Annotated in this window: 49 protein-coding genes (2 of these 49 cut by a window edge); 15 read left to right on the forward strand and 34 right to left on the reverse strand. The window is 45.2% G+C overall.

The annotated features are described in order from the left end of the window. A protein-coding gene (rapA, locus tag AKJ31_RS18620) for an RNA polymerase-associated protein RapA (RefSeq protein WP_053410575.1) crosses the window boundary here: on the reverse strand, nucleotides 1–2,772 show its 5' portion. It extends 138 nt beyond the left edge of the window; the window shows 2,772 of its 2,910 coding nt (coding positions 1–2,772); it begins with the start codon at nucleotides 2,770–2,772; its stop codon lies off the left edge, out of view. Nucleotides 2,773–3,264: 492 nt separating this feature from the next. On the opposite strand from rapA, the gene AKJ31_RS18625 reads away from it, so the two are divergent. The 5 genes from AKJ31_RS18625 to AKJ31_RS18645 all read left to right on the forward strand — a co-directional run bounded on the left by AKJ31_RS18625 (nucleotide 3,265) and on the right by AKJ31_RS18645 (nucleotide 7,943). Continuing rightward, entirely contained in the window at nucleotides 3,265–4,641 is a 1,377-nt protein-coding gene (locus AKJ31_RS18625; protein ID WP_053410576.1) for a PhoH family protein, read from the forward strand. Nucleotides 4,642–4,760: 119 nt separating this feature from the next. Beyond that, the gene (locus AKJ31_RS18630; RefSeq protein WP_053410577.1) at nucleotides 4,761–5,765 is read left to right on the forward strand and encodes an ornithine carbamoyltransferase; all 1,005 of its coding nucleotides are present in this window, start codon (nucleotides 4,761–4,763) and stop codon (nucleotides 5,763–5,765) included. A gap of 255 nt (nucleotides 5,766–6,020) precedes the next feature. After that, a complete protein-coding gene (gene pyrB / locus AKJ31_RS18635; protein ID WP_053410578.1) occupies nucleotides 6,021–6,950 on the forward strand; it encodes an aspartate carbamoyltransferase in 930 nt (309 codons plus the stop codon). Between the two features lie 17 nt (nucleotides 6,951–6,967). Then, nucleotides 6,968–7,429 (forward strand): aspartate carbamoyltransferase regulatory subunit, encoded by a 462-nt coding sequence (gene pyrI / locus AKJ31_RS18640; RefSeq protein ID WP_053410579.1) that lies wholly within the window; start codon nucleotides 6,968–6,970, stop codon nucleotides 7,427–7,429. A 124-nt stretch (nucleotides 7,430–7,553) separates the two neighbouring features. Then, nucleotides 7,554–7,943, forward strand: coding sequence for a RidA family protein (locus AKJ31_RS18645; protein ID WP_053410580.1), 390 nt, complete (start codon nucleotides 7,554–7,556; stop codon nucleotides 7,941–7,943). Nucleotides 7,944–8,009: 66 nt separating this feature from the next. On the opposite strand, the gene AKJ31_RS18650 is transcribed toward AKJ31_RS18645, so the two are convergent. Both AKJ31_RS18650 and mdh read right to left on the reverse strand, forming a co-directional pair. Continuing rightward, entirely contained in the window at nucleotides 8,010–8,201 is a 192-nt protein-coding gene (locus tag AKJ31_RS18650; RefSeq protein ID WP_053410581.1) for a hypothetical protein, read from the reverse strand. 102 nt (nucleotides 8,202–8,303) lie between these two features. Further along, a complete protein-coding gene (gene mdh / locus AKJ31_RS18655) occupies nucleotides 8,304–9,236 on the reverse strand; it encodes a malate dehydrogenase (protein ID WP_053410582.1) in 933 nt (310 codons plus the stop codon). 412 nt (nucleotides 9,237–9,648) lie between these two features. Here mdh and argR point away from each other — a divergent pair, with 412 nt between their 5' ends. From argR to AKJ31_RS18680, 5 genes are all read left to right on the forward strand, one after another. After that, nucleotides 9,649–10,119, forward strand: coding sequence for a transcriptional regulator ArgR (gene argR / locus AKJ31_RS18660; RefSeq protein WP_053410583.1), 471 nt, complete (start codon nucleotides 9,649–9,651; stop codon nucleotides 10,117–10,119). 333 nt (nucleotides 10,120–10,452) lie between these two features. Then, nucleotides 10,453–11,421 carry a TAXI family TRAP transporter solute-binding subunit gene (locus AKJ31_RS18665; protein WP_053410584.1) on the forward strand — a complete coding sequence of 323 codons (969 nt, stop codon included), beginning with the start codon at nucleotides 10,453–10,455 and terminating at the stop codon, nucleotides 11,419–11,421. A 225-nt stretch (nucleotides 11,422–11,646) separates the two neighbouring features. Continuing rightward, nucleotides 11,647–14,226, forward strand: a complete 2,580-nt coding sequence (locus tag AKJ31_RS18670; RefSeq protein WP_053410585.1) for a TRAP transporter permease — start codon at nucleotides 11,647–11,649, stop codon at nucleotides 14,224–14,226. Between the two features lie 92 nt (nucleotides 14,227–14,318). Continuing rightward, complete coding sequence (locus tag AKJ31_RS18675) at nucleotides 14,319–14,756, forward strand: universal stress protein (protein ID WP_053410586.1); 438 nt, start codon at nucleotides 14,319–14,321, stop codon at nucleotides 14,754–14,756. A 145-nt stretch (nucleotides 14,757–14,901) separates the two neighbouring features. Next, nucleotides 14,902–15,297, forward strand: coding sequence for a DUF2061 domain-containing protein (locus AKJ31_RS18680; protein ID WP_053410587.1), 396 nt, complete (start codon nucleotides 14,902–14,904; stop codon nucleotides 15,295–15,297). Here the strand turns inward: AKJ31_RS18680 and AKJ31_RS18685 are convergent. The 5 genes from AKJ31_RS18685 to AKJ31_RS18705 all read right to left on the reverse strand — a co-directional run bounded on the left by AKJ31_RS18685 (nucleotide 15,294) and on the right by AKJ31_RS18705 (nucleotide 19,374). Continuing rightward, nucleotides 15,294–16,094 carry a glycosyl hydrolase 2 galactose-binding domain-containing protein gene (locus tag AKJ31_RS18685; RefSeq protein ID WP_053410588.1) on the reverse strand — a complete coding sequence of 267 codons (801 nt, stop codon included), beginning with the start codon at nucleotides 16,092–16,094 and terminating at the stop codon, nucleotides 15,294–15,296. The genes AKJ31_RS18680 and AKJ31_RS18685 overlap by 4 nt on opposite strands. Nucleotides 16,095–16,782: 688 nt before the next feature. Further along, nucleotides 16,783–17,139 carry an HVO_A0114 family putative DNA-binding protein gene (locus AKJ31_RS18690; RefSeq protein WP_053410589.1) on the reverse strand — a complete coding sequence of 119 codons (357 nt, stop codon included), beginning with the start codon at nucleotides 17,137–17,139 and terminating at the stop codon, nucleotides 16,783–16,785. A 121-nt stretch (nucleotides 17,140–17,260) separates the two neighbouring features. Next, on the reverse strand, nucleotides 17,261–17,464 hold the full coding sequence (locus AKJ31_RS18695; RefSeq protein WP_000852434.1) for a hypothetical protein: 204 nt from the start codon (nucleotides 17,462–17,464) through the stop codon (nucleotides 17,261–17,263). 61 nt (nucleotides 17,465–17,525) lie between these two features. Beyond that, nucleotides 17,526–18,833, reverse strand: a complete 1,308-nt coding sequence (locus tag AKJ31_RS18700; RefSeq protein ID WP_245639074.1) for a HipA domain-containing protein — start codon at nucleotides 18,831–18,833, stop codon at nucleotides 17,526–17,528. Between the two features lies 1 nt (nucleotide 18,834). Continuing rightward, complete coding sequence (locus AKJ31_RS18705) at nucleotides 18,835–19,374, reverse strand: hypothetical protein (protein ID WP_053410591.1); 540 nt, start codon at nucleotides 19,372–19,374, stop codon at nucleotides 18,835–18,837. Nucleotides 19,375–19,480: 106 nt separating this feature from the next. Between AKJ31_RS18705 and AKJ31_RS18710 the strand changes: the two genes are divergently transcribed. From AKJ31_RS18710 to AKJ31_RS18725, 4 genes are all read left to right on the forward strand, one after another. Beyond that, nucleotides 19,481–19,690: a helix-turn-helix domain-containing protein gene (locus tag AKJ31_RS18710; RefSeq protein ID WP_001035409.1), complete on the forward strand. Its 210-nt coding sequence runs from the start codon at nucleotides 19,481–19,483 to the stop codon at nucleotides 19,688–19,690. 104 nt (nucleotides 19,691–19,794) lie between these two features. Continuing rightward, nucleotides 19,795–21,387, forward strand: coding sequence for a type I restriction-modification system subunit M (locus AKJ31_RS18715; protein ID WP_053410592.1), 1,593 nt, complete (start codon nucleotides 19,795–19,797; stop codon nucleotides 21,385–21,387). Next, entirely contained in the window at nucleotides 21,371–22,582 is a 1,212-nt protein-coding gene (locus tag AKJ31_RS22695) for a restriction endonuclease subunit S (protein WP_072161398.1), read from the forward strand. The genes AKJ31_RS18715 and AKJ31_RS22695 overlap by 17 nt, the downstream gene beginning before the upstream one ends. 5 nt (nucleotides 22,583–22,587) lie before the next feature. Further along, nucleotides 22,588–26,370, forward strand: coding sequence for a type I restriction endonuclease subunit R (locus AKJ31_RS18725; protein WP_053410593.1), 3,783 nt, complete (start codon nucleotides 22,588–22,590; stop codon nucleotides 26,368–26,370). A 194-nt stretch (nucleotides 26,371–26,564) separates the two neighbouring features. On the opposite strand, the gene AKJ31_RS18730 is transcribed toward AKJ31_RS18725, so the two are convergent. The 8 genes from AKJ31_RS18730 to rraB all read right to left on the reverse strand — a co-directional run bounded on the left by AKJ31_RS18730 (nucleotide 26,565) and on the right by rraB (nucleotide 36,197). Next, nucleotides 26,565–27,740, reverse strand: a complete 1,176-nt coding sequence (locus AKJ31_RS18730; protein WP_157052397.1) for a hypothetical protein — start codon at nucleotides 27,738–27,740, stop codon at nucleotides 26,565–26,567. 47 nt (nucleotides 27,741–27,787) lie between these two features. Next, nucleotides 27,788–28,816: a nucleoid-associated protein gene (locus AKJ31_RS18735; RefSeq protein ID WP_053410595.1), complete on the reverse strand. Its 1,029-nt coding sequence runs from the start codon at nucleotides 28,814–28,816 to the stop codon at nucleotides 27,788–27,790. 402 nt (nucleotides 28,817–29,218) lie between these two features. Continuing rightward, nucleotides 29,219–29,467 (reverse strand): hypothetical protein, encoded by a 249-nt coding sequence (locus AKJ31_RS18740; protein WP_001165850.1) that lies wholly within the window; start codon nucleotides 29,465–29,467, stop codon nucleotides 29,219–29,221. 162 nt (nucleotides 29,468–29,629) lie between these two features. After that, nucleotides 29,630–30,124 carry a hypothetical protein gene (locus tag AKJ31_RS18745; protein ID WP_053410596.1) on the reverse strand — a complete coding sequence of 165 codons (495 nt, stop codon included), beginning with the start codon at nucleotides 30,122–30,124 and terminating at the stop codon, nucleotides 29,630–29,632. Between the two features lie 17 nt (nucleotides 30,125–30,141). Further along, nucleotides 30,142–32,169, reverse strand: a complete 2,028-nt coding sequence (locus AKJ31_RS18750) for a hypothetical protein (RefSeq protein WP_053410597.1) — start codon at nucleotides 32,167–32,169, stop codon at nucleotides 30,142–30,144. Continuing rightward, nucleotides 32,166–34,010: a hypothetical protein gene (locus AKJ31_RS18755; protein WP_053410598.1), complete on the reverse strand. Its 1,845-nt coding sequence runs from the start codon at nucleotides 34,008–34,010 to the stop codon at nucleotides 32,166–32,168. The genes AKJ31_RS18750 and AKJ31_RS18755 overlap by 4 nt, the downstream gene beginning before the upstream one ends. Next, nucleotides 34,010–35,635 (reverse strand): site-specific integrase, encoded by a 1,626-nt coding sequence (locus tag AKJ31_RS18760; RefSeq protein ID WP_053410599.1) that lies wholly within the window; start codon nucleotides 35,633–35,635, stop codon nucleotides 34,010–34,012. The genes AKJ31_RS18755 and AKJ31_RS18760 overlap by 1 nt, the downstream gene beginning before the upstream one ends. A 139-nt stretch (nucleotides 35,636–35,774) precedes the next feature. Beyond that, entirely contained in the window at nucleotides 35,775–36,197 is a 423-nt protein-coding gene (gene rraB, locus AKJ31_RS18765; RefSeq protein ID WP_053410600.1) for a ribonuclease E inhibitor RraB, read from the reverse strand. Nucleotides 36,198–36,764: 567 nt separating this feature from the next. Here rraB and arcA point away from each other — a divergent pair. Beyond that, complete coding sequence (gene arcA, locus AKJ31_RS18770) at nucleotides 36,765–37,985, forward strand: arginine deiminase (protein WP_053410601.1); 1,221 nt, start codon at nucleotides 36,765–36,767, stop codon at nucleotides 37,983–37,985. Nucleotides 37,986–38,067: 82 nt separating this feature from the next. On the opposite strand, the gene tldD is transcribed toward arcA, so the two are convergent. The 18 genes from tldD to mshE all read right to left on the reverse strand — a co-directional run. Further along, a complete protein-coding gene (gene tldD / locus AKJ31_RS18775) occupies nucleotides 38,068–39,513 on the reverse strand; it encodes a metalloprotease TldD (protein ID WP_053410602.1) in 1,446 nt (481 codons plus the stop codon). Nucleotides 39,514–39,522: 9 nt separating this feature from the next. Next, on the reverse strand, nucleotides 39,523–40,341 hold the full coding sequence (locus tag AKJ31_RS18780; RefSeq protein ID WP_053410603.1) for a carbon-nitrogen hydrolase family protein: 819 nt from the start codon (nucleotides 40,339–40,341) through the stop codon (nucleotides 39,523–39,525). 11 nt (nucleotides 40,342–40,352) lie between these two features. Then, on the reverse strand, nucleotides 40,353–44,225 hold the full coding sequence (locus AKJ31_RS18785) for a YhdP family protein (RefSeq protein WP_072161399.1): 3,873 nt from the start codon (nucleotides 44,223–44,225) through the stop codon (nucleotides 40,353–40,355). 8 nt (nucleotides 44,226–44,233) lie between these two features. Then, entirely contained in the window at nucleotides 44,234–45,703 is a 1,470-nt protein-coding gene (gene rng, locus AKJ31_RS18790) for a ribonuclease G (RefSeq protein ID WP_053410605.1), read from the reverse strand. Nucleotides 45,704–45,724: 21 nt separating this feature from the next. Next, nucleotides 45,725–46,285 carry a Maf family protein gene (locus AKJ31_RS18795; protein WP_053410606.1) on the reverse strand — a complete coding sequence of 187 codons (561 nt, stop codon included), beginning with the start codon at nucleotides 46,283–46,285 and terminating at the stop codon, nucleotides 45,725–45,727. A gap of 2 nt (nucleotides 46,286–46,287) precedes the next feature. Continuing rightward, nucleotides 46,288–46,776: a rod shape-determining protein MreD gene (mreD, locus tag AKJ31_RS18800; protein WP_053410607.1), complete on the reverse strand. Its 489-nt coding sequence runs from the start codon at nucleotides 46,774–46,776 to the stop codon at nucleotides 46,288–46,290. Next, entirely contained in the window at nucleotides 46,766–47,650 is an 885-nt protein-coding gene (mreC, locus tag AKJ31_RS18805; RefSeq protein ID WP_053410608.1) for a rod shape-determining protein MreC, read from the reverse strand. The genes mreD and mreC overlap by 11 nt, the downstream gene beginning before the upstream one ends. Nucleotides 47,651–47,701: 51 nt before the next feature. Next, the gene (locus AKJ31_RS18810) at nucleotides 47,702–48,745 is read right to left on the reverse strand and encodes a rod shape-determining protein (protein WP_053410609.1); all 1,044 of its coding nucleotides are present in this window, start codon (nucleotides 48,743–48,745) and stop codon (nucleotides 47,702–47,704) included. A gap of 152 nt (nucleotides 48,746–48,897) precedes the next feature. Continuing rightward, entirely contained in the window at nucleotides 48,898–52,302 is a 3,405-nt protein-coding gene (locus AKJ31_RS18815) for a DUF6701 domain-containing protein (protein ID WP_053410610.1), read from the reverse strand. Nucleotides 52,303–52,304: 2 nt separating this feature from the next. Beyond that, complete coding sequence (locus tag AKJ31_RS18820) at nucleotides 52,305–52,736, reverse strand: hypothetical protein (protein ID WP_053410611.1); 432 nt, start codon at nucleotides 52,734–52,736, stop codon at nucleotides 52,305–52,307. Next, entirely contained in the window at nucleotides 52,726–53,451 is a 726-nt protein-coding gene (locus AKJ31_RS18825) for a PilW family protein (protein WP_053410612.1), read from the reverse strand. The genes AKJ31_RS18820 and AKJ31_RS18825 overlap by 11 nt, the downstream gene beginning before the upstream one ends. Then, complete coding sequence (locus AKJ31_RS18830) at nucleotides 53,451–53,972, reverse strand: type IV pilus modification PilV family protein (protein ID WP_053410613.1); 522 nt, start codon at nucleotides 53,970–53,972, stop codon at nucleotides 53,451–53,453. Before AKJ31_RS18830 ends, AKJ31_RS18825 begins: the two co-directional genes overlap by 1 nt. Then, nucleotides 53,969–54,445: a type II secretion system protein gene (locus AKJ31_RS18835; RefSeq protein WP_053410614.1), complete on the reverse strand. Its 477-nt coding sequence runs from the start codon at nucleotides 54,443–54,445 to the stop codon at nucleotides 53,969–53,971. The genes AKJ31_RS18830 and AKJ31_RS18835 overlap by 4 nt, the downstream gene beginning before the upstream one ends. A 159-nt stretch (nucleotides 54,446–54,604) precedes the next feature. After that, nucleotides 54,605–55,066 (reverse strand): type II secretion system protein, encoded by a 462-nt coding sequence (locus AKJ31_RS18840; RefSeq protein ID WP_053410615.1) that lies wholly within the window; start codon nucleotides 55,064–55,066, stop codon nucleotides 54,605–54,607. A 31-nt stretch (nucleotides 55,067–55,097) separates the two neighbouring features. Then, nucleotides 55,098–55,673 (reverse strand): prepilin-type N-terminal cleavage/methylation domain-containing protein, encoded by a 576-nt coding sequence (locus tag AKJ31_RS18845; RefSeq protein ID WP_053410616.1) that lies wholly within the window; start codon nucleotides 55,671–55,673, stop codon nucleotides 55,098–55,100. A gap of 78 nt (nucleotides 55,674–55,751) precedes the next feature. Next, complete coding sequence (locus tag AKJ31_RS18850; RefSeq protein WP_053410617.1) at nucleotides 55,752–56,231, reverse strand: hypothetical protein; 480 nt, start codon at nucleotides 56,229–56,231, stop codon at nucleotides 55,752–55,754. Further along, nucleotides 56,215–57,435 carry a type II secretion system F family protein gene (locus tag AKJ31_RS18855; RefSeq protein WP_053410618.1) on the reverse strand — a complete coding sequence of 407 codons (1,221 nt, stop codon included), beginning with the start codon at nucleotides 57,433–57,435 and terminating at the stop codon, nucleotides 56,215–56,217. The genes AKJ31_RS18850 and AKJ31_RS18855 overlap by 17 nt, the downstream gene beginning before the upstream one ends. 8 nt (nucleotides 57,436–57,443) lie before the next feature. Further along, a protein-coding gene (mshE, locus tag AKJ31_RS18860) for an MSHA fimbrial ATPase MshE (RefSeq protein ID WP_053410619.1) crosses the window boundary here: on the reverse strand, nucleotides 57,444–57,671 show its end. Its footprint extends 1,497 nt past the window's final position; the window shows 228 of its 1,725 coding nt (coding positions 1,498–1,725); the start codon falls outside the window, past its right edge — the gene reads right to left on this strand; it ends in the stop codon at nucleotides 57,444–57,446.

The raw sequence follows: 57,671 nt of genomic DNA on the forward strand, positions 1-57,671 counted from the left end.
CGCCTGTAGACGCTCTAACTCTGCATTCAGGCTAGATTGCATCTCTTTCTGCGCTTGCTCGCGAATCGCCGCGACTTTCTCAACGATCAGTGTGTCGCCCGCGGTAATCATTTGATGAACCTGAGCTTGTACCGACGCCACAAGCTTAGTCGCAATATGGCGACCGACTGGACTCAACTGACGGTTAAAACTGTCGAATTCAACTTGTGATGATAAGTCATTGCCTTTGCCGTCTAACATCAAACGAATTGGTGTGGTTGGCAAGAAGCGACTGATACCACTGCGTTTCGGCGCTTGTGCGTCTACTTTGTAGATCAGCTCAAGTAGCATGGTGCCAACAGGTAACGCTTTGTTTTTCAGTAGAGAAACCGCGGTTGTACCGACACCTTCACTCATCAGAAGGTCGATACCACCTTGGATCATCGGGTGTTCCCAACTGATAAAGTGCATGTCTTCACGTGATAGCGCAGTTTCACGGTCAAAAGTGATCGTCGCACCTTCGTACGGCAGACCTGGGTAACTCGGCACCATCATATGTTCTGACGGAGTAACAACCAGCGCATTTTCACCTTTGTCGTCTTGGTTGAGACCAATCGTGTCAAACAGGCTCAGCGCGAAGGTTACCAAATTGGTATCACCATCGGTTGCGGCAATCTTTTCAACGATCGCTTGCGCTTTTTCACCGCCGTTCGAGTGCATCTCCAGCAGACGGTCTCGACCTTGTTCTAGCTGCGCTTTAAGCTCTTTGTTCATAGCGGCAGACTCGGCAATCACCTCGTCTAACTCGCTGGTATCGCCTGAGCCAAGCATTTCAATCAGACGGTCGGCGTATTTGTCGTATACCGCGCGACCAGTCGGACAGGTTTCGGCAAACGCATTCAGACCTTCGTCAAACCAACGCGCTAGGATCGCTTGTGACGTACCCTGCAGATAAGGAACGTGGATATCGATATCGCGATTTTGACCAATACGGTCCAAACGGCCGATACGCTGCTCAAGCAAGTCAGGGTTGAACGGCAGATCGAACATCACCAACTGGTTAGCAAACTGGAAGTTACGTCCTTCAGAGCCAATTTCGCTACAGATGAGAACCTGTGCACCGCCCTCTTCCTGAGCAAAATAAGCCGCCGCTTTGTCGCGCTCTAGAATCGACATTCCTTCGTGGAATACCGTTGCACGGATACCTTCACGCTCACGCAGCGCTTGTTCTAGTTGCAGCGCCGTACTCGCGCGCGACGCAATCACTAAGATCTTCTCGCTACGCTTATCTTTAATCTTTTCCAGCAACCAGTTCACGCGGCTATCGAACTGCCACCAGCTTGCGTCATCGCCTTCAAACTCTTGGAAGATCTCTTCCGGGTAAAGATTCTTCATCGCACGAGCTTCAGCGCTGATCTTGCCGCCAATCATACCCGAGACACGCATTGATGTGGTGTATTGCTGTGGGATTGGCATCGGGACTAGGTTTACGTTACGCGTTGGGAAACCTTTGATCGCCGCGCGAGTGTTACGGAACAATACGCGTCCAGTACCGTGACGGTCCATTAAGTTATCAATCAACTCTTGGCGTGCCGCCGCTTTTTCTTCTTCGTCGCTGTCGCTCTCAATAATACGGAACAGAGGTTCAACGTCTTGCTCTGACAGCAGCTCAGTGATCTGGTTTTTGGCTTCATTTTCCAGCTTGTTACCTGAGAACAACGCGCTGACCGAATCAGCAACTGGCGCATATTGCTCTTCTTCTTTGACAAACTCTTGGTAATCAAAGAAGCGGTCTGAATCAAGAAGACGTAAACGGGCAAAATGGCTTTCACGGCCAAGCTGTTCTGGAGTTGCGGTGAGCAGCAATACGCCAGGAGTACGTTCCGCCAAGCCTTCAATCACTTGATATTCACGGCTTGGATTTTCAGGACTCCACTCAAGGTGATGCGCTTCATCGACCACCAACAGGTCCCACTCGCCTTCTAACGCTTGTTCAAAACGCTTACGGCTCTTGCGCAGGAAATCGAGTGAACACAGCACGTATTGCTGAGTATCAAATGGGTTTTCAGAATCAGCATACGCTTCGATACAGCGTTCTTCGTCGAAGATAGAGAAATGCAGGTTGAAACGACGCATCATTTCCACCAGCCATTGGTGCTGCAACGTTTCTGGGACCACAATCAGGATACGCTCAGCACGGCCTGCCAGCACTTGCTGGTGGATGATCATGCCCGCTTCGATGGTCTTACCGAGACCAACTTCATCCGCAAGCAGTACGCGTGGCGCATGACGACGGCCAACTTCATGCGCAATGTATAGCTGGTGAGGAATCAAACCGGCACGCATACCACACAGGCCACGCATTGGGCTCTTGTGCTGTTCGTATTGGTTCATCAGTGCGCGGTAACGCAGCACGAAGTTGTCCATGCGGTCGATTTGACCCGCGAACAATTTATCTTGTGGCTTATTAAAACGAATTTGGTTGCTCAGCATGATTTCACGCAGCTCAACCTCTTGTTCACCGGTATCTTCACGCGTACCGATGTAAGTAAACAGGCCTTGCTCTTCGATGACTTGTTCAACTTTTAGTGACCAACCTTGCTGGCAATCAATCACGTCACCAGTATTAAAAGTCACTCGGGTTACAGGCGCATCAGTTCGAGCGTAAACTCGGTTTTCTTCAGAAGCTGCAAACATTAACGTCACAGTACGAGCATCCAATGCTACAACAGTTCCTAAACCTAGATCGCTCTCTGTATCGCTGATCCAGCGCTGGCCCAAAGCAAAAGTCATGAATCGACTACCTCACCTGTTTTAATTCGAAAAATGGGTCTATTTATCTTAGCTGTTCTGACGTGACTTAAAAGGCGTCTAACGGGGAAAATGTGTCAGCGGCCACGCAGAAAAAGGCCGCTAATCTTACTCGAAGCTGTGATATTGGTCACGCACAAAGACCTCAAAAATCAACAAATTTTTGTCGACCTTTTGCATGACATCAAATTGTAAGAAAACAGTGGCACATCTAAAAGGGAGAGTTGAAAATTTGATTTATAATCTTAGTGACAGACAGTCATTGCTCGACGATTGAAACGCTCAGCGATGACTGCTGTTAAGGATGAAGATCAACACGGGTTTGCAGCAATGTCGTCGAACCACTCGATCCCCATTTGGGATATCCGATCGCCAAGATAAGATGTCGTCGGCTACATTCTGCAAGCAAGCGCAGTTAGGCCCTTCATTTTGAGTATGAAGGCGAGCACGCCGCACACGGCAAAGGAGACGCTTATGGGCGACACGGATCGAAAACTATTCGTCCTCGACACCAATATCCTTCTTCACGAACCTTTAGCTATCTACTCCTTCCAAGAGCACGACGTAGTTGTCCCCATGACAGTGCTTGAAGAACTTGACCGAATCAAAGACAGTAAACGCGACGTAGCCCGCGATGCACGAGTTGCCATCCGCGCGCTTGAAGCGCTTTTCAAAGAAGCGACCCCCGATGAAATTTCCGAGGGTATCCCGATTAACCGTGACAAAGAACAAACAGGGCATATCTCTATTCTTGCCGACTTCGAGTTGCAAGAGACCGTTAAAGCCTTTGCCGATAAAGCAGGCGATAACCGTATTCTCAATGCCGTTCTTTACCTACAAAACAAACGCGCGCCGCGCGAAGTGGTACTGATCACCAAAGACATCAACATGCGCTTGCGTGCCAAAGGCGCGGGAGTTCGTTTTGTTGAAGACTACCGAACCGACCAACTGATCGACGACGTTCAATACCTGACTAAAGGTTTCCAGCAAGTGGAAGGTGACTTCTGGAGCAACGTCGAACAAGTTGAAACTAAAAACCTCGCCGGACGCACCTACCATATTCTTGACCGAAAGCCGTTCGAACCCACTTACATCAACCAGTACGTGATTGATGAGCATAGTGATTTTGCCGGCCGAGTTGAAGAAATTACCCCGGAAAAAATCACGCTCAAAGACCTTAGCCGCGAGCGCATGATGCACCGCCGCGCTTGGGACATTACGCCAAAAAACATTTACCAAGGCATGGCGATGGACGCCCTACTGGATCCCGAAATCGACTTAGTGATCTTAACGGGTGCCGCCGGTAGCGGTAAGACGTTGCTCGCGATGGCTGCGGCGTTAGAACAAACCATCGAACGTAAGATGTTCGACAAGATCATCGTTACGCGAAATACGCCTGATATTGGCGAATCGATCGGTTTCTTACCGGGTACGGAAGAAGAGAAAATGATGCCGTGGTTGGCAGCGGTGACGGATACGCTGGAAGCACTGCACAAAAACGATCACTGCACCGAAGGCTCGCTCAAGTACATTTGCGATAAAGCCAATATCCAGTTCAAATCGATCAACTTTATGCGCGGCCGCTCGATCCAAAATGCGTTCGTCTTGCTCGATGAATGTCAGAACCTCACCGCCTCACAGATCAAAACCATCATCACCCGCTGCGGTGAAGGGACGAAGATCGTCTGCTCGGGGAACTTGGCGCAGATTGACTCCCACTACCTCACCCCAGTGACGTCGGGTTTAACCTACATGGTTGAGCGCTTTAAAAACTTTGAAGGCAGCGCCAACATCCACCTCAACGGCGTAGTTCGCAGTCGCTTGGCTGAGTTCGCTGAAGAGAATTTATAGTCACTCCTGGTGAGATATAATTCATGTCTCACCATCATTTCAAAATAAATATTCACAAATACAGTTTAAATATGTTTAACTATCTCCATTAAATGAATGAACATTCAAGGACTGGAGCAATGGCTTTTAACCTACGTAACCGCAACTTTCTTAAGCTACTCGATTTCACCCCAAAAGAGATCCAATTCTTGCTCGATCTGTCTGCTGATCTGAAGAAGGCAAAATACGCCGGTACAGAACAGAAAAAGCTGGTCGGCAAGAACATCGCTCTGATCTTTGAAAAAGCCTCTACCCGTACACGCTGTGCGTTTGAAGTTGCCGCTTTTGACCAAGGCGCGCAGGTGTCTTACATCGGCCCTTCTGGCTCGCAGATCGGCCACAAAGAATCGATGAAAGATACCGCTCGCGTACTGGGCAGAATGTACGATGGGATTGAATACCGTGGCTTTGGCCAAGAGATCGTTGAAGAGCTCGGCGCGCACGCTGGCGTACCAGTATGGAATGGCCTAACCGACGAGTTTCACCCAACCCAGATTCTGGCAGACTTCTTAACCATGTTAGAGCATGGCCGTGGCAAACTGCTGCACCAAATCAAGTTCGCGTACCTTGGCGATGCGCGTAACAATATGGGCAACTCGCTGATGGTTGGCGCTGCGAAAATGGGCATGGATATTCGCCTAGTCGCGCCTAAAGCCTACTGGCCAGAAGATGAATTAGTCGCTGAGTGCCGTGAGATCGCAAAACACACTGGCGCGAAAATCACGCTGACCGAAAGCGTCGAAGAAGGTGTCAAAGAGTGTGATTTCTTATACACCGACGTTTGGGTTTCCATGGGCGAAGCGCCAGAAGCGTGGGATGAGCGCGTTGCGATGATGACACCTTATCAAGTCAACATGGATGTGATCGCGAAAACGGGGAACCCTCAAGTGAAGTTCATGCACTGTCTACCGGCATTCCATAACGATGAAACCACCATTGGTAAAGAAGTGGCGGACAAATACGGTATGAAAGGCCTAGAGGTAACCGAAGAAGTGTTTGAATCTGAGCACTCTATTGTGTTCGACGAAGCCGAAAACCGTATGCATACCATTAAAGCCGTGATGGTTGCCACACTCGGTGCGTAAGCAAGCCAAAATTTGCAGATCAAAGCCGCGATGTAATCGCTTGCGTTGGCAAAAGTTAGGCGTATAATGCTCCGCAATTTGTCTGGAGATAGAGAAAAAAATGCCACGTAATTCGTGTTCTACACAACGTATTACACTGGGTAAGCGAAAATGCTTACCGGCCTTAGTTTTTTCTATTTCTACCGATTTTAAAAGCCTCCCGTAATGGGAGGCTTTTTTATTGCCTAAAATTCGTACTCAGATGGGAAGATGACTATGACAAACTCGCTTTACAACAAGCACATTATCTCGATTCCTGAGCTGTCGCGTGACGAGCTGGAATTGATTGTCAAAACTGCTGGTGAACTGAAAGCCGAACCAAACCCGGATCTGATCAAGAACAAAGTGATCGCGAGCTGTTTCTTTGAACCTTCAACCCGTACCCGCCTCTCTTTCGAAACCGCGATTCAGCGCATCGGTGGTGACGTTATCGGCTTCGACAACGGTGGTAACACTTCATTGGCGAAGAAAGGGGAAACACTGGCGGACTCGGTTCAAGTTATCTCGTCATACGTAGATGCGTTCGTCATGCGTCACCCACAAGAAGGCGCGGCGCGTCTGGCCTCTGAGTTCTCTAACGGTACACCCGTTATCAACGCGGGTGATGGTGCAAACCAACACCCAACGCAAACACTGTTAGACCTGTTCTCTATCGCGGAAACACAAGGCCGCTTAGACAACCTGAACGTTGCGTTTGTCGGCGACCTAAAATACGGTCGCACGGTACACTCACTGACTCAAGCACTGGCAAAATTCAACAATATCCGCTTCTTCTTCGTCGCTCCTGAAGCTTTAGCAATGCCAGACTACATCTGTGAAGAGTTGGATGACGCTGGCATCGAATACAGCTTGCACACCGACATGGAAAGCGTCATTCCTGAGCTTGACGTGCTGTACATGACGCGCGTACAAAAAGAGCGCTTTGACGAATCTGAGTACGCGCACATCAAATCGGCGTATATCCTAACAGCCGCGATGCTGGAAGGCGCGCGTGAAAACCTTAAGGTGCTGCATCCGCTTCCACGTGTTGATGAAATCACCGTTGATGTCGACAAAACACCACACGCTTACTACTTCCAACAGGCTGAAAACGGCGTGTATGCGCGTGAAGCTCTGCTGGCACTAGTTCTGAACCAATCACTGTAATCGAGGGAGAAACGAAGATGACTAAAGAAACTCAATTGCAGGTAGAAGCAATCAAAAACGGCACAGTAATCGACCATATCCCAGCGCAAATCGGGATTAAAGTTCTAAAACTGTTCTCTATGCATAAGTCAGAGCAGCGCGTCACCGTTGGTCTAAACCTGCCTTCATCAGCGCTTGGTCACAAAGACTTATTGAAGATTGAGAATGTTTTCATCAGTGAAGAGCAAGCGAACAAACTGGCACTTTACGCGCCTCACGCGACGGTTAACCAGATTGAAAACTACCAAGTAGTGAAGAAGCTAGCGCTTGAACTGCCAGAGCAAATCAACAACGTGTTTGAGTGTCCGAACACCAACTGTATCTCGCACAACGAGCCAGTAGAAAGCAGCTTTAAGATCTTTGAAAAGAAAGAAGATATCCGCTTGAAATGCAAATATTGCGAGAAAGTTTTCTCCCGCGAAATCGTCACTGAGCGATAGATTCGTCTGCTAATAATTAAAGTCTAGCCCCACGTTTTTATCGTGGGGTTTTCTCTTTACCTAGCAGCGCTTTCAGGGCAAACTGACTACTCTTTATCCCTAATAATATAGATGGAACATTATAATGACTAAAGTACTTCACACAGAATCTGCACCTGCAGCAATCGGCCCATACATCCAAGGCGTAGACCTAGGCAACATGGTACTGACTTCAGGCCAAATCCCAGTAAACCCAGCAACTGGTGAAGTATCAGCGGATATCGCGGAACAAGCTCGTCAATCACTAGACAACGTGAAAGCGGTTGTTGAAGCATCTGGTCTTACGGTTGCTGATATCGTGAAACTAACTGTATTCGTTAAAGACCTAAACGACTTCGGTACAGTGAACGAAGTTTACGGTAAGTTCTTCGACGAGCACAATGTCGCTCACTACCCAGCACGCTCTTGTGTAGAAGTTGCTCGTCTACCTAAAGATGTGGGTATCGAAATCGAAGCGATCGCTGTTCGCAAATAACAGCAAGGTTGTCAGCCTTTAAAAAAGCGAGCTATTGGCTCGCTTTTTTGAGCGCTCTATTCAGGCTCAGTAGTACTTATCACAACCGCTGTGCAGCTGAGGCTCTTCATATAACTCACTCGCTTCCGCCGCAAACTGCTGCTGCGTTGCGCGGTCTTCTAACAACACAGTTTGCATTTGCTGGTCAACCACCAGCACTTTGCCGATGCCCTGCTCGCAACTCAGCCACATACCTTTCTCGATTTGGCTCAATTCCATATTTTCTCTCCTTTAACTAACGCCAATTTCTACGTAATCACGGACTGGAGAGATCAAAAAAGCCGACTCGAAAGCCGGCTTAGTTCAATCAGTTTTTTACGCTTACTTTGCGAAATCAACACCGATTTGGATGTCGCCGTTTAGCGTTTCTAGCATGCCGTCAAGCGCTGACTTCTCGTAGTCACTTAGAGGGCCGTAGCTTAGTACTTCTTCAACACCTTCTTTGCCTAGCTTCACTGGCTGTGCGAAGAATGGTGCGTGCTCGCCGCTACCTTCAACATATGCGTACTCAACGACTTCTTCACCTTGAAGAGCTTTAACTAGAGATAGACCAAAACGGCATGCCGCTTGACCCATTGAAAGCGTCGCACTACCGCCACCCGCTTTCGCTTCAACCACTTCAGTACCCGCGTTCTGGATACGCTTAGTTAGAGCTTCTACTTCTTCCGCTGTGAACTCAACGCCTTCAACTTGAGATAGTAGTGGCAGGATAGTTACGCCAGAGTGACCACCGATAACAGGAACGCGTACGTCACCTGGATCTTTTGATTTAAGGTCTGCAACGAAAGTTTCAGAACGGATAACGTCTAGCGTTGTTACACCGAATAGGCGACGCTTGTCGTAAACGCCTGCTTTCTTCAGTACTTCAGCCGCGATTGGCACAGTTGTGTTCACAGGGTTAGTGATGATACCAACAAGTGCTTTTGGACAAACCACAGCGATTCGTTCTGCTAGTGATTTTACGATGCCTGCGTTCACATTGAACAGGTCAGCACGGTCCATGCCTGGCTTACGCGCAACACCCGCAGAGATAAGAACCACGTCAGCACCTTCTAGTGCAGGCGTTGGGTCTTCACCCGCGTAACCTTTGATTGATACAGGCGTTGGGATGTGGCTTAGATCAGCTGCAACACCTGGAGTTACCGGCGCGATGTCATACAATGCTAGGTCTGAACCAGCAGGAAGACGGTTTTTCAGCAGTAGTGCTAGGGCTTGACCGATGCCACCAGCGGCACCAATAACGGCTACTTTCATTGTAGTTCTCCTTGAGATGACTCTCTTATATATACGTATCTTGTAGGGTTGGATATACCTGAGCAACCTCACCCTATTATGGCTATCTTGCCATTCTCTATTCACCTATGAGGTCACTTAGGTATAGAAAAATTTGAGCGTAACCAAGCTATAGCAATCACAAGCTGATTACAATCAATTAACGCCAGCTTTGCGACCTCGCGCAATCCAGCTAAAACGTGCTACACCCTTGCGCGACATATTACTGCCTTATCCTTTAATGACAACTATTTAACTGTGTTTCATATCACTAATTAAACGTAATTTTTCAGTGATACGTTAGACAGATTTGTCCTATCGTCATAGTAATGAATGCATAGCTATGCGAGAATATGCACTTGCTTTTTACAGAACTATTTGGTGAAAGAGAACCATGCGCCATTCAGAAAAACAAGACAACCTCGTCCGCGCCTTCAAAGCCCTATTGAAGGAAGAACGCTTCGGCTCTCAAGGGGATATCGTAGAAGCTCTGAAAAATGAAGGCTTTGAGAATATCAACCAATCAAAAGTTTCACGTATGCTGACCAAGTTTGGTGCGGTTCGTACACGAAATGCCAAAATGGAAATGGTTTACTGCCTTCCTGCGGAATTGGGTGTCCCGACAGTATCAAGTTCACTTCGCGAGTTGGTACTGGATATCGACCACAACAACGCGGTTGTTGTGATTCATACTGGCCCTGGTGCAGCACAATTGATTGCTCGCCTATTGGACTCTTTAGGTAAGTCAGAAGGTATTCTTGGTGTGGTTGCTGGTGATGATACGATTTTCATTACTCCAACCCTATCAGTTACCACAGAGCAATTATTCCGTTCAGTGTGCGAACTCTTTGAATATACTGGATAGTTTCCAGTTTAAGTCAGTAAATTTGAATCACGCCGCCAATTTTATGGCGTGATTCAGTTCACATCTTATGAAAATCACCTCTACACCAATAAGTTTCATAAACTTCTGATTTTTATCACCTTTAGCTCAAAATCTTCATTTTACCGTCTAGGCGTTCTTCCCTATTTTTCACTACATTGATTAACAATCGTGTAATTATTTAGCGATTTTTTGGTATTATTCAGACACTTTTTCAACAAATGGATTGAAAAAGATGCCGTTTCCAATACTAGGAAACTCCCGAAGCAACTACACTTGCCTTAGGGTTAATAATGAATAAAGGAAGGGAAATTCATGGCATTTAACAAACTTATCAAAGTTGGCGCTATTGCAGCAGCGGTAATGGGCGCTGGCGCAGTTAACGCTCAGGAATTCATCACTATTGGTACGGGCTCTGTAACAGGTGTTTATTACCCAACTGGTGGTGCAATTTGTAAGCTGGTTAACAAAGGCCGTAAAGACCACAACATTCGTTGTTCAGTGGAATCTACTGGTGGTTCAATCTACAACGTCAACACTATCCGTGCGGGCGAGCTAGATTTCGGTATCGTGCAGTCAGATTGGCAATACCACGGTTACAACGGCACAAGTAAGTTTGAAGAACAAGGTCCGTACAAAAAACTACGTGCAATGTTCTCTCTTCACACTGAACCTTTCAACATCATCGCACGTAGCGATGCTGGCATTGAGAACGTAACAGACCTAGCAGGTAAGCGCGTAAACATCGGTAACCCAGGCTCTGGTGACCGTGCGACCATGGGTGTTGTTATGGAAGCGATGGGTTGGACAAACGACAGCTTCAAACTAGCGTCAGAGCTAAAAGGCTCAGAGCGTTCTCAAGCACTGTGTGATAACAAGATCGACGCGTTCGTGTACGTGGTTGGCCATCCAAACGGATCAATCAAAGAAGCGACAACATCATGTGATGCGAAGCTAGTATCAGCATCTGGCCCTAAGATCGACGAGATCGTATCTAACAACCCTTACTACGCGTACAGCACAGTACCTGCAGGTATGTACCGCGGTACAGATAAAGACGTAAACAGCTTTGGTGTTGCTGCAACTATGGTAACCACTAGCGATGTATCTGACGACGTGGCGTACAACGTAGCAAAAGCGGTATTCGAAAACTTCGATACGTTTAAGCGTCTTCACCCTGCATTCGCAAACTTGAAAAAAGAAGACATGGTGAAAGCTGGTCTTTCAATCCCTCTACACCCAGGTGCAGAGAAGTACTACAAAGAAGTTGGCCTACTTAAGTAAGCGTTCTTTGTTCTGGGGAGGTGTTAGCCTCCCCAGTCATTCTCGGTGACTTTTTCTTTACTGACACCATGTTTAGAGTTTCACATTTTTGAAACTCGTCTCCGTTTTATACCTAAGAAAATCAAACGACTGAGCAATATTTCATCTTTTCGCTACACTGAAAGATGTTAAATAACGGTTCACAAAACAAAAACAATCGAACCACATATAACAAGGATAAAGTACATGTCGAAGACAACATCTCCGTCTCAAGATGTGCAAGATATGGTCGCTCAAGCCGATACAGGTGCTCGTGCCCCGCAAGGGATTCCCGGTCGCATCCTTTGGTTTGTGCCACTATGCTGGTCACTATTCCAACTTTGGTACGCATCCCCTCTACCTTTTATTTTTGACTTTGGCGTACTCAATGACACGGAAGCGCGTTCAATACACCTAATGTTTGCTGTATTTCTTGCGTTTACCGCTTACCCAGCACTGAAGCATTCTCCACGAGACCGCATTCCTGCTCTAGATTGGTTACTTGCGTTAGCCGGTAGTTTCTCTGCCGCCTACATCTATCTGTTTTATACCGAACTCGCTGGACGTTCAGGTGCGCCAACAACGCCTGACATCGTAGTGTCAGTTGTCGGTATGCTCTTGCTTCTTGAAGCGACTCGACGTGCCTTAGGCCCACCATTGATGGTGGTTGCTGCCGTCTTCCTGCTTTACACTTTTGGCGGTCCTTACATGCCAGACGTGATCGCGCACAAAGGGGCAAGTCTGAACAAAGCCATGTCTCACCTTTGGCTAACAACCGAAGGCGTATTTGGTGTTGCACTTGGCGTATCAACCTCATTTGTATTCTTGTTTGTACTATTCGGCGCGATGCTCGAACGTGCGGGCGCAGGTGCTTACTTCATCAAGGTGGCTTTCTCTTTACTTGGTCACATGCGTGGTGGTCCGGCAAAAGCGGCAGTTGTTGCGTCTGGCCTTTCTGGCCTAGTGTCTGGTTCATCAATCGCGAACGTGGTTACCACGGGTACCTTTACTATTCCGTTGATGAAACGCGTTGGCTTTCCGGGCACCAAAGCAGGTGCTGTTGAGGTTGCCGCATCGACCAACGGTCAGCTTACACCGCCTATCATGGGTGCCGCCGCTTTCTTGATGGTTGAATACGTAGGTATCTCTTACGTTGAAGTTATCAAAGCCGCACTACTCCCTGCGCTTATTTCCTACATCGCCCTGATTTACATCGTTCACTTAGAAGCATGTAAAGCAGGTATGGAAGGGCTGCCTCGTCGCCACAACCCGACTCTGGTACAGAGCCTATTGTCGTTTACTGGCACCATCTTAGGTCTGTGCGTAATCAGTGCCGTTGTCTACTACGGTGTGGGTTGGACAAAAGATGTATTCGGCGCAGCAGCGACCCCAATCGTGACGGTTGCTTTGCTGATCGCGTATGTTGCACTGGTCAGCGTCTCGGCGCGTCACGCGAAAGATGGCGAAATTGAAATTGATGCAGAACTCAATGAAGTTCCAGATCCAGGTCCAACCATCAAGTCGGGCTTACACTACCTACTACCAATCGTTGTTCTGGTTTGGTGTTTGACGGTTGAACGCTTCTCACCTGGCCTATCTGCATTCTGGGCAACGGTGTTTATGATCTTCATCTTGATCACCCAGCGTCCGCTTATCGCTATCTTGTCGAAGCAAGGTGATCTGGTAGAACAAACTAAAGTTGGATTTATTGATCTTGCCGAGAGTCTTGTTGCGGGTGCGCGTAATATGATCGGTATCGGCGTTGCTACGGCGGCGGCGGGTACGGTCGTAGGTGTGGTGACTCTGACAGGTATCGGTTTGGTTATGACCGACTTTGTCGAGTTCATTTCCGGTGGTAGCGTGATCCTAATGTTGCTGTTTACCGCAGTGATCAGTTTGATCTTGGGCATGGGTCTACCGACGACGGCGAACTACATCGTCGTATCCACCTTGATGGCTCCGGTTATCGTTACCTTGGGTGCTGAGCACGGTCTGATCATCCCATTGATCGCGGTCCACCTATTCGTGTTCTACTTCGGTATTTTGGCCGATGATACCCCACCAGTAGGTTTGGCCGCATTTGCAGCGGCGGCGATTGCCAAGTCGGATCCAATTCGTACTGGTATTCAGGGTTTCACTTACGATATACGAACCGCGATCCTGCCGTTTATGTTTATCTTTAACACCCAGCTACTCTTGATGGGCATAGACAGTTGGTGGCACTTAACGTTGACGGTGGTCTCCTCGGTGATTGCGATGCTGATATTCTCCGCCGCAACCCAAGGCTGGTGGTTTACCAAGAACAAGTGGTGGGAAACCGTTCTACTGCTAGTGCTGACGTTTACTTTCTTCCGTCCAGGTTACTGGTGGGACAAAATTTATCCAGCGACCATTCTTTACCCGGGTACAAGCGTGACTGAAATTGTAGAAGGCTTGAAGGTGGGTGAAGAGGTCGAACTGATGGTCGCAGGTGAAAACCTTGAAGGCGATTACAGCTCGAAGACCGTTCGCCTACCGTTCGATGATAGAGCGAAGACGGCTGAAGAGCGTATCTCTTCAATGGGTCTGATGCTAAACAACGAGAACGGTCGCATGCTGGTGGATATGGTCGAGTTTGGTAGCCCTGCAGAAGCTGCAGGTATCGATTTTGATTGGGAAATCCGTTCGGTGATCGTCGATTCAGACCGCCCAATGAAAGAATGGGTATTCGTTCCTGCGCTATTGATCTTGTTTGGCTTAGGGATGAACCAAAAACGCCGTATTCGCAAAGAGCAACAAGCCGCGTAATCAACAAGCTCCACCGTGGAGGTGGAGCTACACTTTAATCAGGATACATTTACTCAGCTCCTTAAAGAGAGCGTTGAATAAGAGACACAGCAATGTACAAACAAATCCTTGTACCAGTAGACCTGAACGATCAAGGCTTTTCCGACAAAGCACTAAAAACCGCCGTTTGGCATGCGAAACATTCCAACGCAAAACTGCACTTGCTCAATGTGCTTCCGGGTATTCATATGTCGATGGTCGCAACGTACTTCCCTAAAGACGCGGCGAAGAAAATGAAGCAAGATGTCGAGAAGCAACTGAAAAAGTTTGCCGTTGACCATATCCCAGAAGAAGTGGTTTACAGCATTAATGTGGCTGAGGGTAAGCCGTCTTCGACGATTCTTGAATACGCGGCAAAGTTGGGGGCTGACCTCATCGTGATGCCTAGCCATAAGCGTTCAAAGATCGACAAAGTGATTTTAGGCTCGGTTGCAAACAAGGTGGTGCAAAAGTCACCGATCAATGTCTTAGTCGTCAAACCACAAGGCTAGCCGATAGCTTTAATTGACTAAAAGGGCTCTTAGAGCCCTTTTTTAATCGGATATAACTATCAGTCTTATAGTTATATCCGTCTTTCTTAAATGCAAATAATTATCAATAATAGTTCTATCGAAACAACAACGGTTGGACTATCCCATGAAAAAGACCATCACATTTGCCGCAATACACTTCACAATTGCTTTCAGCGTGGCATACATTCTGACTGGTGATATTTTACTTGGCAGTCTGATTGCTATGATCGAACCAATGGTGAACACAGTGGCTTTCTACTTCCATGAACGCACTTGGCAAAGCCATACAAAACTTCGCTCTCTTGCAAACGCAACAGGGATCAAAACCACCAGCTTTGCTGTGATTCACTTTAGTGTTGCATTTGGTGTCGCGTACTTGATGACAGGCAGTTGGCTAGTCGGTGGTGTGATGGCGATGATTGAGCCAAGCATCAACACCATGGCGTTCTACTTCCACGAGAAAGTATGGCAGCGCAAACAAGCACAACACACCTGTGTATGGCACTGCGCACATGCTTAGATCGGAAAATGCGTAACGCAAAGGTCTTCACTGAGACCGATCTTGAAGCTCTGAACCTGTCCATCTAAACTCACTTCCAGTTGATAAAAATCAGCTGGATTTGGGTTTTCTGCGTCGATATAAACCGGCGCATCTACTTGGAATAGCGCACTAGCGTGGTTGTTTCTCACATCGATCGGTACGTGATACGTCATGCCATTAAATTTGACCGAAGCGGATACTAAGCCAGCGGATAATGTTTTGTAGTACAGCTCAACCATAAACTCACATCCACCACCGTGGTGCCAGATTTGCTCGGTTACGATGTGCTCTAAACGCATATGACGGATAAACTGCAGATACGGCTCTTTCCAGATACCGATTCGCTGATCAAAAACTTCCGGCTTTTGCTCTCCCAACGAGCAGATCTCAGCCAAGTCTTCGTCGAAAATCAGTCCTTCCTCTTCTTCAAGAAACAGGATTTCAAAGCGGTTACGACCAAGCTGCATGTACGGACGGATGTCTTTTTTGTACTCAGCTTGAGTGCCATCGCAATCAAACACAGCAATACCGTTAAGGCGCACTTCTGCGTGATAATCGACACCACCCAACACGAGGTCAACCGCAGGAAAAGCCAGCATCGCTTCGTCCACTTCGATGTCGTGCATCAGGTGCCATTCTTGTTCAGCGATGGTTTGTTCATCTAGCTCGGCAGGCAGTTTGTCACTTAGTGGGGCAGGAAATTCAATATCATCTTGAGGAATCGAAAGATCTGTCAGGGGAGAGATTTGCCAAAGGCCTGCTAAAGAAAGCTGCATAGAACGTCCATTGGTTTAATTGAGCTAGATCAAGTTTCGATTATAAAACAGTGCGCATGACAAAGATACAAAAATGCCAGTCGTAATGACTGGCATTCTAAATCAAGTTAGCGAGTTGAATTACGCTTCGTCTTCATCATCTTCTTCTGGATAAAGCGCGTCTTCACCACTGTACACCTCTACACTTTATTTATTTAAATTAGTATGAGAACGCTTTCTTAGAAAGACTTCTCACACTATTCTCACCTTTTTACTCAATTCAAGGTTGTAACTTATAAAAGGTGAGAATCTTTCCATTAGAATTCTCACCTTTTATCATTAACTGTGAAACTATGATGTATGACAAGCACTACTACAATGTGCACATCCATTGGCGTTATATCCCAGTTGGCGTGCTCGCGCTACTGCTGGTGCACAACTAGCATAATCTCCTAAATAAACACGATTATGCTCTGCGGGAGACCATGAACAGCTTAATGTATGAACCTCATTATCTCCATTAGGTTGTTTGTTTTTGTTTACATAGTATTTCATTTATTGCTTCCTTGATTATTGTGTTCGATATGCCAGCTTAAGCTAAAAAGCAACCTCGAAATGCGAACCAAGTTGCACACAATCAATCTAACAAAAATTATTGGAGTTTTGTTTGCATATACCATTTATATTGATGCTAATTAACAGTTCAAAGTTAAAGCAAACTGCCCATAACGATCTCGAACTTCGTAAACAACGCTATTGGTCGAGATTCCATTCCCCTCACATCCAGGCAAGCAAAGCCCTTAGATGAAAGAGCTTCGAAAGCATCAGTAACATCCTTGATACTGCGCCCACTCATTTCAGCAAGTTCATCAAGACTGTTTGGCTTCTCGCGAGCAATCAAATTCAACAGTTCAACATTTTCGTTAGACAACAGTTGTGAAAGCGCAGCCAGTGACTCAAACAAAAATTGAGGATAAGGTTCTTCAGACGTCACTTTTCCTTCTGCAATACGAATCATACGCTTACGAGCAAGCTCTTCTGATAGAATGCCGATTTTTGCTTCCATACCATCCTCACTCCTAATAGTCGCATCTAATTCTTTTTTCATTTCTTGGGAAGGAGCAATCAACAGAAGTGGTTCTCACACGAAGTTTCTGTTAAACCACGGATCTTTTCTTTTTCGCGCTTCATTGCTGGATACTCCCATTTTTTATTGACGCAATCACTTTTAATAAATCGGCCGTGATTGCTGAACATTTGTCATTCATAAAAAACGTTACTTCATCTCCAAATTTCATCGTTACGATACCGCTTTTATCGACACTTAACAGCGCGAAAGACTGCTTCAAGTCGAGAGTCGTGTTACTTCCATTGGTCGTGGTTTCAGCCATATTTCCCCTCACTGCTAACGAGTATGTTTACAACACGGGCAACCATTGTTACCCCAGATGTTTACTTAATTGTTCTGCTTAACTTTTCAACGATTTCAGTGGCATGTTGAAATATTGCATCCTTTACCAACGCAAACTCCTGTCCAGGGAATCTTTTGTCTATAGAACTCAGTGCGCTACTAAATTGAGCGAGAAAGTCATAGACGATTTCATGGCAGTTCGCATTGCTGATACCAAACTGACTCGCTGTCTGCTCTATATGCCGTAAGCAAATCTTGCTGATATGGTATTTGTATCCTCGTGATGCTTGCAGTCCCATTGCTAGTTTTAGCTTGCGCTTATTTAACCCTGTAGCACTGACAGCGGGGTAAGCTGATAGCAAATCGTAGAACGGTGCAAGTTGATAGTGTCCTCCAGGAGCAATATGCACGGAAAAGTTCTTGAGATGACCGTCAGTAGCACCAAGAAGACACTGTAAAATCATAAACTTAAAAAAGTTATGATTGTTCGTCTTACTTTGCGCAGAGAGACTTAAAACATCAACAATTTTGGAAACACCGAGGTTGTTCTCCGATTGATATTTTAGATGTTCAGGTACACCGAAAATCTGGCAGAAATCTTCTTGATGCCTACGAGTCACAACTCCATCACCAAAACATCGGTCGAACCGTTTTACTGCAAGGGCTTTAGCTCCTGATTCAGTCGTTATTACCTCCACATTAGGAACGTTAAAACCAAGTTCCTTCGCTATTTGCGTACAGATGAATTCATTCTCAATGCTGCTACTCATATCTAGCACAGAGTTACTTTGGGTAATAACATCCATCGGATACTTAACTATGTGACTACTGAACGCGGTTCCCTGTGGGACATACCACCTTCCATTTGTTTTCATCAGTGTGGTTTTTCTTTGTGTACCAGATACACATGGCCTGTAGTCACCAAAACATGGAAGAAATGACTTACGCTGAGTAACGAGTTCATTTAATTCACTTGCCGAGATCTCTCGATATTTCCCCCCTATATTTGGCGGCTCCCTACTCTCAGTAAATGAAATGCCGCCTGTGCAATCGTGACCAAATTTTGAGAGTAATGTGAATACATCGTTGGATTGCACACCGACCGAGTGAGCAAGGATTAATCGTTCCTCCATTAAATCAGGAAGAAGATTATTCATGAAATTCAATGCATTAAATGATGAATTTTCTCCCATCCTTAACGGTAGGCTCAACGAGATCGGAAAGGATGCATGATATGCTAACCATTGTTCAGAATATGAAAATGACAAGTTGTTCTTCGACCGTTGAACAAACTGCCCCACGAGCATGTTGTTATTTGTGGCATGTGCGTAAAGTATAGGATTGGACAAATTAGCTCCCACTTTCTACTGCATGTGCTGTGTTTTTGTAGAAGGTAATTGCGTTTTCTACTGCCTGCATTTCGGCTTTGAGATCCAATCTACGATTGTCGTACTCGGATATATACTCGTCTAAACACACCCGAAGTTCTGAGTGTTGAGTACACAAGCGATTGAAATGCTTCCATGTTCTTTTATGAAGAGAATAGGACTCTGACAGCTCTGACTGTTTATCTTGCAAAATCGTCAAGAGACTTTCTTTCTTGAGAGAAAGATAATTGGAATCCTCACTGTAATTATCGTAATCAACAACCTCCCAGTCGGTATGGTTAAACATAAAACCTTTGGAAAACAACTCATCTCCATGCTTATCGAAACCGCACGACAGGACTGCACCGATAAGCGACATTTCCTTCAATTTTTTTTCGACGTATTCATCCGATAAGTACTCTTTCTCATCACCGTCTAATGGAAACGACTTTAAGTCATTGGCAGAGAAATGTTCATTGTAATAAATGGCGAGAAATAACTCTTTTCTGATCTTTACCTTCATGTGTTCAAAAAACGGCCTTTATTGATGATTTTGAGGATTATAATCCGTGGAGTTATATGCCGCAACTGTGCAATTGTTCAACAAATTAATTTCATAAATAAAAAACATGAACAAGAAGCTTGCAGCACTTGTGGGCAAACGCATTGCAAAAATGAGGAAATCTAAAGGGTTAACTCAAGATAAACTCGCGTTGTTCGCAGAAATAGATAGAAGTTATGTAGGACGCATTGAGCGCGGTGAAGTCAATATCACGATTGAGAAGTTGTATGAAATTGCGGAGACCTTGGGCTGTGATGCCAAGGAGCTTCTCCCCTAAAACACGGTTAATTTTCATCAACCACGACAAACAATGTACATCTACTATGCAGTACGCTAGGCGTATGTTGCATATTACGGTAAAATTTCCCCACTAAATTTCGCATGGCAAACAAGAACATGGCTAAGAAACCAGCAGAAAAGAAAAACGAAAAATCATTTGAAGAAACACTCTGGGATGCAGCCAACAAACTACGTGGTAGCGTTGAATCATCTGAATACAAACACATCGTATTAAGCCTGATATTCCTCAAGTTCATCAGTGATACCTTTGAAAAACAGCGTCAAAAGCTAATTGATGCGGGGCTAGAAAAACACATTGATATGGTTCCAGCTTACACCAAGGACAATGTGTTTTATCTACCTGAAGAGAGCCGTTGGAGCTTTATTCAGAAAAACGCTAAACAAGAAGATATTTCGCTAAAGATTGATACCGCTTTAAGTACCATCGAAAAAACCAACAAAGCACTGCAAGGCGCATTGCCTGACAATTACTTCTCCCGTCTTGGTTTGGATGTCAGTAAGCTAGCTGCATTGATTGATGTCATTAACAACATCGATACCTTAGCGAATCCGCACGAAGATGTAGTGGGTCGTGTCTACGAATATTTCTTGTCTAAATTTGCGATTGCAGAGGGTAAGGGTAAAGGCGAGTTCTATACACCAAAGAGCATCGTTAACCTAATCGCAGAACTGATTGAGCCATACAAAGGTAAAATCTATGACCCTTGTTGCGGTTCGGGCGGTATGTTTGTTCAGTCAATGAAGTTCATTGAGAACCACAAAGGCAACAAGAAAGACGTTTCTGTATATGGTCAAGAGTACACAGGCGCAACCTACAAACTAGCGAAAATGAACCTCGCTATTCGTGGTATCTCTGCCAACCTTGGCGCAGCCGCCAAAGACACCTTTGCCAATGATCAGCACGAAACCCTAAAAGCTGATTTTATTATGGCAAACCCACCATTTAACCAGAAAGATTGGCGAGCTTCCGATGAGCTGGTTGATGATCATCGTTGGGATGGCTACGAAGCACCACCAAGCAGTAATGCCAACTATGCTTGGATTTTGCATATGGTTTCCAAGCTGTCTGAAAATGGGGTCGCTGGTTTTATTCTGTCAAACGGTGCGCTATCAGGCGATGGGACAGAAAAAGCCATTCGCAAAAAGCTGATTGAAAATAATTTGGTTGAAGCGGTAATTATTCTGCCTCGCAGTATGTTCTACACCACCGATATCAGTGTCACCTTGTGGATACTTAACAAAAACAAAAAAGCGCATACAGTTCCGCACGAAGATGTCACTCGCAATTATCGTGATCGTGAAGAAGAAATTTTGTTTATGGATCTTCGTCAACGTGGTGAACCATTTGAGAAGAAGTATGTTCAGTTCTCTGAGCAAGATATTCGAGACTTTGCTGATACGCTTCATACTTGGCAGCAAGAAGGGGCGGAAGATAAGTACAAGGATATTGCAGAATATTGTTACTCGGCTAAGAAAGCTGAGGTTGCAGCCAAGGATTACTCGCTTGTCCCTAGTAAGTACATTGAGTTCATTAACCGAGATGAGAACGTTGACTTTGATGAAAAGATGGAAAGTCTAAGAAGTGACTTTAGTTCTCTTTTATCAAAAGAAGAACAATCTAAGAACGACTTACTAAATGTTTTTAAAGAGCTGGGCTATGAAATCAAACTATAAAAAGCTAGGTCAGTTTATTCGGGTTGTTGACTCAAGAAATAAAGAAAACCGTAAGGATAACCTACTTGGTGTATCAACCCAGAAGGTGTTTATTGATTCTGTTGCTAACACTGTAGGAACTGACTTTAAAAAGTACAAAATCGTCAGAAAACATCAATTCACTTACGTACCTGATACGTCTCGTAGAGGAGATAAAATCGGTATCGCAATGCTTGAGTCATTAGATCAGGCGTTGGTATCCCAAGCTTATACCGTATTTGAGGTTATAGACTCAAATCTGCTAGACCCAGAATATTTGATGATGTGGTTTAGGCGACCTGAATTTGATCGCTATGCTCGATTTAAGTCTCACGGTTCAGTTCGTGAAATTTTCGATTGGCAAGAGATGTGTGATGTTGAATTGCCAGTCCCATCTATCGAAGAGCAGCGTGAAATCGTGCGTGAATACAATGTGGTGAATGACCGTATTGCACTCAACGAACAACTTACTCAAAAGCTAGAAGATACCGCTCAAGCAATTTACAAACAGTGGTTTGTTGATTTTTCTATACCTGATGAATCAATCGTCTTGGCAGAAACAAAAAACTTAGACTTTCCAAAAATACCAGAAGGTTGGGAGATCAAGCGTATTGATGAGTTGGCAAACAAAATAGGTAGCGGTTCAACACCAAGAGGTGGTAAAGGCGCATACAAATCCCAAGGTATTTCTCTTATCCGTAGTATGAATGTACACGATTATCAATTTGTGTACGAAGATCTTGCGTTCATTGATGACGTTCAAGCTAAAAAGCTGGCGAATGTAGAAATTGAACCTAGAGATGTACTTATCAATATTACGGGAGTTTCTGTTGCTCGCTGTTGCGTTGTGCCAAATTCGGTATTACCCGCCAGAGTAAACCAACACGTGATGATAATTCGACCAAACCTAGAGATGTCCTATTACTTGCAGTGTGCCTTAGCTAGTTCGAGCTATAAGTCTAGATTGTTAGGGACCAGTGAAGGTGCTTCCACTCGACAAGCTCTAACAAAGGCAGATATTGAAGAGTTTTTGGTTTTAGTTCCATCTGAAGGTGTGCTTGCAAAGTTTGAGGGTATCGCTGAAGTAATCTTTTCAAAGATTGCAGCCCTAGCCCAAACTTCGCAAAAACTGAAAGAGCTAAGATCAATTATATTAAGTAAATTAGCAACGAGTTGAACGAAATGAAATTCACAGAAGAAAGGCTAGAACAAGCTATCATTGAACTGCTAGGGAAAGAAGGCTACCAACATACTCGTGGTGAAGCGATTGAGCGAGCACCTGAAGAAGTGCTGATTAAGTCCGATCTTCGTGAATTTCTAGCCACACGTTACCAAGCGGAAGGCATTACAACGTATGAGATAGAGCAAATTATCCATAAGCTTGAGTACCTTCCTGCTTCGGATCTCTACGATACCAACAAAGCCATTATGAAGTTTGTCTCTGATGGTTTTTTGCTCAAGCGTGAAGATGCAAACCAGAAAGACTTATACATTCAGCTTATCGACTACGTTGACTTAGAGAACAACCGCTATCGCATCGTCAACCAAATGGAGATACAAGGCTATGAGCAGCGTATCCCTGACGGCATCTTGTACATCAATGGTTTGCCATTGGTGGTGTTTGAGTTTAAGAGCGCGATTCGTGAAGAAGCGACCATTTATGATGCGTATAAGCAGCTTACCACTCGTTATGACCGAGACATTCCTGAGCTATTTAAATACAACGCCTTGTGCGTGATTAGTGATGGTGTGAATAACAAAATGGGGTCTTACTTTGCCCCATACGAGTTTTATTACTCTTGGCGCAAAATTACGGGTGCAGAGAAGCTAGATAAAGACGGTATTGATTCACTGTTTACAATGATCAGCGGTTTGTTTAACAAAAAACGACTCACTGATGTTATACGTCACTTTATCTACTTTCCTGATACTTCAAGCAAACAAGAAAAGATTGTTTGTCGTTACCCTCAGTATTACGCAGCAACCAAGCTTTTCGCCAATATCAAACAACATATGAAGCGCTTTGATGAGCACGGTAAGCTGGTGAGTGGTGATGGTAAAGGTGGTACGTATTTTGGCGCAACTGGTTGTGGCAAGAGCTACACCATGTTGTTCTTATCTCGCCTACTGATGAAAGATGTCGAATTAGGTAGCCCAACCATTATTCTCATCACCGACCGTACTGATCTGGATGATCAGATTTCAGGTCAATTCACCAATGCAAAGGGTTATGTGGGTGATCAAAACATCATAAGCGTAGAGAGTCGTGCTGAACTTCGTGAACACTTGAAAGGGCGTAAAAGTGGTGGTGTATTCCTGACTACCATCCATAAATTTACCGAAGATTTGGAGTTGCTGACTGAGCGAACCAACGTCATTTGCATCTCGGATGAAGCTCACCGCAGCCAAACCAATTTAGAACAAAAAATTACCGTTACTGAAGACGGTGTGAAAAAGACTTACGGCTTTGCTAAGTATCTTCACGACTCTTTACCAAATGCTACTTATGTCGGTTTTACAGGTACACCGATTGACGCAACGCTGGATGTTTTCGGTGCAGTTGTCGATAGCTACACAATGACAGAATCGGTTTTTGATGAAATTACCGTTCGTATCGTTTATGAAGGTCGAGCAGCAAAAGTGTTGCTTGATGGTCGCCAGCTTGAAGAAGTCGAAAAATACTATAAAGCCTGTGAAGAAGCAGGAGCAAACGAATATCAAATAGATAAAAGCAAAACGGCTATGGCAAGTATGTCTACCATACTGGGCGACCCAGATCGCATTAAGGCCATAGCAAAAGACTTTGTTGAGCATTATGAGAAGCGTGTTGAAGAAGGCACTACTCAAAAAGGCAAAGCAATGTTCGTTTGTAGCAGTCGTGAAATCGCTTATCAGTTCTACAAAGAACTGATTGTGCTTCGTCCTGAGTGGGATGAGGTAAAAGTATGTGAAGATGGTGCAACTTTATCGGAAAGTGATAAGAAAAAAGTGAAGCCGATGGAACGAGTCAAGATGATTATGACTCGTGACAACGATGATGATAAAGAGTTGTGGAATAAACTCGGTAGCAAAGAGTATCGTAAAGAGCTGGATCGTCAGTTTAAAAATGGCAAATCGAACTTCAAAATCGCGATTGTCGTGGATATGTGGTTAACAGGCTTTGATGTGCCGTTTCTCGATACCATCTACATAGATAAGCCATTACAAAAACATAATCTGATCCAAACCATTTCGAGAGTAAACCGTAAATTTGAAGGTAAAGAGAATGGTCTGGTAGTCGATTACATTGGCATTAAAAAACAGATGAACCTTGCTCTTTCCCAATACACAGCAGGGCAAGATCAGAACCTAGAAGACATTAAACAGTCGGTCATTATCGTTAAAGATCACCTGAGTCTGTTAGATGGGTTATTCCATAAGTTCGATTCAAAGCCATACTTCAATGGCACTCCCCTAGAGCAGTTACATTGCTTAAATGCCTCGGCTGATTTTGCACTTAGAACCAAGAAGTTTGAAAAGACGTTTATGGATCTGACTAAGCGCCTCAAATCGGCTTATGACATTTGTGTGGGAAGCAGTGAGCTGACTAAAACCCATAAAGACAAGATTCATTACTATCTAGCCGTTCGTACCATAGTATTTAAAATCACCACTGGCGGTGCGCCAGATGTAGAGCAAATGAACCGCAGAGTAAGGGATTTGGTTAAAGATGCTCTTATCAGTGATGGAGTCGAAGAGATCTTTAAGCTGGGTGAGAAAGACGGTGGCGAGATTGATATTTTTGATGATGATTATCTCGCCAAACTGGAGATGGTGAAGCAGCCCAATACGAAACTTCAACTGCTTCAGCAAATGCTTGCTAAGGCGATTGGTGAGTTTAAAAAGACCAATAAAGTGAAAGGTGTCGATTTCACCAAGAAAATGAATATGTTGGTTGAAAAGTACAATGAGCGTGACGAAAAGGATGTACTTCGCTCGGAAGTCATTAATGATTTTTCAGATGAAATTATCAACCTTTATAATGAACTACGTGCTGAAATGGCATCGTTTGGTGAAATGGGGATAGATTTTGAAGAAAAAGCGTTTTACGACATACTCATTTCACTGGCTCATAAGTACGACTTTACCTACCCAGAAGATAAGCTGCTTGAACTGTCAAAAGAGGTAAAAAAAGTCATTGATGATAAAGCCAAATATACCGATTGGAACAAGCGAGACGATATCAAAGCTGAACTGCATTTCGACTTGATTATCTTACTTGATGAGTGGGGCTACCCACCAATCGACCGTGATGAGGTGTATAAAGAGATTTTTGAGCAGGCAGAGAACTTTAAGAGAAACAATCCTAACCGCATCAGTAACGATGATCGACCATCAGAACCAATTCCGATGCTACTAGGAGATAAAAAACTCTATCGCGCTTCTCAAGTTGCTCGACTTTCTAATGCTCAAGAACTAGCCACGATTACGTTCAAGGCGGAATTGCCCTATGAGAGGGATTTTGGTTCGCTTTTCACTACGGGATATTACAGTGAGCTTAAAGAGTTAGGTATTGTTTCTTCATTGGTGCTAGATACCACAATGACCGCTTTGTCAGAGCTTGAACAAGCTACAAAGGAGCTAGAACTACCTTTGTATGATGGAGAGCGTAGTGGGATTGTCTGGGCGTTACAGTCTGCTAGAGATGGAAGTATATATGACGAGTTTATCGCTTATGCTGTCGAAGTCGCGGGAGACGAGAATTTTCGTACATACATTGAAAGTGCTATTTATGATGCCGCAAAAGCTTCATTTTGGGCATCATTCGTTTTAATACCCAACATCATACGCAAAAAGTACCAAAAACGTTGTGAAGAAAAAAATGCTCAGGCAGAGATCGATGAGGCCATCGCCAATAGCCCGAATGTCGTTGATTTTAGGAAACATAGTAAATGGAAGAACAACTCGAATAATTCCATTCATTAACAGACAATGGTAAAAACTTTATGACTATTCCCAAGCACAATGAAACTTAATGCCTTGGAACTTGATTAAAGACTAAATTGTTTGAGTTGAGTTGGTCGATACAAAAAGCCTTTGACACTGTCGAAGGCTTTTCTAACTAAATCTGATTATGAGCGGCATAGTATCTTAGTTGTAATATGTTTTATTGTGATACTTTATCCAGCTACTATTGGAAGCGTAATCGCTTTGTACGTGACCAGCACTGTAAAACCAAGCAATACGATTGCGAAAACCATAGTCGCTACTAGCTTGAGCCACACTCTCAGTTTTCTTGTATCTAAGCCCTGCTCTAATGTTCCAAGCTCATCCTTTTGCCCTGATTCAAGCTCATCACCGAGACGCTTGAAAAGATCTTTATATTCATTCTCAGTAGCACTTAATGTCGCAAACTGACCTAACAGATTCCAACAGACCACGACAACCAGGAAAAACACCATCAAGCAGTACGAGATATTCTTAAAAAATTGAAGGCTTTCTATCGAGTCTGTTGCTTGCATTTGCGAAGTAGCAAACCATACACCCAATGGAATCGAGAATGTTTTGGTGGCAACTTCATCAAACACTTTATTTACTTTATCTATGTACTCTGTTGCTTTCTCTCGATACTCTTTACGTACTTTATCAAATGAATAGTTTCGAACATATTGCTCATAACTAACTAATAATTTACTTGTAAATGCATTGAAATTGTTAACTAGATGAGACAATCTCGACTTAGGGTCAAGATCACTTAATAGGTTGTAAAGAGCCTCGCGAACTAAACTGTTCATCGCCTCTTTGTGCTGGTCTTTACCTAGCAACTCATCATAAAAACCAATATCAATATCTGCACTAAGCACAGAGCCATCAACAGACAAAGTTATGTCTAGTGGTTGACCACATAAAATAGTATATATGTTGCCTTTGTTTACATGGGCAACATCCTTAATTAAGTTACACACTTTTGAAACATTTAGATAAGTTGTGAACTTGGCATTTGTAGAATCTTTCGTGAGAATCTCGTTGAGATCGCTGATATAGACTGCCTCAACAGGATTGAGCAGATAATCTGTATAGTTTGTTAAATCAGCCCAAGTAGAGCATATAAAGTGATCTTTGTTTTGAGCTGATTGTTTGCTTAATTCGATCTTAGCTCGATTACACACATTGTAGTGCTTATCAGTAATCTCATTGTTTACTGTTAAATCAACCTTTCTAGTATCGTCTTTATAAATACTAAATGAAGCCGAGCACAGCCCGACTTCATTCAACCGCTTAAGCTTGTCAACAATATCTGCGTTAAAGTCTACAAAACCAGACACGTCGTTACCGTCAACAACCACATCGGTCATCAACTCTCTTATCGACTTGTATAGCTTTAATGTCTCAATATTCATAGCTAGTCATTGTCTTTAGCTTCTCGCTGAAGGTCTATAATGCTCTGTTTCAATGTCTCTGGTATATCAGTAAAAATCAACTGTTCATTTTCAAATGTAACGGTCTTACCAAGCAACTCGTTGTCAAAGCTAATTGATACACCTTTACCACGGCCACTTAAGCGAACATAACGTTTCAACTCTGCTGAACTAATCGCTATTTGCTCGCTTAATTGATGTTCGTCATTACGAGCAATAGCTAAGAAATCGTCAGTTGAATCAGGGAAAACTGCATTAGCGACATGTGTTAGGAGCACTTCTTTACCCGCTTTCTGTTGCTCTTGGATAAAGCTATGAGCACTATCTAATTTTGATTGTGTCTCATCACTACCTAAGCCTAGCTCAGAAGAATAAGTTTTGATCGCTGTTTTTAAAGCACTCGTTTCACGAGTTGCGGCTTGTTTATCACGCTGACACCCAATAAAAGACTCAAAGTAATCGCGCATTTCAACAGAACGACCTGTTTTGAACTTGATATAGCGAGTACTCAAGCCCTCGTCCCAGTCAGTTAAGTTGATAGATGCGCCTAAGTGTAAGCGGTTAAGGTCTATGATTGTAGCTGAACTTAAATCAAGATCTTTACTTGCGTTAATACCGTCAATTCGATTTAGTACGGTAATCGCTAACAATGTGTTCTCACGATACTCATACATGTAAAATGCCAGTATACCACCTTTGACACTTTGGAGCTTAGGCTCACGGATAATATCAGCAAATCGCTCAGCCATGTCCTTGGTAGTTTCAACGAAGGTTTTCTCTTTGTTTTGTAGGCGCTTTAACTGCTGCTCGAAAGCTGGTTCAAGCGTCGAATCACCATCTACGCCAAACTCACCAATATTAAGCGTTGATTGAGAAAACAACTCAATTAGTTGTTCAGTTAGCTTGCTTCCTAAGCCTTCAATCGAATTTTCTTCATCACGCAGATTTGTTACTACTGGATCACCATCGTTCTTACGTGTAACTTCATGAAGAATTACGTTCTTTATTGCCATGCTCTAGCCTTCATATAAAAACATTATGCATAGAGTACAGTAACCTAGTATTTCCAATGAAGAATTTTGTTTGATGAAAGCAGCTTAGATCTCAATAATTTAATCAATATGGGACAACACAGTTCATATTGAACATCCACCGACTACCTAGACACACTTTTGCTTTGCCCAAACATAGCTTACCCGCCAACATCAACCTAGAGCTTAGATTCTAAAATGTTTTCATCCAATAGTGAGCTAGGATACTAGCAGGGAGACCGTAAGTTCTAGTCGTGACGAACAAGATCAAGAATCAGCTTCTACACATGGTCAGACATATTGTCGAACGACAATATGAAGCAACAACTAATTAGAATATCTCTGAAACAACCCAAAAATCAAAGTAACCAGTTGATATTTAAGCTATCTTAAACGTGACAATCTTACAGTGACATCTTGAAAACCAATGTCTTTTGCTGCCTTTATTGCAGCATCATAACTTTTAAACGCTTTTGCTTCTTCAGAAGCCCTCTGGCTACTCAAAACAGCATTATCAGCTTGTTTCTTGCCAATTAAAGTTAAATTGTACCCTTGGCTCATAAGAGCGTCTGTAATACATGCTTGTTTAAAGCATCCTGCGTCGAATTTTATCTTGGCTTCTTTGATTTGCACTTTACCCCCTCTCTTTAATCAAATTAAAAATTTGATTAATCATTTTTAAAATTTGATTACCACGTTGATTTTTAACTTCATTACATGAATGCGTGTTTACGTTAAGTGGCTTGACTACCAGTCAAAAAACAACATTTACCAAATAGCAGCAAAAACTGGCAGTTAAGACTTTTTGTGATGCTCGAACTCCACAACTTCGGCAGAAAGCTGCTCCTGAAGTTCGTATACACGAAACATTAGTGACTTATTTAATATTTCGAGTTTAGTATTGATAGCAAGCGCCTCATCTCGCTCCCGCCGATACTCGATCTTTAGTTCCTTTTCACGATTTAATTCGGCTCTGAGTCTATTAATTTCACTCATATCCACTGACTCCGAAGCTATTTGCTCCGATTGTCTAGGATCATCCAGGGAAGCGTTGTATTTTTCGATTGCTGGGTTAGCGACCTTTTCAACAAAATCCTTAAACTTATGGATATAGCTTCGCCCTAAACCCGCTTCATTGTTAATTTTATTAAGCGTTAGGCGACCCTTTACCTTTGTTCTCAGAGGCTTACCACCTTTACCTATCAGGCGGTCTAATGCCCTTTGGAGCTTTTCCTCAGCGGAAAGAGATTTCTCTTCTTGTACCAGCTTTTTTAGTTCTTCTTGGCTCATAATATCGGCTCCATCTCTTAACTAGCGCTATTAAAGATGATTTCATCGTTAAATGGCGTGTAAGGGATTTCGTGCGCCTTAAGCGTCAGTTCTTCCACTTGAATTTTCTGTTTTAAACCAGTTAGAATCGAGCTTTTCAGTGGATCGCCAGTGTTCAGGTTCGTAAACTTAGCAATCAGTCGATCTCGTTGTTTAGCAATCACTTTAGCCCCTTTATCCGAAACCACCTTGTGAGCACACTCTTTGACTTCTGCACGAAATGCCAAAGTTCCACACACTCGGTCACAAGAACCATTAGTACAATAGGCACCACTAGGGAGTTGCATAATATGGAAGTTGCCGCGACGAACGTTTTCCTCAATTTCCTCACGAGTCATGAAGATACTTTCTCCAGCCTCTAACTTCATCATTCGTTCTTGCATGATTTCTTCACCTTTCGCGCCACTCAAGTGTTCACTTTGGTTAAAGATTTCATCAAAAATATCAACACCTAAGTCAATACCTGCCTCCTTTAGCTCTTCAAGGATGTCTTCATCCATCAGCAGATCATTCATCTGCGCAAGTTCAGCGTTATTGGCATAGTAGCCTGACATATTAATATTTTCGTGCTTAAACTGAAATTTAATTCCAGAGGCCGTACCAAACCCGTACCGAACAAAAAATACCGCAAACGTTCGTCTAAAGTCGTGAGAAGACAAGCCTGAGTATGTGCCGCCAACTTTTAGCTCTCCCTCTCTCGATGGATTGAGCATATTAAATTCTTCAACATCCTCAATCGTTGCTTTGTAATCTAAATTTTTGATAAATTTTCTCAATGCATTCGCAGGGTCGAATATATAAACATCGCTGCTCTGAACTATTGCTTTCGCCACTAAAAATGATGACTTAAGTTGTTTTCTCAAGTGTTTAACTTTTTCGGGAGTATAACCTCCAGTTAGTCCTTGCCGTTCTTTTTCATCAACTTTTTGTTGATAAAGCAAACGAGTAGACTCCATCATGTCATAGGCTAGCTCTAGGGCGACCTCAGCTACGGGATGCGATTGCCATGTAACTAATGTGGGTTTTGCGTTACGCCCCTTGGTTGTTTCTCCTTTAAGAACAGTTACCTTTTTACCGTTAACTTTTACGTCACCAACACTATTTTTATTGAAGGAAACAGCCTCACCAATTCGAACACCTGAGAACCCTTGTACAACTATCAAACAACTAACCAATATATCTGACAAAGCTGCTCCCGTTAAATCAACTTTGAAGTCAGGTATATCATGTACAATACCCCTCATAGCGCTAATGATTCTTTGAGAAATAGCTATAGGTGTCATTGATAATTCACGACCAGAGCCACGACCTTTCGTAAAAAATTTTTCCCCAGATTTTAATCGCGTATTAATTTCATACGCTTCCCCCATGACAGCTGATATCTCATGACGATACGAATGATATTTTTCAACAGTTTCTAGGGCATGACTTATTATTCGCTGATACAAGCGATGCGGGAGCGCAACGTGCTGCTTTGATTCATTGCTTCGTGCACATTTCCTAATTGCCTTTGCATCGACATACAAACCTAATTCATTACACTCTGTCAGTTTATTTAATGCAGAGAGAACCTTTTCAACGCTGATCTTGCCTAGGTTTCTTTGTTTTAATTGACGAAGGAACTGCTTCCATTCTCGACTTTTTTCTAGGTTATGCCACTTTGTGCTCTCCAAACAGTCTGCTATATGCTGTAGAGCTGTTTTCATTCCGTCCATCATATTCACTGATAATGGCGATAAATTCTTTTTCTTTGAATAGTGATAAAACTTATATAATGCATCCTGTATTCCAGCAACATACTCTGATTTTGTTGCAGTAAACCTCAGTATCAATTGATAAGAAACACCCACAGTATGCGATGGAGAAAAATCCCACACCTCAACGTGGTATGGCTTATCCATGGTATCGAGTTTATCTAACTCTTCCATTAAGAAAGCCGTTGGAGACTTCTGAAAAGGCGTTAGTGAAGTAACGTTATTGTGGGTGTTGCGTTTGTGATTATTCATGAAAATGCTTCCAGTAAGTCCATTAGGCTATATCCATCACTGTAAAGCGGGTGTGGGGATTCGCTATGTTTTTCCTGAGCTTGGGCATAATTATTAGGGGAAACCGCTTTAAATCGCGTTAAAATCGATTCTATGGTGTTGCACAACTTGTGAAATTTATCCGTTGGGAGGCTATTAATTGCTGGATAATCCTTCATTTGCTGTAACGTGTCATTGAAGGACATCATCAGCCAAATATCTTCTACTTCAGACACCAATCGATGAAACTCACATTCAAAACAGCCGAGAAAGTCAGTACATTTTTTCTCTTCTGGCTGCTTAATACCCATTTTTTCTAAATTTTTCTTAACGGTATTTGCTGCGCCTTTCGTAGCATCTTTACAGCGAACACCAAGTGGAGTTTGCGCGTCATTTTCCCGTTCTTCTTTGCGTAGCCGCTTATAATCATAATCACTCAATACATCGGCATAGCTGTACTTTGCCTGGCTCGCTGCCTCATGAGGATCCGTTCCATTTTTCACAACGTCATATAGAGCTTCATTTGACGCAGCAAGATTACGTTTATGGTCACTTTCGTTGCCATGAGCATAACTAGCCTTAATCGTTTTAACATCGTTATTCGCCGACATCGAGACTAGGTAAATATCCGAAGTCACCTTCATTAACGTGTCGATCTTGGTTTGGCGCAATATCGACGGATTGATATGGGCAAACCCTAATTTTTTCGTAAGCAAATTAACCCCGTTTTGAGGCGCGGTTTGCCCCGCATCAACACATCCTTTTATTTCACCTGACTTCATAAAATAAGGAAAAACCCAATCAGTGCTTGACTCCTTCTGAAGCGCTTTAGAAACTTCCAACCATTGATGAAAGAACTCTTGAGTCTTTTTATGAAAACCCATTGAGGTATCAAAGCCTAGGTGTTTGGCGCGGGCTTTGGTCATATCAAAGTACACCTTTCCATGGAACTCTTGTGTAAACCTCACATCGCTAAAACGCAGGTTTAAGAGTGGATTAGTATTCTGCCCAGTAAAACAGTAGGCCAGCATAGCAGCCAATCTACAAAAATGGTTACGTGCCGAATTTTCTGTTACCACTGCTATCTTAAAAGCTCTCTTATAACTGCTTTTTTGCCTTCGGTTCCAGCCCTGATTTTTAGCTACCTTGTTAAACTTCTTTTCATCCCAGAAAGGATGAATATCAGGCTTAGTCCCCTCTACAAAGTGCCTTCTAAATTGACCAAACGCGGCAATAAAGCATCGAAGTAACGGTTTTAACTCACCAACAACATCAATTCCTTTATGAGATTTAGCACTTTGACGCGCCCTTTTCACTGACTTTAGCGCCTTTGCTTCAGTGCTACGGTTCAGAGTTCTCAGAAAGAAGCTCAACATATCCCTTGCGTTTGACCAGGTAGCTGGCTGTTGCTCACCACGGTTACATTTGTCTTGGTGGTAATCCATGAAAGCGCTGTATAGATCGGGATGAAAATAATCACCATCAACAGGCTCTTTTTGGGTATTATCAAGCCATCGAATATACAGCTTAAGTTCGGAAAAATGCCCTTTCTTAGTGCGATTGAAATCTGTTTTTAACAACAGGTATATATCCCGAGCAAATTGCTCTCTGCCCGCAACTGGGATGTAGTCCACCCCATTTTTTTTTTGACCATTTGCGAGGTAGTTAGGTGCACCTTTATAAAAAAGTTGGTCTATATAGGCTGTAACCCCACCACACTTCAGTTTTAATTCTGACAAATGGAGCGGCTCAACCGTAGCGGAGGGGGACCCATAAAAGTCATCGTCAAGTCCAACGAATTTAGAACGAGTTTTACGACTCATTAAGATGCCTCATTTTTATAAGTTTTTTCGACCTCAGGGAGGTTATCCAACTCATCTTCCTCATCGAACACACCGAGATAATCCAGTACATCCTCCCAAATTTCGTCACCTGTTGGCTGCTCTTGAGCTACTTTTAAGTAAAGCAACGTGGTAGATAGGTCTTCATGCCCAAGGAGTGCCGACACTCGTGCTAGCGCATCGTCAGCGTTCATTTTTTTCAACAACGTCCGAAAAATAGAAACAGCAAAAGTAGCGCGAAGATTATGAACTACTGCATCAATATCATTGACCAGATTCATCCTTGCGGTTTTTCTTACCTCATTCCATCGAGTATTGATTTCTTCCAATTTCTTAAAAAACGGAACACCTGAGTTGCTAATAAAAAGATATTTCTTCGCCTCATCAACACCATCAACACCATCAAAGTACGCATCATTGCCAGCTTCTCTCTCAACCAAACACCTCTCTCTAAATTTCTCAAAACGATTTTTATATCTTTCAGAATGGCTATATTGGTAAAGCTCAAGCATCAATGAGCTAGGGATAATTGTACGGCGAGATTTATTATTATAGCCGCCACTAGGATCTTTAGTCAGAGAGCCATATTGGTCACCAACACCAAGCCTCAACATAACGCCTTCCGTATTAGGACGAATGATTTGGTCTAGATGTAAACTCGCCCCCTCCTCCTTGCGCAGACCTGTATAACGAAGAAGGCGAAACAGCAAACAATACTCCTCAGGCAGACTTACTAGCTTTTCGTCACCCTTAACGTTCTTGAGCACTCGTTTAGTCTGAACAAGAATGTTTTTAATTGCCTTCCATTCACTATTGGCAAGCGGCTTTAACTCACGTCGAGCATTAGGTAGCCTTCCACCATCATTTTGCTTAGATTTTGCGAAACTTAATCGAAGGTCGGTAGTTTGCACCTCTTTACGCTTATGAGCCTTCATGTTAGTGCCGCTGTTATCGATATCAATCAGGAAGGTCTCAAATTCAAATGGTGGGTTATTAAATTTCATGCCCTGCCTGAGGTGGTACTTGTAAAAATCAATCATTGAACGCACGTATGACATTGCAGTAGTTTTAGATAATCCTGTGCCATCGAGAGTAGTCCTTTGGACAGCATTTCTATACATAGTGGTGACACGTTGGTTTTTTCTAGGAGAAAAACTATCCCATGCAGGGCGGGGAGGGTCGATTAAAGGATCGTAATCTTCGTTATCATATTTAGCGTCCCATTTTGCCTGAGCATCTAATATAAACCTGAAAAAGTGAACGAGAGCTTTAGAAGCTTGCTGAGCGTCTTCTTTGTCATCGACAACGTGTTTTGCAAGGATGAACTCATTTACGTAATTCATTGGTTCGTAGGAAACCAAATCTCCTTTAACGAAAATTGGATTACCATGTTCATCTTTAATTGGTTTATCGTTCTCATCTAGCAGATTTACTTTCTCGTAACCAACTAGACTCAGGAAGATAATCTTCTTGATGTGCGTATGATTGTCTTTGTTTGGAGAGTATTGGTATTGAGGCTCACCATTATCATCAATGAACACTGATGGTTTTCGATAAGTGAAGTGCTTAATTGTTTTTGTCTTGATGTCGTAAATAATATCAGTCACTTGAATATCGCCAATTCATTCTCTAGTCACCACTTACCATATCACACCTTTTCACTAATAAAAGTGTATGGTTAACAAAAATTAAATAGAGTTAAAAAAAAGCCTCACCATGTGGCAAGGCTCTCATAAATTCTCACTTTTAATCTTCATCAAAATCGTCTGGGTCTTCATACTCATCAGAATCGTAGGGGTGTTCGTAATACGTACCCCAGCCATCGTAGATGATGTCGTATTTCTCTGCTAGGTGAACCAGTTTCTCAACTTGCGCATCAATCGCTTCGGCGTTCAGTGCCGATTCCATAGTCGCGTCGCAGCACAGAAGTTTATTACCGTCTTCGTCTTCGGTCTCTTCCGCTTCTAGAACTTCGAAGCCCATTTTGAACGCTTCAACAACCGCTTTTTCTAGCGTTGCAAAATCTTCTGCGAACAGGTGGTGCTCGATCTCATAAAGAGCATCTGGATCACTGCCGTCTTCAAGTAGTGCTTGGATAATCTCGCGAGTATCTTCTTTTTGAATCTCAATTAATTCTTCAACTGATAGATATTCATCTTCATGAGACATAAGTCGTGCTCCAGATAGTGACTATATTGATCATAATTTTACGCACCGGACTATCGCATGTATCTAGGCAAAATGCCACCCAGAATCACTGAAGATCCGGATCTTTATTGGCAGATCCGCACTCAAATTAATCTGATCGAGTTCACAAGACGAGAAAGTTAACATTTTTTTATCATTTGCCGCATTCAGAATTATCTGCCGAGCTATCGACGGTAATTTGCCGCTAATGTATGCGTTTTTATTATTTTACTCTGCATATCTCTAGATAAGGTTAAAATGCATAAAAAGCCACTTTATCGCAGCTATCAAGATAGCTTATGCATAGCTATGTAGTAAAAGTTCGATGTAACCGCAAACCTGTTACGACTAGTTATCGAATAGCAACGCACTCTCTCACCAAAGCGGTTAAAAATACAAAATAGTAAAACCTCAACACGTAACATTAGAATATTAGTATATATAACTAAACATGAGCCATAAGTAAGAATTTACATCCATTATGTCCGCTTGCATCTTAATAACATCCTTGTCATAAATACGCTCAATAGTTATTTGTAAGGATACAAAATGAGTAAGCTGTACGTAGGCTCTGAAGTTGGCCAGTTAAGACGAGTGTTGTTAAACCGCCCGGAGCGCGCGCTGACACACTTAACCCCATCAAACTGCCACGAACTACTATTCGATGACGTATTGGCGGTAGAAGCCGCAGGCGAAGAGCACGACAAATTTGCCCAGACTCTGACTGAGCAAGGCGTCGAAGTGCTACTGCTGCATGACCTATTGGTAGAAACGCTGGAAGTACGTGAAGCGAAAGAGTGGCTACTTAACACTCAGATTTCCGATTTCCGTTACGGCCCTATCTTTGCGCGTGACTTACGCTTTTACTTAGCAGAGATGGATAACGAGCACCTTGCGACTATCCTACTTGGTGGCCTTGCCTATTCTGAGCTACCTATCTCTACCTCTTCGATGCTACCGAAAATGCATCGTCCGCTTGATTTCGTTATTGAACCACTTCCAAACCACCTGTTCACACGTGATACTTCGTGCTGGGTATACGGCGGTGTATCGCTCAACCCAATGATGAAACCTGCGCGCCAACGCGAGACAAACCACCTTAAAGCGATTTACCGCTGGCACCCAGTGTTTGCTGGTCAGGACTTCATTAAATACTTTGGTGATGAGGACCTTCACTACGATAATGCCAACATTGAAGGCGGTGACGTTTTGGTTATCGGTAAAGGTTCTGTGTTGATCGGTATGTCTGAACGTACCACCGCACAAGGCGTCGAAAACTTGGCCGCGAACCTGTTCAAACACGGCCAAGCGAAAGAAGTGATCGCGATTGATCTGCCTAAGCATCGTTCGTGCATGCACTTGGATACGGTTATGACGCATATGGATATCGATACTTTCTCGGTATACCCAGAGATCATGCGTAAAGATCTCAACACTTGGCGCTTAAGTGCCAAAGATGATGGCGACATTAAAGTTGAGCAAGTGCCGAGCTACATCCACGCGATTGAAGAAGCGTTAGGACTGGATTACTTGAAGATCATTACTACTGGCGGTGACAGCTATGAAGCAGAGCGTGAGCAGTGGAACGACGCTAACAACGTATTGACGGTTAAACCGGGTGTAGTGATTGGTTACGAGCGTAACGTTTACACCAACGAAAAATACGACAAAGCAGGCATTGAAGTACTGACCATTCCAGGTAACGAACTGGGTCGCGGTCGCGGTGGCGCACGCTGTATGAGCTGTCCAATCGAACGTGACGGAATCTGATCCTCGGTTCATTGCTCAAAAATCAATACACAAAAAAAGCTGCGATAATCGCAGCTTTTTTATTGGTGGTTGTAGGTGATAGTTACTCAGTGCCGCCCACAGTCAGGGAGTCGAGTTTCAGCGTCGGCTGACCGACACCTACAGGCACGCTTTGCCCCGCTTTACCACACACACCGACACCACGGTCGATGCTCAGGTCGTTACCCACCATAGACACTTGCTGCATCGCTTCGATGCCCGAACCGATCAAAGTTGCGCCTTTCACTGGTCGAGTGATCTTACCGTCTTCAATCAAATACGCTTCAGAAGCCGAGAATACGAACTTACCAGAGGTGATATCAACCTGACCACCACCAAAGTTTGGCGCGTAGAGACCTTTCTTCACGGTTGAGATGATCTCTTCTGGTGTGTGCTGACCCGGTAGCATGTAGGTGTTGGTCATACGTGGCATAGGTAGATGCGCATACGACTCACGACGCCCGTTACCCGTCGGTGCCACGCCCATCAAACGAGCATTAAGCTTGTCTTGCATGTAGCCTTTCAACACCCCGTTTTCAATCAACGTGTTGTATTGCCCTTTCACGCCTTCATCGTCAACGTTAAGTGAACCACGCAAGTCTTTCAACGTGCCGTCATCAACGATGGTACACAGTTCAGACGTCACCTGTTGACCGATTTTGCCGCTAAATACCGACGACTCTTTACGGTTGAAGTCACCTTCTAAGCCGTGACCTACCGCTTCGTGCAGCAGCACGCCCGGCCAGCCAGAGCCCAAAACGACAGGCATAGCGCCAGCGGGCGCCGCTTCTGCTTCTAGGTTAACCAGCGCCATACGGATTGCTTCGTCCGCGAACTGGTACGCGACTTGGCTACCTTGTTGTTCTGAAATAAAGAAGTCGTAACCAAAGCGACCACCGCCCCCTGCGCTGCCGCGTTCACGGCGCTCACCACGTTGAGCCAGTACACTGATCGACAAACGAACCAGTGGGCGAATATCGCCAGCGTAAGTGCCGTCCGTCGCCGCGACCAACATCTGTTCGTGCACACCGCTCAGGCTGATTGATACTTCTTTAATCAGAGGTTCTTTGGTACGAATGTAAGCGTCCAACTCTTTCAATAGCTTAGTTTTCTGCTCTTTTTCCCAGCACTCTAGCGGGTTAACCGCGCCGTAGATGTGTTGGTTATCGCTACGTTGAAACGCTTGGACTTTGCCATTCTGACCTTGCTGTGCGATACCGCGCGCTGCGATAGCACTTTGTTTCAGTCCATCAAGCTGGATTTGGTCTGAGTAAGCAAAACCTGTCTTTTCACCCGTTACCGCTCGGACACCAACACCGCAATCAATGTTAAAAGAGCCATCTTTGATGATGCTGTCTTCAAGCACTAGAGATTCGTGCCAGCTTGACTGGAAATAGATATCGGCATAGTCGATCTGACGTGTTGCCATGCTTGCTAGGGTGTCGGCAACATCTTGCTGTGTCAGCCCTGCCGAGGTTAGCAACGCATCTTCTACATGATTAATTGTCATACTTCGCTCTTAAACTTTTAACTGATTGTTGAATCTGGTGTGCTCAAGAACAGGCATGGTTTTCCTTAACTCTTGAACTTGATTGAGGTCGATATCGACCACCAAATTCTGTGGCTCATTCTCTAGACTGGCGACGACTTTACCCCAAGGTGATACCACCATCGAGTGTCCCCACGTTTCTCGTCCACAAGGATGAGTGCCGCACTGGTTAACCGCGATAACCCATGTTTGGCTTTCTATCGCTCTTGCTCTTAGCAAGGTTTCCCAATGCGCTTTCCCGGTAACAGCGGTGAATGCTGCCGGAACTAAAATGACGTTAGCTCCGCGCTGAGCCAGCTCACTGTATAGCTGCGGGAAACGAACATCATAACAGATTGTCAGCCCCAAATGCGCCAGTGGCGTCTCCACTGAAACGATTTTTGCCCCTGGGGTAAAGGTTTCTGACTCGCGGTAGCGACTATGTTCGTCGTCGACATCGACATCAAACATATGCAGCTTATCGTAGTGCGCGACGCACTGCCCTTGCGGGTCGAACAGTAAAGAGGTCGTCGTAACGCCAGTGTCGCGACGAATCGGCATACTGCCGACAACCAGCCACACAGAGTGACGCTTCGCCAGCTCCGCAAGCTGAGATTGGACTTCACCTTCACCAAGTGGCTGCGCCATTTGATGATAGTCCGCTCGACTGCCAAAGACGATGCAGTTTTCCGGCGTGACAATCAGCTGCGCGCCCGCTTGCGCTAATGACTCAACTTGACGTGCAATAAACGCTAGATTATCCGCCACCACAGGTCCGGATGTCATTTGAATCAATCCAACTCTATCCATGAGTCTGTTCCTTAATCTACGATTTTCCTTAATTCTTTCGGTAACTCAAATTCGCCTTTGCTGCGCGATAGCTCTTTAACTTCCGGCGCTTCAAGCGGTCCTTTGACTTCGTAATTCACTTGGGTAAAGACTTCCACTACTGGTGAAATCACCGTCGTGATCGCCAATACGTACAAGGCGGTTTGAGGTGTTACCGCAAACGCGGTCAGCACAGGGATACCGGAGGTAATATCTGGCACAAAATTCACTTCTGCGTCGACCGTTTCGTTGTTTAAGTTAGCCAAACCACGAATGGTCATCTCACCAGCTACCGCATCCATCTTAATATCATTGGTTAAGAAGATGCCATTTTTGATTTCGCCGCTGCCGGTAATCGAGTTAAACGCCATACCGTCGTCAAACACGTCGGTAAAATCGAGCTGCATCTTACGAATGATCGAGTCCAGACTGAATAGGCCGAGCAATCGAGCCGCACCACTGACATCAGAAATCATCCCTTTACCAAGCGTAGTCGACACATTGCCTTGCAGCGTGCTGACTTTGATCGCCCACGGAGCGCCATCCCATTCGAGGTTGGTATCTAGGTCAAACGGCGCTTTCTGAATGCCGGATGAAATGCCAAAACGCTCCATCAAATCACTGTTGTTTTCCCCTTTCATCGACACCTTTAAGCGGGTGTGATTTTGGGTTTGGTTTAGCTGCCAGTAACCGCCCATCTCGACATTATTGGTGCCGCTTTCGAACGAGAGCTTCTTCCACTCAACTCGGTCACCCTTGCGTTGCAGGTCAAGGCTCGCTTTCCCAACTTTATAGCCTTGGAACCAGAAGTCATCGATCGTCAGAGTAAGATTAGGGATTTGCTGATGCAGAGTGCGGTCAAACTCGGTGATCAACGGCTGCTCTTCGTCTTCGATATCAAACAAGGTCGAATCTTTGTATTCTTCGTCCAAAGCAGGCACGAATACGTGTAAACGCTCCAATGCGACTGTCAGGTCATACGGCGCAATGTAGGTCGCTTCACCTTTGGCTTCTTGGCTCGACAGTTTCATATACCAGCTTAGGTCTTTTTCCTTAGCCGAGAACACGACGTCGTTCCAATCGATACCTGCAAGTTTCAATTCCTTAACGTTCATCGCTACGCGCTGAGGCATCGGAATCTCCGGCATTTTCGATGTCGAATTGCCTTTGGCACTACTCGGTTTGTGCTCGCCAATAAAATCGAGCCACTGGTCGAGGTTAAACTTATCGGTTCTCACTGAGGCGTGATGCCCGACCACTGGGCTGACCTTAAAGCTACCTTTACCCAGCACAAGGTTGGTGGCACGCAAAACGGGAATGTCTGGGCGGATATCAATTTCGGTTTGATATTTGGCGTTTGGCAATTGCAAACGAGCGGAGATACTTTCTTGGTTACCCGATGCCTGAAGTCGCGCTTTGCCCGCTTGCTTGACCGCTTTATTAAGCGGGTATGGATAGTCGCTGCGCACCATTCTTAGATCCGCACTGGTATCAATCTGGTAAGTAAAGCCGACATCGTTTAGCTGGATATCAACGTCCATTCGCCAAGGCGCGTGTCCATGCAAAGGTTTGACCCAGTTTTCACCCACGTATGGCGCGACGGGCTTGATATCCCAATCCCCCACAACATCAATACCAACCGCGTAACCTTGGCTGGCATTCTCACCAGCAAAGTCGATCGCCACCGGCTGAGTCAGAAGCTGCGCATTGATTCCTGCCGCTTTGACCACATCGTTATCGAACTCAATTCGTCCGGAGACCGACTCCAAAACCATTGGTGGTGTATTGATCTCAACTTGGTTGTCTTTTAGGTCAGCATAGCCCCACGCTCTAACGTCTTGCTCAGAGGTAAATGGAACGTTGAGTTGGAAGCTGGAGGTTACCGGACCGGTGACTTGCACCGCGGTCAGCGCAGCACCAACAGAATCGACCAATGGGGTTGCTGTCATGTAATCGCGTACCGAGTTACCTTGGGCAAATGCGCTGGCTTCAATTTCTATATGGCCGCCGGGGGCTAACTCCGGAATGCGCCCGACAATGCGAGTTGCGGTGACGTCTTGCAGTTTGGCACTGCGAGAGTCGAGGTACATGGCATCATTCTGGAACAATAAGTCTAGCTGTAAATCGGTGATCGGAGGCCAAGCGGTATCAAAGCTGAACTTCGCGTCTTTAAGGCCAACCCAAGCTTGGAACATGCCGTTGTTGTCTTTATAAGGGAAATCACCCAGCTCACCGTACCAGAGCAATTTAGCCGTATTGACTTTGCCGCCTTGAATCGCGGTAGACAGATAATCGGTTAAGTCTCGCCCTAGCGCCAATGTCGGCAAGTAGCGCCATACTTCACCGCCATTGTAGAGGTCGGCTTCGGCATAAAAAGAGAGGAATGGACTTTTCTCTTTAGGGAAATCAAGTCGGAAGGCACCGAGCACTTGCAGATCTGGCGTTGCTGCGGTGACTTTGTCCGCCCATAAACGCCAACCCGACTCATCTTGTTGCCAGACAATATCCACCATTCCCTGACGAATCCGCAATGGCGCTTGGAAAACCTCACCATACGGTAGAATGTCGTCAATTAGCGACACATGCGCGTTGGCCTGAGACCAGTTACCGGATACTTTCGCCGACAAGTGATGCAACTCTGGCAATAATTCCCATTGTGCCATCGAACCACTGGTTAACTCGGCAGAGTAGCGCAAGCTATCCAGGTCTGCTCCCATTGATACTCGGATATCTTCAACAAGACCACCAAGTTTGAGAGTTTCCAGTAACTCGGTCGTTTGCGCTGATTGTGGAGCAAGCTTGATTAAAGGCGTTACCGTACTCAAATCTAGTTGCGACGCGTTGAGTCGCCATTGTGTCGGTTGCCACTCGAACACCATGTCCAACTCAGGCCAAGGGGTGTCGTCGGTTCTTAGCTCAAGTGAGTGAGCATTGACTTGCCAACCGTTGTTTTTCGGCTGCAACTCAAAGATACCAGACTCAACAAACAGTTCGTGGCGATGACCTTCTTGCCAAACAAGCTCTGAAGACTCGATTTCTAAGTAAGCACTTACTGGCTTTGAGCGTTCAATCGTTAACCAGCTATTAAAGCTGATTAAGCCTTTCTCAATACCAGTCTCTTGTTTGAGGTAATCCGTCAGCCAAGGCGTCACCCGAACATTTTGCACCGATGCGTAGAGTTCACCACTGACATCTTTCAACGAGCCGTGGTCAATAAAATCGGCTTTGACCAGCACAGAGTTGATATTGCTGGTTGCAAGGCCAACTTCACCATCGATAAGGTGACGGTCGCCTTTATTTATCCAACGCAGCTTATCTACGTCAACCTGAATCGCGGAGCCATCCACACTCTGCAAATGGACGGTTGAATCAATCAGCGAGAAGTCATCAAGCTGCCTCAACAGCAAGTTGTCTAATTGCTCGATCACTTTTCGCTGTGAACCTTCCGGCTCCAGTACAGGTTGATCTTGCTGGTTTTTGACCAGTTTTACCGAGGTCATATCGAGATTTAACTTGTAAAGACTCGATTCGGCGACAACTGGCTGCAGTTCAAGCAGAGATTGGATTAGATCCAATTCGACTTCAACACGGTCGGCACTTAAGGTGATGCCACTGCTCGACGGCGTGTGGATTTGGATACCTTGCAGGGAGATAGATGGGTGAAGATTGCGCCAAAAGCCGTGGATGTCCTCGATTTCGAGTTCAAACCCGGCTCTGTCACTCACCCACTGCTTTATCTCTGGCTGGAAATGATTTAACTGAGGTAGAGCAATACGTAACGCCGTGACAACGATGGCCAATAAGACCATCACCGTAACGGCTAACCATAAAACAAACCTTGTGAATAATGTTGCTCTAGAGCTCACATACGACCTTACATCATTACGACATCAAACTGCTCTTGGATATAGAGAGGTTCTGCCTGAATCTTAACTTGTTTACCAATAAACACTTCCAGTTCTGCAAGAGCATGGGACTCTTCGCCTTGCAGGGTATCGGCCACCGCTGGAGACGCGTACACAACAAACTTATCTGCATCGTACGCGCGGTTAACACGGGTGATCTCACGTAAGATTTCGTAGCACACCGTCTCGACCGTTTTCACGCTACCGCGTCCTTCACAAGTTGGACAGGTAGAACACAGCACATGTTCAATACTTTCTCGAGTACGTTTGCGCGTCATCTCCACCAGCCCCAACTGAGTAAAGCCGTTGATGTTGGTCTTCACTCGATCTTTCGATAACGCCGACTCTAGCGAGGTAAGTACTCGCTGACGGTGCTCATCAGACAACATATCAATGAAGTCGATAATGATGATACCGCCCAGATTGCGCAGACGCAGTTGGCGGGCGATCGCTTGAGTCGCTTCGATGTTAGTGTTGAAGATGGTCTCTTCGAGGTTACGTCGTCCAACAAACGCACCTGTATTGATATCCACCGTGGTCATCGCTTCGGTTTGGTCGATGATCAAATAGCCACCGGATTTGAGTTCCACCTTACGCTCTAGCGAACGCTGAATCTCATTTTCGGTGTCGTACATATCGAAGATAGGCTTGTCACCTTCGTGCAGCTCAAGCTTATCGGTCAGCTCAGGCACATACTCAGAAGTGAACTCTTTTAAGTTCTCAAATTCCTGACGTGAATCGACCAGAATTTTCGTCAGTTCCGTACCGACAAAATCACGTAGGATGCGCTGAGAAAGGCCAAGTTCACCGTAGAGCGTAGAGCGCGTTTTGTACTTAACGCGGCGCTCCATCACCTTCGACCATAAACGCTTAAGGAACGCAGCATCTTGTGAAAGCTCTTTGTCGACAGCTCCTTCAGCGGCAGTACGAATGATAAAGCCGCCGTCTTCGTCACAGTAGTGACCGACGACTTTCTTCAAACGGTTACGTTCTTCTTCGCTTTCGATGCGTTGGGAAACGCCCACGTGACTCGCCCCCGGCATAAACACCAGATAACGGGAAGGTAAGGTAATATCGGTAGTCAGACGCGCGCCTTTGGTACCAAGCGGGTCTTTGACCACTTGCACAACGATATCCTGACCTTGGCGAACCAATTCAGAAATATCACGCACTTGGAATTGCTGCTTTTCATTTTCAGCAACACATTCTGTGTGAGGGACAATATCAGAAGCATGCAAGAACGCGGCTTTTTCAAGGCCAATGTCGACAAATGCGGCCTGCATTCCCGGAAGTACGCGGCTCACTTTACCTTTGTAAATGTTTCCGACGATACCTCGTTTTGATTCACGTTCTACATGGATTTCTTGTAGGGTCCCCCCTTCAATCATGGCGACCCGAGTCTCACTCGGGGTGACATTGATCAGCAACTCTGCACTCATGAGCGCACCTCAAAGTTAAAATTATAAAAACTTATGCAGCAGCTGGTCAGTTTCAAATAATGGAAGCCCTACAACGGCGTGATAACTGCCTTCAATGCGGGTTACAAAACGTCCACCTAATCCTTGAATACCATAACTACCAGCTTTGTCGCACGGTTCACCTGACTGCCAATATTGTTCTATTTCATTGTCTGACAAGGTTTTAAACCATACACTCGTCGATACTACGACGGTCTGTTGATTCTGTTTATCTGCAACGGTAACGGCCGTCATTACCTGGTGCTCTTTACCCGATAGCATCTGCAACATTTGCTTCGCATGGGCAAAGTCTAGCGGCTTTTCGAGCACTTGCTCATCACACATCACAACCGTATCCGAACCGAGCACGACTGATTCTGGCTTCATCTCTAGCGCTGCTAACGCTTTGTCTTGCGATAACCTCGCAACATACTCAGCCGCACTTTCATGCGCTTCACGACGCTCTTCAACGTGAGTAGCGAGTACCGTGAACTCGTAACCCAATTGTGACAGCAACTCTTTACGTCGCGGTGACGACGAGGCTAAAACTAACGCTTTGCTCATGTTTACCTCACATGCCAGCTGCGTCTGACTCGGCGCATCAATAAGAACATCCAAGGCCAGAGAATAAAGTTAATCACGCCACTCCATAGGGTGACTGGATTAAAGGAGATGTCCTGAATCAGGTACTCACCGCAGAAGATCAGCAGATCCAAGATCACTGACATTAAGGCGATAAGGATGGCTTGCTGCCAAAGCGCCATGTTACGAATTACCAGAAAGTTTAGTGCAACAAGGTAAATGACGATAGACAACATCATACCGCGAATCCCTAGTGTAGATCCGAGTAGTAAATCCCAAAGCAAGCCAAGGATCAGTGCCGTACCTACGTTAACGCGATGTGGCAACGCCAAAACCCAATAACAAGTAACCAATAATAACCAAGAAGGACGGAGTAAATCGAGCGTGCCCGGCCAAGGAATCGTCTGCAACGTTAGTGCTATCAAGAAAGAACACATAACCACTAAGCGTCCTTTAAAGATGCTATTCGCCATTGGTGAGTTCCTCTTGTTGTGCTGGGATCACTTGCTGAATTTTTTCCTGTCTTGCGTCATTTGGCCAAATCAGTAGCAGGTAACGAAGTCTTTCAAAGTCCACCACCGGATCAGCTTCGATTTGGGCAAATTCACGTGCGTTGTCACGGTCGACTTCTGAAACGTGAGCCACTGGGTAACCTTCAGGGTATACACCGCCTAATCCAGAGGTGACCAATAAATCCCCTTCCTGAATATCAAGGCTGATAGGAATGTGATCTAAGTTGATGTGTTCCATATCGCCACTGCCCGAAGCAATCACACGAATGTCATTGCGGATCACCTGTACCGGAATCGCGCTTAAGCTATCGGTAAGCAGCAATACGCGGCTATTGTGAGCCGAGACAAACGTCACTTGACCAACAATCCCTTTCTCGTTTGCGACAGGTTGACCTACGTAAACTCCGTCGATCTGGCCTTTATCGATCACAACTTGATGACGATATGGCGAGGTATCTACTGCCATCACTTCGGTGACGATTTTGCGTTCATCACGGACAAACGAAGAACCTAAAAGCTTACGGAGTCTTTGGTTTTCTTCACGGTATTGGTCGAGCAACAGCAGATCATTCTTCAGGCGTAGGATCTCTCTTTTTAACGTGTAGTTGCTTTCCATGTAGCTTTTACGCACGTTAAAACGCTCGTAAGCATCATCAAATACGACACGAGGCACGTCAGCCAGATACTGAATGGGCGCTACGATACTGTTGAGTATGTAACGCACTTCGGCAAATGCGCCTAAACGACTATCAGCCAGCATGAGGCTGGCTGATAGAATAACGGCAAAAAACAGACGTAACTGAAGTGAAGGTCCTCGGCCAAAAATAGGCTTCATTGAATATGAGTTCCTTATCTTGATACCTTAGCCAAGCTAAGGCGATACGATTTATTCTTCGCTAAATAGATCGCCACCGTGCATGTCGATCATTTCTAGAGCTTTACCGCCACCACGAGCCACACACGTTAGTGGGTCTTCAGCGATAACCACTGGAATGCCCGTTTCTTCGGTTAGTAGACGGTCTAGGTCTTTCAGTAGTGCACCACCACCAGTCAATACCATACCGTTTTCAGAAATGTCTGACGCTAGCTCTGGCGGACACTGTTCTAGTGCAACCATCACTGCAGATACGATACCCGTTAGCGGCTCTTGAAGCGCTTCTAGGATTTCGTTTGAGTTTAGGCTAAAGCTGCGCGGCACACCTTCTGCAAGGTTACGACCACGCACTTCGATCTCTTCTACTTCATCACCAGGATAAGCTGAACCAATCTCGTGTTTGATCTTCTCTGCGGTTGCTTCACCGATTAAGCTGCCGTAGTTACGACGTACGTAGTTGATGATCGCTTCATCAAAACGGTCACCGCCGATACGTACAGAAGAAGAGTAAACCACGCCGTTTAGCGAGATAACCGCAACTTCCGTTGTACCACCACCGATATCGACCACCATAGAACCTGTAGGCTCAGATACGCGTAGGCCTGCACCGATTGCCGCCGCCATTGGCTCGTCAATTAAGTACACTTCACGCGCACCAGCACCCAGTGCTGATTCACGAATTGCGCGGCGCTCAACTTGTGTAGAACCACAAGGAACACATACAAGTACGCGTGGGCTTGGTTTTAGTACGCTGTTGTCATGCACTTGCTTGATGAAGTGCTGCAGCATTTTTTCTGTTACGTAGAAGTCAGCAATCACACCATCTTTCATCGGACGGATAGCTGAGATGTTACCAGGAGTACGACCTAGCATTTGTTTCGCTGCGTGACCAACAGCGGCAACGCTTTTACCCGCGCCTTTGCGGTCTTGACGAATAGCGACAACTGAAGGCTCGTCTAGAACAATACCCTGTCCTTTAACGTAGATAAGAGTGTTGGCAGTACCTAAATCGATAGATAGGTCATTTGAAAATATGCCACGAAGTTTTTTGAACATATTCTTCGCTCGTCCTGAAAGAATTAGAAGATAGAAAATTGCACTAAATGTACCAATGCCTTGCCGCTACAGCAAGGCATTGGTACCTAAACATGGGCTGAAACCCGCAATTTCTAACAGATTCCTTACTTAGCGTAAAAAAAACACAAAATTTAGAGTCCGATTAATCCGGGTTCGCCGCGAAAGATCACTTTGTCATTGCCACGGAAAATACCAAAGGTGATCACCGCGGGTGGATCTTCATCACCGTTATTGCGCCAATTGTACCTCAACCATGACCGTTCGGGGATATTCCCGTCACTGCCACAGCTAATTGGGTTTTCACCACTGAGCGCCACAGGAGCAAGAGGATTGATTCGTGCCCAGATACGTACCTGTTCACGCTCCGTCCCGTTATGGTCAACGGTTAAGTTATTTGATTGACCATTAGTCACTGAGCCTTGACCTTGCAGCGTGGCGGCAGAGCTAGTGAGAGAATCCGGCCAAATCACTTGCTGACAGTAGTCAGCCCCATCAAAGTCACTGTTACTGTCAGCGGTGTTGGTCACAAATCGGTTGTTATCCCAGTATTCTATTTTGAGTGGAATCTTGAGGCCGTTTACCCCGGTCGTCGTACCGCTGTCTTGCAGACGCATACGACCATAGCGAAAATCAGGTTGTTCTGGGAAGACGTCTTCTAGTTCAAATGATTGAGTTGGCACTCCTGCGTTATCAGTTTCCACTAAGAAGCGAATCCCGTCTGGATCGTCAACGATGTTCAAGCCAAACCAAGCGTTGCTCTCGTCAAACGGTCCATCAGGTTGTGAGGTATAGTTTCCTGACGCATGAGTAACCGTTTGTTTTTCGAAGCTAAAATCACTCACTGCCAATGCCAGTCGAGAACTATTCACCACGCCACCCGAGTCTGCGCTTAACCAGTCGGCACTGGCTCCCCAAACGCCGCTATTCCAATTATCACTGGCCAATAATCGGTTGGTTAACGAGTCACCACTAGCCTGCTCTTTCGCGGTGTATTGCAGATCGACAATCAAAGCATCACTAAACAAGCCGTAGTTAAAGGTTGGATTCCCTTCAACATTTTGCGCCTCAACAGCAAAAGCGTGAGTGATTGGCTGACTCATATAGGCAAAACCATCGTGCCCTGTCGCGTATTGCCATTGTTCGCTAACTGGCTGCATGACCAATTTAGCCGGATAGAAACGACCAATCGCCTGACTGTCGATATCAATGTCCATCGTCAGATAATTTGCTGTGGTCTGTAGCTGCAACGTACCAGCTTCGCTCCAGCTATGTTCAACGGTTTTTGTCTCACTGTTAGTCTCAAACGGAGTGAGCGGCACTGAAGACAACGCGCCCAAACTCGTTAGCGAAGAAGTTGGATAGGCGACCGAATAGGACAGTTCAATCGGACCTTTATCCAATGAGTAATTGCCTGTAAGTGGGTATTTACATTCATCGCTCTCATTGACTCGAGAGTCGGGATGAACAATCGGTCGATAAGTCACGTTAAACGGCTCACCGGCAGCAATAAATCCCGTCCCACTCGATGTCGTCGCTGGATTAAGATTGGCGATATTGCTCGCCTGAACCACATCGCAAATCGCCAGCTTCCAAGGACGAGAATAGACCTCAAACTCGCCTTTCAATGCACCACCTTCAACCGGACAGTTGTCTTGGTCGCAGACAAAGCTCTGATCTTGGATTTGCACTTTAATATGACCAGACTCTTTGAAGATCATCTCTGCATTGCGGTTGGTATCGCTAAGCTTAGCGCTAAATTGCAAATCACTCGCCAGTTCAGGAGCCAACGGCTGTTGATAACTAAATGACGCTGTCGGTTCACCGGTATAACCGAGTAAAATCTGTTGACCTGAACTGCTGCACGCTTTTACCTCAACTGGGAAACTTACCTTCTCGCCCGCCGTGATGTATTGGTCCGCCACTTCAAACTTGTAGGGTACGTATTTGATTACATCGTTATCGGTCAGGTTAGCGCTACCGACCGATAGGCTTGCTGTTAGCGGGTACTCACCCACACTCGACTGATCGTTTTTGATGACTCGATAACGGGCGATACCATTGGCTTCTGATAGAAAGCTTATCGACAAATTTGAACCAGATGGCTGTTGTAACGCGGGCTGATAACCAGACACGTAGTTGTTATTGCTATCAAACACATGCACTTCGACAATATTGTCTGGCGAGCTTTCACACGTTAGGTGGTAATTAAACGGTTTAATCTCAATTCGTGCCACTTGCGGGTCAGGTGGCAGTGTGCCACAACCCTCAGGAGTCACCGCGCGGATGTAACTGTTACCTTTTGCGCGGAAGTTCACCACTGGTGCAGTGATTGCACCATTCATCTGAAAGTCTTCAACGTCGTTGATATCAAAACCAGCAGGTACTTGAGACGGCACATAAATATTGGCGTTAACGCGAATATCTTTACTTGACTGAGGCCAGAAAAACGACTCCCCGCCCGCACCAATCAAGGTTAGATTCGAACTATTGTAGTTAACATCCTCTGCGGAGTTACTACTCGCATTGAGGTACACACCAGATTGCGTTCCACTCTGGACACCAAAGTTGATCTTGTTGTAATTAATCACTACCGGGCCATCCACCAGAAGGCGGATGTTGTTGGCCGTGAGGTTTAACTCGTTAAACCAATATTCCCCTGATGCTAATCGGATGGTGGTGTTATCAAAAAACGTCACCGCAGAATAAAAACCCGGAGTCAGACTCGCTGGCGCGTAAACGTTCGAACCAGAATCGACAAAGCGCGCAAAGTCTGGCGGACCATCGGGGAACAGAACTCGACTAGAATCAACTTTACAGGATTCCGCGGCACTTCCTGAGGTTGGGTACACGCAGCCGCTATCAGGGATACCTGAAACCGTGGAATAGACAAAACCGAGCCCAACGCTGGATTTAGAACGTTCAAAAATGATTCGGCTGGCTGGTACTAAACCTTGCGTAATATTTAACGCACCATCACGCATAATCCAATTACCACCGGATTGGTAATAGCGGTTTGACTGCAACTCTTCGGGGAAAAACGGACAAATATCCGGCAGAGGTGGCGGTGGTTCTGTCCCTTCCAAACAATCAAGCGTTGCGGTACCACTACCAGAGATTTTGACCTTATTTGGGTGAATCCCTTTCATATTGGCCGGGATATTTTCCTCTTTATAAATATAAGGCGACTTGGTGTTCGTCCCTGCGTAAAGGTAATAATCAAGCGTTGAACTGGACGCATCAAAGTACAAACCGATCGTGTAGTCATTACCTACTTGCATCGCTCCTGGATCACGAACAAACGGGCTGGGTTCGCCGGGAGCAGGTACACTTGCATCATTGGTCCAAATTGGTACGGGAACGTTTTTGTTTCCGACGGCTTTGACACCATACAAAGTTTCTTGGCGCTGAGAGTTTTCTATCGTAAATAGGATTTGAAAATCGTATCTCGGGTCGACAGGGCAAGAATCTGCTGCCCAGATTAGGTGCGAGTACAGTAAGCCCAATAAGGCAAACGCGATTTGTATTGCTTGTCTCATGATTACTCCCTAACCCACACTTCTTGGCTACGTTGCATTTGATTGGCTTCGGTGCCGCATACCGCTTCAGAATGAACCACGTAGAGTTGTTTTCCGTCAGCCAATGTTCCACCTCTCGCTTCACAAGACGTGCGAACACTTTGACAGTTAATTTTTGAAGGCAGTGTCGTCACCGCATTACTGATCGCGTTGCAACTCGCGGCAATGTTGTAACCTGCGGACAAAGAGGCACGCAGCGGATACAACTCCACCAAAGCCAACTCATTGGCTGAATGCGCAGCGAGTGCGGCTTGCAAACCGATAATATCTTTGGTGTGCGCGTCGTTGTTCGACCACTCAATTCGGCTCAAACTGGCTGCGAGAAACCCCATCACCACCAGTACAAAGACGACCACGATATACAGACTGCCTGTTTGTTTTTGTTTAAGGGACATTGAGCACCTGCACATCTTGTTGGAAATACGTGGTTTCGTCATCACGCTCATTAGTAAACGACAATTGCATATGCACCACACCACTACGTTGTACGCTTGCAGGTTGGTAAGTTAAATCGCCTGCTACGCCAGTATCCGAAATAGGTGTCACGCGACTTCTGTCTTCGATTCGCTGAATCCGCTGACCAACAATGCAATAGCTGACTTCACCGCTGGGGTCGTAAATATAATGGCGATTGGATACCGACTCACCGACCAAACTCGAAGCAACATTCTCCAGTAGGTAAGTATCACTCACACTCTTGACGGCATTTAACGCGAACACATTATTGTTTGGATTCGCTTGGGTCGGGTTAATCACCAACGACTTGTTTTGCAAACTCGCCAGTGTGCTATTCTCACTGCCAACGACAAACTGTAGGTCCGCGCCAGAGACAGCATAAAAGCCGGAGGTCTCTATCGGATAAAAAGAAATACAGCTTTGCGCACCCGCTAAAATCAAATCATCAGAAAACATATTTGGTACCGCATGACGGATTTCGCGGCTCATTTTTTCCAAAACAAACTTCGCTTGAGTTTGTAAACGCTGTCTTTCTATCGTATCGCTGTAACCGCGAGCACCTAACTCAACAAACCCTGCAATACCCAACACCAAAATACTGCCTACCAGCAGCGTAATTACCATTTCGACTAGGGTAAAACCTTTCATCTTCATCAGTAATTTCCTTTGTAGGCGTGCAGCTCTACTGGCGTTTGATTCGGCGCCGAAATCGTCAAAACAATCTGTTTTACTTTATCGACCTCTTGGTACGACACTTGGATATCTAAACGAAAGTTTTTGTATCGGGTTTCAGAACCATCACCGACTAAATAGTTTAGGTCTTTGCAACTGTTGTTCCCTTTCGGCTCCCAGCAGCCAAGGTAGTCATCAACGTCGTTGTACAGCGCAATGTCTGACTCTTCATTACCCAAAATCGTGGTACAAGACGCCGCACTTGGCACGCCTTCTCCACAGCGAAGATCACCACCGGTGAAATCACTCTGTTGGTCGAAGCCTTGAGCCAAGATTGTCGACATCACGCTTTGTCCCAACGCCGCCGCACGAGCTTGATAATGCGGGTTGGCGGAGCGAGTAATTTGCGGCACCAGAAAACTGGAAATGGTGACCATCGCGAAGGCCATCAACACGATAACAATAATGCTCTCAATCAGAGTAAAGCCACGCTGCATTTTCATGAGCACCCTCCTGAGAACACATAACCTTGTGAATTGATTTCCACTTGGCAACTTTGTGCTTGGGCAGCAATAGTAATCACAGCGCCCGATGCGGCACTGCCTATTGGGTTGCCCAATAAATCAAAATTGATCGCTGAACCAGTATTGACTGAAAAAGCCACACCGTCTTGCGAGCTGACCCAATCACTGCGCGCGTCAGATCTCAGGCTGCACGCTCGTTGTGAGCCGACACAACTCGGTAGAACACTTAGGGTAAAATTGGTGTTGCTCGCGCCGCTGATTGGTAAGTTAGATTGCATGCGGTTGACTTGTACTTGGCGCACCACCGAGATTACCTGCTCTTGGATCACCATCGCAGCCACACTGTCGCGGCCAAACATTCGACTCGTGGCGTACATGGAGACAATCGCCAGTAACAAAATCACGACAATAAGTTCAACCAAGGTGAAGCCTTGTGCTGACTTAGCTTTCATAGACAACCTAAGTAGTTAAATTTGCTAATTTGATTATAAATTAGAATGGCTTAAGCGTGGCAGCTTAATACTATTTTTGAGAAGGATTTACGTTCGAAGCAGAATGTTCGGATAGATAGAGGTAGAAAAGGCCAGCATTGCTGGCCTTTTTTATCTAGATTAACAGTCGTCTGCTGTAGCAGTTGTTACTGTTGGCGCCGCACCAGAAGTACTTGGTGCTGTGTATGTAACTGCACAATTCCAGTTTGGATTTGTACCAGTAAATGTGTATTGAATTGAAGCTCCGGCAGTATTCGCACCACCAGATACTTGCCACTCACTAGTATCTGATAATCCAACAACGGCAGCACCAATACCAGTAGTAGAAGCAGCCGGGTAACCATACACTACGTCAATATTTTCAATTGAACCAGAAACCGCTGTTTCACTACCTTCGATCGCAGCTTTACCGTAAACAATACCTGCAGCTCCTTGTATTGCACCTTTCAGACCTTGAAGAGAGGCTTCTCGTGCATCTGATTGCAGGTTAAGGAAGCGAGGTGCAGCTGTTACTGCAAGAATACCTAGAATAACAATTACCACCACTAGTTCGATTAGGGTGAAACCGCCTTGTCGTTTCATAGTTTATATCTCTCTATGTTGTTGCGCAGGATTACTGCAGCGTTACGGTCACACGACCAGTTTCAATTTCATACACAAACTGATGTTTGCTGCCACCTTCTTGTTGCACATAAGTACAAGTCGACGCGCCAGTATTCGCTTGAGCTGAATATTTGACATTTTTATTATTCGCTGCGTTTGCCACCGTATCTACACTTGGCGGGTTTTGCAGTAAGTTGTCCATAAGATCGATACAAGCTTGGTCCGTCAGACTTGTTGGGTAACTCGTGTTGTCTTCATTCAACGCGTATGGATAGCCATCTCTAAAACCAGTATCGCTATCGCTGCTGTCTTTAGAGCGTGTCAGCCAAAAATCGACACCGTCATAGTCGACAGTGTTGTATTTCTCACCGTTTAGCGTCACCGAAGGTCGAGCTTCCGCTTCCCATTGCGCTCTGGCAGACAATACGCCAGTAGCAAAGCCACCAGCCACGCCTTCAATACTGGCTTTTTTTGCTTCATCGGTGACATCTAAAAATCGAGGAAGAGCCGCTACTGCTAGTAGGCCAACCACAACAATGACCACGACAAGCTCCACAAGGGAGAAACCAGTTTGTTTTCTAAGCATAAAGATGTAACTCGCTGTTATGAACGCCGTATTATACGGTCATTCTACGATAGATCTATGAGTAAAATGTCAAAAAAACTACAGCGCCACAAATACAACTCGTGTCGAAAACTGCTTATTTATCAACTCTATAACAATATGTCGATTTTGTCCGTAGTCGTAATCACACTGATAATGATCGCCACTAGAATTATTCACAATTTCTATCGGACGACTTTCTAAAATTCGCTCTGTCGGATACAACACTTTCAGCCAAAACTCGCAGCTTACCTTGCCATCAAAAGTAAGCGGTATTAGCCAACCATTGTCCGAAAACTGTAGCTGACGAGACTCAATCGTCAAACGGTTTGGCTGTTTAGCCAATAACCATTGCTCTTTATAGTGACTCGCGCGGTCGATAATACGCTTACTCACGACTAAGTAGGCACTGTCTCTAGCTTCTTCCTCAACCCGTTGCCACGCGATAATAAAGCTCAGCAATAAAATCACGATAACCAACAACCAAATCACAAAGCGGGATCGCTCGACATTAGAGAACAGGTCACCCTTTGATGGCATCGAGCATACCCCACATTGGCAAGAAGATACCCAACGCGAGCACTAATACCATACCCGCCACAATCACCAACAATATTGGTTCAATACGTGCAGTCAGGGTTTTCAAGTCATAATCCACTTCGCGGTCATAGAAGTCAGCGACTTCCGCCAGTAACTCATCAATACGACCCGTTTCTTCACCAACCGAAATCATCTGGATCACCAGCGGGGTAAATACACCGCTGCTGGTTGCCGTCGATGAGATGGTGCTACCCGACTCTATCGCCAACTTCATTTCCATCAATCGGTTTTCGAGAAACTTATTCCCGAGCGACTCCGCCGCCAGTGCCAATGAACGGTTAAGTGGTACACCGGCTTTAAGCATCAGCGCAAAGGTGCGCGAAAAACGCGATAGCTGCGCCCGGTTCACCAATTTACCGACGATCGGCATACGTAAGCGAAATTTATCCCACTTTTCTCTTCCTGCCGCAGTTTTTAGCCACGCGTTAAAAGCGAATAGCGCACTGACCATCACCGCAACCATCACATGCCAATAACTGACAAAAAAATCCGACATGCCGATTAAGATACGAGTTGGCAACGGCAAATCGACGCCAAAGCGGCTAAACATGCTGGCGAATTGCGGTATCACTTTGACGTTAAGAATAAACATCGCAATGACAATAAACGAGATAACAAAAGTCGGGTAACGCATCGCGGTCTTGATTCGTTTACGTGTTTCCAGCTCTTGCTCGTAGTAACTGGAAAGTTGCAGCAACGCCAAATCCAGTCGACCTGTGTTTTCGCCAACGTTAATCATTGAGACAAATAGTGGACTAAACACCCGAGGATGCATTTGCAATGACGCAGCTAGGCTACGTCCGTTGGTCAGTTCAAGTGTGACTTCTTCCAACGCTTCTCGTAACTGCTTATTCGAACAGTTGGCGGTCAACCCTTTCATCGAACGCAGTAAAGGCACGCCTGCTTTGGTTAAGCTATACAACTGACGACAGTACATCACCAAGGCTTCTAACGGCACGGCTGGCGTGAAGAGTTTTTTTATCTCAGCGCCAAGCTCGCTACTTCCCGCTCCCTGCTGAATCTGCACCGGAATGATGCCTTTATTCATCAACTGCTCGGCCACCGCATCTTGGTTAGACGCGTCAATCTCTCCCGAAACCGCGGTGCCTTCGATGTCACGCCCTTTGTATCGATATATTGGCATAGCTAACCTTAAATATAGATCGCGAGTTCTGAGCCAGACGCGTCACCCTCACCCAATCCCATCACTTCATCGAGACTGACGATACCTTCCAGCGCCAGTTCCATCGCGGAAGCAAGCAGCGGCTTATAGGTTGGGCTTTGACGCGCTTCTCTTGCGAAACCTACCGCATCGTTGGCTCGCAGCATATCCATCATTTTTTGCTCTAGCTCGAGCATTTCAAACACACCAATTCGGCC

The sequence above is a fragment of the Vibrio hepatarius genome, assembly GCF_001274785.1.
GTDB lineage: Bacteria > Pseudomonadota > Gammaproteobacteria > Enterobacterales > Vibrionaceae > Vibrio > Vibrio hepatarius.

Excerpts from the sequence above, each read along its gene's own strand:
- AKJ31_RS18750 (WP_053410597.1), bottom strand. The coding sequence starts at position 32,169 with ATGAATAATCACAAACGCAACACCCACAATAACGTTACTTCACTAACG.
- AKJ31_RS18855 (WP_053410618.1), bottom strand. The coding sequence starts at position 57,435 with ATGCCAATATATCGATACAAAGGGCGTGACATCGAAGGCACCGCGGTT.
- AKJ31_RS22695 (WP_072161398.1), top strand. The coding sequence starts at position 21,371 with ATGAAATCAAACTATAAAAAGCTAGGTCAGTTTATTCGGGTTGTTGAC.
- AKJ31_RS18810 (WP_053410609.1), bottom strand. The coding sequence starts at position 48,745 with ATGTTCAAAAAACTTCGTGGCATATTTTCAAATGACCTATCTATCGAT.
- AKJ31_RS18745 (WP_053410596.1), bottom strand. The coding sequence starts at position 30,124 with ATGAGCCAAGAAGAACTAAAAAAGCTGGTACAAGAAGAGAAATCTCTT.
- argR (WP_053410583.1), top strand. The coding sequence starts at position 9,649 with ATGCGCCATTCAGAAAAACAAGACAACCTCGTCCGCGCCTTCAAAGCC.
- AKJ31_RS18670 (WP_053410585.1), top strand. The coding sequence starts at position 11,647 with ATGTCGAAGACAACATCTCCGTCTCAAGATGTGCAAGATATGGTCGCT.
- AKJ31_RS18625 (WP_053410576.1), top strand. The coding sequence starts at position 3,265 with ATGGGCGACACGGATCGAAAACTATTCGTCCTCGACACCAATATCCTT.
- tldD (WP_053410602.1), bottom strand. The coding sequence starts at position 39,513 with ATGACAATTAATCATGTAGAAGATGCGTTGCTAACCTCGGCAGGGCTG.
- AKJ31_RS18680 (WP_053410587.1), top strand. The coding sequence starts at position 14,902 with ATGAAAAAGACCATCACATTTGCCGCAATACACTTCACAATTGCTTTC.
- AKJ31_RS18705 (WP_053410591.1), bottom strand. The coding sequence starts at position 19,374 with ATGAAGGTAAAGATCAGAAAAGAGTTATTTCTCGCCATTTATTACAAT.
- AKJ31_RS18730 (WP_157052397.1), bottom strand. The coding sequence starts at position 27,740 with ATGACCGATGTGGTTGTTGACGGTAACGACGTGTCTGGTTTTGTAGAC.
- AKJ31_RS18780 (WP_053410603.1), bottom strand. The coding sequence starts at position 40,341 with ATGGATAGAGTTGGATTGATTCAAATGACATCCGGACCTGTGGTGGCG.
- AKJ31_RS18815 (WP_053410610.1), bottom strand. The coding sequence starts at position 52,302 with ATGAGACAAGCAATACAAATCGCGTTTGCCTTATTGGGCTTACTGTAC.
- AKJ31_RS18725 (WP_053410593.1), top strand. The coding sequence starts at position 22,588 with ATGAAATTCACAGAAGAAAGGCTAGAACAAGCTATCATTGAACTGCTA.
- pyrI (WP_053410579.1), top strand. The coding sequence starts at position 6,968 with ATGACTAAAGAAACTCAATTGCAGGTAGAAGCAATCAAAAACGGCACA.
- AKJ31_RS18650 (WP_053410581.1), bottom strand. The coding sequence starts at position 8,201 with ATGGAATTGAGCCAAATCGAGAAAGGTATGTGGCTGAGTTGCGAGCAG.
- AKJ31_RS18755 (WP_053410598.1), bottom strand. The coding sequence starts at position 34,010 with ATGAGTCGTAAAACTCGTTCTAAATTCGTTGGACTTGACGATGACTTT.
- AKJ31_RS18850 (WP_053410617.1), bottom strand. The coding sequence starts at position 56,231 with ATGCCATCAAAGGGTGACCTGTTCTCTAATGTCGAGCGATCCCGCTTT.
- mdh (WP_053410582.1), bottom strand. The coding sequence starts at position 9,236 with ATGAAAGTAGCCGTTATTGGTGCCGCTGGTGGCATCGGTCAAGCCCTA.
- AKJ31_RS18825 (WP_053410612.1), bottom strand. The coding sequence starts at position 53,451 with ATGAAGATGAAAGGTTTTACCCTAGTCGAAATGGTAATTACGCTGCTG.
- AKJ31_RS18830 (WP_053410613.1), bottom strand. The coding sequence starts at position 53,972 with ATGAAAATGCAGCGTGGCTTTACTCTGATTGAGAGCATTATTGTTATC.
- AKJ31_RS18840 (WP_053410615.1), bottom strand. The coding sequence starts at position 55,066 with ATGAAACGACAAGGCGGTTTCACCCTAATCGAACTAGTGGTGGTAATT.
- AKJ31_RS18835 (WP_053410614.1), bottom strand. The coding sequence starts at position 54,445 with ATGAAAGCTAAGTCAGCACAAGGCTTCACCTTGGTTGAACTTATTGTC.
- AKJ31_RS18845 (WP_053410616.1), bottom strand. The coding sequence starts at position 55,673 with ATGCTTAGAAAACAAACTGGTTTCTCCCTTGTGGAGCTTGTCGTGGTC.
- pyrB (WP_053410578.1), top strand. The coding sequence starts at position 6,021 with ATGACAAACTCGCTTTACAACAAGCACATTATCTCGATTCCTGAGCTG.
- AKJ31_RS18735 (WP_053410595.1), bottom strand. The coding sequence starts at position 28,816 with ATGGCAATAAAGAACGTAATTCTTCATGAAGTTACACGTAAGAACGAT.
- AKJ31_RS18645 (WP_053410580.1), top strand. The coding sequence starts at position 7,554 with ATGACTAAAGTACTTCACACAGAATCTGCACCTGCAGCAATCGGCCCA.
- AKJ31_RS18715 (WP_053410592.1), top strand. The coding sequence starts at position 19,795 with ATGGCAAACAAGAACATGGCTAAGAAACCAGCAGAAAAGAAAAACGAA.
- AKJ31_RS18690 (WP_053410589.1), bottom strand. The coding sequence starts at position 17,139 with ATGGAAGCAAAAATCGGCATTCTATCAGAAGAGCTTGCTCGTAAGCGT.
- rng (WP_053410605.1), bottom strand. The coding sequence starts at position 45,703 with ATGAGTGCAGAGTTGCTGATCAATGTCACCCCGAGTGAGACTCGGGTC.
- arcA (WP_053410601.1), top strand. The coding sequence starts at position 36,765 with ATGAGTAAGCTGTACGTAGGCTCTGAAGTTGGCCAGTTAAGACGAGTG.
- rraB (WP_053410600.1), bottom strand. The coding sequence starts at position 36,197 with ATGTCTCATGAAGATGAATATCTATCAGTTGAAGAATTAATTGAGATT.
- AKJ31_RS18685 (WP_053410588.1), bottom strand. The coding sequence starts at position 16,094 with ATGCAGCTTTCTTTAGCAGGCCTTTGGCAAATCTCTCCCCTGACAGAT.
- AKJ31_RS18695 (WP_000852434.1), bottom strand. The coding sequence starts at position 17,464 with ATGGCTGAAACCACGACCAATGGAAGTAACACGACTCTCGACTTGAAG.
- AKJ31_RS18820 (WP_053410611.1), bottom strand. The coding sequence starts at position 52,736 with ATGTCCCTTAAACAAAAACAAACAGGCAGTCTGTATATCGTGGTCGTC.
- AKJ31_RS18630 (WP_053410577.1), top strand. The coding sequence starts at position 4,761 with ATGGCTTTTAACCTACGTAACCGCAACTTTCTTAAGCTACTCGATTTC.
- AKJ31_RS18675 (WP_053410586.1), top strand. The coding sequence starts at position 14,319 with ATGTACAAACAAATCCTTGTACCAGTAGACCTGAACGATCAAGGCTTT.
- AKJ31_RS18665 (WP_053410584.1), top strand. The coding sequence starts at position 10,453 with ATGGCATTTAACAAACTTATCAAAGTTGGCGCTATTGCAGCAGCGGTA.
- AKJ31_RS18710 (WP_001035409.1), top strand. The coding sequence starts at position 19,481 with ATGAACAAGAAGCTTGCAGCACTTGTGGGCAAACGCATTGCAAAAATG.
- mreD (WP_053410607.1), bottom strand. The coding sequence starts at position 46,776 with ATGGCGAATAGCATCTTTAAAGGACGCTTAGTGGTTATGTGTTCTTTC.
- mreC (WP_053410608.1), bottom strand. The coding sequence starts at position 47,650 with ATGAAGCCTATTTTTGGCCGAGGACCTTCACTTCAGTTACGTCTGTTT.
- AKJ31_RS18795 (WP_053410606.1), bottom strand. The coding sequence starts at position 46,285 with ATGAGCAAAGCGTTAGTTTTAGCCTCGTCGTCACCGCGACGTAAAGAG.